This window comes from Streptomyces sp. NPDC017890 (assembly GCF_044328675.1).
Lineage (GTDB): Bacteria > Actinomycetota > Actinomycetes > Streptomycetales > Streptomycetaceae > Streptomyces.
Map to the genome: position 1 here is coordinate 1 of NZ_JBIRHU010000017.1, position 55447 is coordinate 55447.

At 71.4% G+C, this 55447-nt stretch carries 54 protein-coding genes, 1 rRNA gene and 1 riboswitch (1 of these 56 cut by a window edge); of the genes, 34 read left to right on the forward strand and 21 right to left on the reverse strand.

Features of this window, described 5'->3' with window-relative positions; genetic code table 11:
* The first annotated feature begins 160 nt into the window (after nt 1–160).
* The 11 genes from rrf (at nt 161) to ACH4F2_RS22385 (ending at nt 10528) form a co-directional block, all read left to right on the forward strand.
* A 5S ribosomal RNA gene (gene rrf / locus ACH4F2_RS22335) occupies nt 161–277 on the forward strand.
* Between the two features lie 110 nt (nt 278–387).
* The gene (locus ACH4F2_RS22340; RefSeq protein ID WP_161168602.1) at nt 388–996 is read left to right on the forward strand and encodes a CDP-alcohol phosphatidyltransferase family protein; all 609 of its coding nucleotides are present in this window, start codon (nt 388–390) and stop codon (nt 994–996) included.
* A 113-nt stretch (nt 997–1109) separates the two neighbouring features.
* A complete protein-coding gene (locus tag ACH4F2_RS22345) occupies nt 1110–3605 on the forward strand; it encodes a sugar phosphate nucleotidyltransferase (RefSeq protein WP_398134469.1) in 2496 nt (831 codons plus the stop codon).
* A 167-nt stretch (nt 3606–3772) separates the two neighbouring features.
* On the forward strand, nt 3773–4609 hold the full coding sequence (locus ACH4F2_RS22350) for a DUF881 domain-containing protein (protein WP_398134470.1): 837 nt from the start codon (nt 3773–3775) through the stop codon (nt 4607–4609).
* A complete protein-coding gene (locus ACH4F2_RS22355) occupies nt 4606–4938 on the forward strand; it encodes a small basic family protein (RefSeq protein ID WP_003977440.1) in 333 nt (110 codons plus the stop codon). The genes ACH4F2_RS22350 and ACH4F2_RS22355 overlap by 4 nt, the downstream gene beginning before the upstream one ends.
* Nucleotides 4939–4943: 5 nt before the next feature.
* Entirely contained in the window at nt 4944–5804 is an 861-nt protein-coding gene (locus tag ACH4F2_RS22360) for a DUF881 domain-containing protein (protein ID WP_398134471.1), read from the forward strand.
* 61 nt (nt 5805–5865) lie between these two features.
* The gene (locus ACH4F2_RS22365; RefSeq protein ID WP_398134472.1) at nt 5866–6825 is read left to right on the forward strand and encodes an FHA domain-containing protein; all 960 of its coding nucleotides are present in this window, start codon (nt 5866–5868) and stop codon (nt 6823–6825) included.
* A 42-nt stretch (nt 6826–6867) separates the two neighbouring features.
* On the forward strand, nt 6868–7605 hold the full coding sequence (locus ACH4F2_RS22370) for a MerR family transcriptional regulator (protein WP_398134473.1): 738 nt from the start codon (nt 6868–6870) through the stop codon (nt 7603–7605).
* Between the two features lie 84 nt (nt 7606–7689).
* On the forward strand, nt 7690–8163 hold the full coding sequence (locus ACH4F2_RS22375) for a bifunctional nuclease family protein (protein ID WP_398134474.1): 474 nt from the start codon (nt 7690–7692) through the stop codon (nt 8161–8163).
* Nucleotides 8164–8356: 193 nt separating this feature from the next.
* Nucleotides 8357–9040, forward strand: a complete 684-nt coding sequence (locus ACH4F2_RS22380) for a MerR family transcriptional regulator (protein WP_398134475.1) — start codon at nt 8357–8359, stop codon at nt 9038–9040.
* Between the two features lie 69 nt (nt 9041–9109).
* Nucleotides 9110–10528: a DNA polymerase IV gene (locus ACH4F2_RS22385; protein ID WP_398134476.1), complete on the forward strand. Its 1419-nt coding sequence runs from the start codon at nt 9110–9112 to the stop codon at nt 10526–10528.
* 221 nt (nt 10529–10749) lie between these two features.
* Here the strand turns inward: ACH4F2_RS22385 and ACH4F2_RS22390 are convergent, their stop codons facing one another.
* Entirely contained in the window at nt 10750–11127 is a 378-nt protein-coding gene (locus tag ACH4F2_RS22390) for a PRC-barrel domain-containing protein (RefSeq protein WP_398134477.1), read from the reverse strand.
* A 137-nt stretch (nt 11128–11264) separates the two neighbouring features.
* Nucleotides 11265–11360, forward strand: a riboswitch (glycine riboswitch).
* A 177-nt stretch (nt 11361–11537) separates the two neighbouring features.
* On the opposite strand from ACH4F2_RS22390, the gene gcvP reads away from it, so the two are divergent.
* Nucleotides 11538–14423 (forward strand): aminomethyl-transferring glycine dehydrogenase, encoded by a 2886-nt coding sequence (gene gcvP / locus ACH4F2_RS22395; protein WP_398134478.1) that lies wholly within the window; start codon nt 11538–11540, stop codon nt 14421–14423.
* 69 nt (nt 14424–14492) lie between these two features.
* Here gcvP and ACH4F2_RS22400 read toward each other — a convergent pair whose 3' ends face one another.
* The 5 genes from ACH4F2_RS22400 to ACH4F2_RS22420 all read right to left on the reverse strand — a co-directional run bounded on the left by ACH4F2_RS22400 (nt 14493) and on the right by ACH4F2_RS22420 (nt 18269).
* Nucleotides 14493–14912: a molybdopterin-binding protein gene (locus ACH4F2_RS22400; protein WP_398134479.1), complete on the reverse strand. Its 420-nt coding sequence runs from the start codon at nt 14910–14912 to the stop codon at nt 14493–14495.
* 26 nt (nt 14913–14938) lie between these two features.
* A complete protein-coding gene (locus ACH4F2_RS22405; protein WP_398134480.1) occupies nt 14939–16036 on the reverse strand; it encodes an ABC transporter ATP-binding protein in 1098 nt (365 codons plus the stop codon).
* The gene (locus ACH4F2_RS22410) at nt 16033–16842 is read right to left on the reverse strand and encodes an ABC transporter permease (protein WP_398134481.1); all 810 of its coding nucleotides are present in this window, start codon (nt 16840–16842) and stop codon (nt 16033–16035) included. Before ACH4F2_RS22410 ends, ACH4F2_RS22405 begins: the two co-directional genes overlap by 4 nt.
* The gene (modA, locus tag ACH4F2_RS22415; RefSeq protein WP_398134482.1) at nt 16839–17669 is read right to left on the reverse strand and encodes a molybdate ABC transporter substrate-binding protein; all 831 of its coding nucleotides are present in this window, start codon (nt 17667–17669) and stop codon (nt 16839–16841) included. The genes ACH4F2_RS22410 and modA overlap by 4 nt, the downstream gene beginning before the upstream one ends.
* A gap of 204 nt (nt 17670–17873) precedes the next feature.
* Nucleotides 17874–18269, reverse strand: coding sequence for a molybdopterin-binding protein (locus ACH4F2_RS22420; protein WP_398134483.1), 396 nt, complete (start codon nt 18267–18269; stop codon nt 17874–17876).
* A gap of 132 nt (nt 18270–18401) precedes the next feature.
* Between ACH4F2_RS22420 and ACH4F2_RS22425 the strand changes: the two genes are divergently transcribed.
* The 5 genes from ACH4F2_RS22425 to ACH4F2_RS22445 all read left to right on the forward strand — a co-directional run bounded on the left by ACH4F2_RS22425 (nt 18402) and on the right by ACH4F2_RS22445 (nt 24320).
* Complete coding sequence (locus ACH4F2_RS22425; protein ID WP_398134484.1) at nt 18402–18998, forward strand: DUF1707 domain-containing protein; 597 nt, start codon at nt 18402–18404, stop codon at nt 18996–18998.
* 747 nt (nt 18999–19745) lie between these two features.
* A complete protein-coding gene (gene kdpF / locus ACH4F2_RS22430) occupies nt 19746–19835 on the forward strand; it encodes a K(+)-transporting ATPase subunit F (RefSeq protein ID WP_109004339.1) in 90 nt (29 codons plus the stop codon).
* Between the two features lie 7 nt (nt 19836–19842).
* Complete coding sequence (gene kdpA / locus ACH4F2_RS22435; RefSeq protein ID WP_398134485.1) at nt 19843–21513, forward strand: potassium-transporting ATPase subunit KdpA; 1671 nt, start codon at nt 19843–19845, stop codon at nt 21511–21513.
* Nucleotides 21513–23648, forward strand: a complete 2136-nt coding sequence (kdpB, locus tag ACH4F2_RS22440; RefSeq protein WP_398134486.1) for a potassium-transporting ATPase subunit KdpB — start codon at nt 21513–21515, stop codon at nt 23646–23648. Before kdpA ends, kdpB begins: the two co-directional genes overlap by 1 nt.
* Nucleotides 23649–23651: 3 nt before the next feature.
* Nucleotides 23652–24320: a potassium-transporting ATPase subunit C gene (locus tag ACH4F2_RS22445; RefSeq protein ID WP_398134487.1), complete on the forward strand. Its 669-nt coding sequence runs from the start codon at nt 23652–23654 to the stop codon at nt 24318–24320.
* Between the two features lie 392 nt (nt 24321–24712).
* Here the strand turns inward: ACH4F2_RS22445 and ACH4F2_RS22450 are convergent, their stop codons facing one another.
* A complete protein-coding gene (locus ACH4F2_RS22450) occupies nt 24713–24916 on the reverse strand; it encodes a DUF5999 family protein (protein ID WP_279563970.1) in 204 nt (67 codons plus the stop codon).
* Between the two features lie 276 nt (nt 24917–25192).
* Entirely contained in the window at nt 25193–25777 is a 585-nt protein-coding gene (locus tag ACH4F2_RS22455; protein WP_398134488.1) for a hypothetical protein, read from the reverse strand.
* A 553-nt stretch (nt 25778–26330) separates the two neighbouring features.
* On the opposite strand from ACH4F2_RS22455, the gene ACH4F2_RS22460 reads away from it, so the two are divergent.
* The gene (locus ACH4F2_RS22460) at nt 26331–27848 is read left to right on the forward strand and encodes a glutamate--cysteine ligase (RefSeq protein ID WP_398134489.1); all 1518 of its coding nucleotides are present in this window, start codon (nt 26331–26333) and stop codon (nt 27846–27848) included.
* Nucleotides 27849–28048: 200 nt separating this feature from the next.
* Complete coding sequence (locus ACH4F2_RS22465; RefSeq protein ID WP_398134490.1) at nt 28049–28912, forward strand: CPBP family intramembrane glutamic endopeptidase; 864 nt, start codon at nt 28049–28051, stop codon at nt 28910–28912.
* A gap of 45 nt (nt 28913–28957) precedes the next feature.
* On the opposite strand, the gene ACH4F2_RS22470 is transcribed toward ACH4F2_RS22465, so the two are convergent.
* The gene (locus ACH4F2_RS22470) at nt 28958–29767 is read right to left on the reverse strand and encodes a PhzF family phenazine biosynthesis protein (RefSeq protein ID WP_398134491.1); all 810 of its coding nucleotides are present in this window, start codon (nt 29765–29767) and stop codon (nt 28958–28960) included.
* A gap of 307 nt (nt 29768–30074) precedes the next feature.
* On the opposite strand from ACH4F2_RS22470, the gene ACH4F2_RS22475 reads away from it, so the two are divergent.
* Entirely contained in the window at nt 30075–30743 is a 669-nt protein-coding gene (locus ACH4F2_RS22475) for a PadR family transcriptional regulator (protein WP_398134492.1), read from the forward strand.
* A gap of 258 nt (nt 30744–31001) precedes the next feature.
* On the opposite strand, the gene ACH4F2_RS22480 is transcribed toward ACH4F2_RS22475, so the two are convergent.
* A complete protein-coding gene (locus ACH4F2_RS22480) occupies nt 31002–31769 on the reverse strand; it encodes a dienelactone hydrolase family protein (RefSeq protein ID WP_398134493.1) in 768 nt (255 codons plus the stop codon).
* A gap of 711 nt (nt 31770–32480) precedes the next feature.
* Between ACH4F2_RS22480 and ACH4F2_RS22485 the strand changes: the two genes are divergently transcribed.
* The 3 genes from ACH4F2_RS22485 to ACH4F2_RS22495 all read left to right on the forward strand — a co-directional run bounded on the left by ACH4F2_RS22485 (nt 32481) and on the right by ACH4F2_RS22495 (nt 35289).
* The gene (locus ACH4F2_RS22485) at nt 32481–33020 is read left to right on the forward strand and encodes a Clp protease N-terminal domain-containing protein (RefSeq protein WP_398134494.1); all 540 of its coding nucleotides are present in this window, start codon (nt 32481–32483) and stop codon (nt 33018–33020) included.
* A 122-nt stretch (nt 33021–33142) separates the two neighbouring features.
* On the forward strand, nt 33143–34147 hold the full coding sequence (locus ACH4F2_RS22490; RefSeq protein ID WP_398134495.1) for an EamA family transporter: 1005 nt from the start codon (nt 33143–33145) through the stop codon (nt 34145–34147).
* A gap of 200 nt (nt 34148–34347) precedes the next feature.
* The gene (locus ACH4F2_RS22495; protein ID WP_398134652.1) at nt 34348–35289 is read left to right on the forward strand and encodes a DMT family transporter; all 942 of its coding nucleotides are present in this window, start codon (nt 34348–34350) and stop codon (nt 35287–35289) included.
* A 19-nt stretch (nt 35290–35308) separates the two neighbouring features.
* On the opposite strand, the gene ACH4F2_RS22500 is transcribed toward ACH4F2_RS22495, so the two are convergent.
* Nucleotides 35309–36001 (reverse strand): pyridoxamine 5'-phosphate oxidase family protein, encoded by a 693-nt coding sequence (locus ACH4F2_RS22500; RefSeq protein ID WP_398134496.1) that lies wholly within the window; start codon nt 35999–36001, stop codon nt 35309–35311.
* A 35-nt stretch (nt 36002–36036) separates the two neighbouring features.
* Here ACH4F2_RS22500 and ACH4F2_RS22505 point away from each other — a divergent pair, with 35 nt between their 5' ends.
* Nucleotides 36037–37380: an aminotransferase class I/II-fold pyridoxal phosphate-dependent enzyme gene (locus tag ACH4F2_RS22505; protein WP_398134497.1), complete on the forward strand. Its 1344-nt coding sequence runs from the start codon at nt 36037–36039 to the stop codon at nt 37378–37380.
* Nucleotides 37381–37541: 161 nt separating this feature from the next.
* On the opposite strand, the gene ACH4F2_RS22510 is transcribed toward ACH4F2_RS22505, so the two are convergent.
* Entirely contained in the window at nt 37542–38597 is a 1056-nt protein-coding gene (locus ACH4F2_RS22510) for a DMT family transporter (RefSeq protein WP_398134498.1), read from the reverse strand.
* Between the two features lie 74 nt (nt 38598–38671).
* Between ACH4F2_RS22510 and ACH4F2_RS22515 the strand changes: the two genes are divergently transcribed.
* Complete coding sequence (locus tag ACH4F2_RS22515; protein WP_398134499.1) at nt 38672–39592, forward strand: LysR family transcriptional regulator; 921 nt, start codon at nt 38672–38674, stop codon at nt 39590–39592.
* Nucleotides 39593–39597: 5 nt separating this feature from the next.
* Here the strand turns inward: ACH4F2_RS22515 and ACH4F2_RS22520 are convergent, their stop codons facing one another.
* The 4 genes from ACH4F2_RS22520 to dacB all read right to left on the reverse strand — a co-directional run bounded on the left by ACH4F2_RS22520 (nt 39598) and on the right by dacB (nt 43050).
* The gene (locus tag ACH4F2_RS22520) at nt 39598–40065 is read right to left on the reverse strand and encodes a pyridoxamine 5'-phosphate oxidase family protein (RefSeq protein ID WP_398134500.1); all 468 of its coding nucleotides are present in this window, start codon (nt 40063–40065) and stop codon (nt 39598–39600) included.
* Nucleotides 40062–40553: a Rieske (2Fe-2S) protein gene (locus ACH4F2_RS22525; protein WP_398134501.1), complete on the reverse strand. Its 492-nt coding sequence runs from the start codon at nt 40551–40553 to the stop codon at nt 40062–40064. The genes ACH4F2_RS22520 and ACH4F2_RS22525 overlap by 4 nt, the downstream gene beginning before the upstream one ends.
* A gap of 194 nt (nt 40554–40747) precedes the next feature.
* Nucleotides 40748–41548: a GNAT family N-acetyltransferase gene (locus ACH4F2_RS22530; RefSeq protein ID WP_398134502.1), complete on the reverse strand. Its 801-nt coding sequence runs from the start codon at nt 41546–41548 to the stop codon at nt 40748–40750.
* A gap of 146 nt (nt 41549–41694) precedes the next feature.
* Entirely contained in the window at nt 41695–43050 is a 1356-nt protein-coding gene (gene dacB, locus ACH4F2_RS22535; RefSeq protein WP_398134503.1) for a D-alanyl-D-alanine carboxypeptidase/D-alanyl-D-alanine-endopeptidase, read from the reverse strand.
* A 589-nt stretch (nt 43051–43639) separates the two neighbouring features.
* Between dacB and ACH4F2_RS22540 the strand changes: the two genes are divergently transcribed.
* A complete protein-coding gene (locus ACH4F2_RS22540; protein WP_398134504.1) occupies nt 43640–44395 on the forward strand; it encodes a HipA family kinase in 756 nt (251 codons plus the stop codon).
* Complete coding sequence (locus ACH4F2_RS22545) at nt 44392–44775, forward strand: DUF3037 domain-containing protein (RefSeq protein ID WP_398134505.1); 384 nt, start codon at nt 44392–44394, stop codon at nt 44773–44775. Before ACH4F2_RS22540 ends, ACH4F2_RS22545 begins: the two co-directional genes overlap by 4 nt.
* A 42-nt stretch (nt 44776–44817) precedes the next feature.
* On the opposite strand, the gene ACH4F2_RS22550 is transcribed toward ACH4F2_RS22545, so the two are convergent.
* Complete coding sequence (locus tag ACH4F2_RS22550; RefSeq protein WP_398134506.1) at nt 44818–45690, reverse strand: hypothetical protein; 873 nt, start codon at nt 45688–45690, stop codon at nt 44818–44820.
* Between the two features lie 273 nt (nt 45691–45963).
* Between ACH4F2_RS22550 and fabG the strand changes: the two genes are divergently transcribed.
* The 5 genes from fabG to ACH4F2_RS22575 all read left to right on the forward strand — a co-directional run bounded on the left by fabG (nt 45964) and on the right by ACH4F2_RS22575 (nt 50760).
* Nucleotides 45964–46725: a 3-oxoacyl-ACP reductase FabG gene (fabG, locus tag ACH4F2_RS22555; protein ID WP_398134507.1), complete on the forward strand. Its 762-nt coding sequence runs from the start codon at nt 45964–45966 to the stop codon at nt 46723–46725.
* 43 nt (nt 46726–46768) lie between these two features.
* Nucleotides 46769–47530: an SDR family oxidoreductase gene (locus ACH4F2_RS22560; RefSeq protein ID WP_398134508.1), complete on the forward strand. Its 762-nt coding sequence runs from the start codon at nt 46769–46771 to the stop codon at nt 47528–47530.
* Between the two features lie 209 nt (nt 47531–47739).
* Entirely contained in the window at nt 47740–49326 is a 1587-nt protein-coding gene (locus ACH4F2_RS22565; RefSeq protein WP_398134509.1) for an ABC transporter substrate-binding protein, read from the forward strand.
* An 83-nt stretch (nt 49327–49409) separates the two neighbouring features.
* Nucleotides 49410–50093 carry a uracil-DNA glycosylase gene (gene ung, locus ACH4F2_RS22570; protein WP_398134510.1) on the forward strand — a complete coding sequence of 228 codons (684 nt, stop codon included), beginning with the start codon at nt 49410–49412 and terminating at the stop codon, nt 50091–50093.
* A 124-nt stretch (nt 50094–50217) separates the two neighbouring features.
* On the forward strand, nt 50218–50760 hold the full coding sequence (locus ACH4F2_RS22575; RefSeq protein WP_398134511.1) for a hypothetical protein: 543 nt from the start codon (nt 50218–50220) through the stop codon (nt 50758–50760).
* Nucleotides 50761–50807: 47 nt separating this feature from the next.
* Here ACH4F2_RS22575 and ACH4F2_RS22580 read toward each other — a convergent pair whose 3' ends face one another.
* The 3 genes from ACH4F2_RS22580 to ACH4F2_RS22590 form a co-directional block, all read right to left on the reverse strand.
* Nucleotides 50808–51260 (reverse strand): hypothetical protein, encoded by a 453-nt coding sequence (locus tag ACH4F2_RS22580; protein WP_398134512.1) that lies wholly within the window; start codon nt 51258–51260, stop codon nt 50808–50810.
* Nucleotides 51261–51411: 151 nt separating this feature from the next.
* Nucleotides 51412–51924: a DinB family protein gene (locus tag ACH4F2_RS22585; RefSeq protein WP_398134513.1), complete on the reverse strand. Its 513-nt coding sequence runs from the start codon at nt 51922–51924 to the stop codon at nt 51412–51414.
* 43 nt (nt 51925–51967) lie between these two features.
* Nucleotides 51968–52576, reverse strand: a complete 609-nt coding sequence (locus ACH4F2_RS22590; RefSeq protein WP_398134514.1) for a TetR/AcrR family transcriptional regulator — start codon at nt 52574–52576, stop codon at nt 51968–51970.
* A gap of 98 nt (nt 52577–52674) precedes the next feature.
* Here ACH4F2_RS22590 and ACH4F2_RS22595 point away from each other — a divergent pair, with 98 nt between their 5' ends.
* Nucleotides 52675–53844 carry an FAD-dependent monooxygenase gene (locus tag ACH4F2_RS22595; protein ID WP_398134515.1) on the forward strand — a complete coding sequence of 390 codons (1170 nt, stop codon included), beginning with the start codon at nt 52675–52677 and terminating at the stop codon, nt 53842–53844.
* A gap of 61 nt (nt 53845–53905) precedes the next feature.
* Complete coding sequence (locus tag ACH4F2_RS22600; protein WP_398134516.1) at nt 53906–54811, forward strand: Gfo/Idh/MocA family protein; 906 nt, start codon at nt 53906–53908, stop codon at nt 54809–54811.
* Here the strand turns inward: ACH4F2_RS22600 and lnt are convergent.
* Nucleotides 54735–55447, reverse strand: partial view of an apolipoprotein N-acyltransferase gene (gene lnt / locus ACH4F2_RS22605; protein ID WP_398134517.1) — the 3' portion only. The gene runs 862 nt beyond the window's last position; the window shows 713 of its 1575 coding nt (coding positions 863–1575); its start codon lies beyond the right edge, outside the window; the stop codon is at nt 54735–54737. The genes ACH4F2_RS22600 and lnt overlap by 77 nt on opposite strands.

Consider the following 55447-nt stretch of genomic DNA (forward strand, 5'->3'; position numbering starts at 1 on the left):
GTTGATAGGCCGGATCTGGAAGCACCGCAAGGTGTGGAGGTGACCGGTACTAATAGGCCGAGGGCTTGTCCTCAGTTGCTCGCGTCCACTGTGTTGGTTCTGAAACCACGAACAATCCCGCCCCGGGCCACGGGGTGGCTGGTTGTCTGTTTCATAGTGTTTCGGTGGTCATAGCGTAGGGGAAACGCCCGGTTACATATCGAACCCGGAAGCTAAGCCTTACAGCGCCGATGGTACTGCAGGGGGGACCCTGTGGGAGAGTAGGACGCCGCCGAACTCCTCTTAGAGCTCTGACTCTTGGGCATACAGCCCGAGAGTCAGAGCTTTTTTGCGTTGAGGTAAGGTCAGGGAGCATCATTGGCTCGTTTCACCCCAGGAGGCCCCCGCGTGGAGGTCCAGGAGACCCGCGTGCAGACCGACCGGGTCCTCACCATCCCGAACATCCTCAGCATGGCGCGCCTCGCGGGCGTACCCCTCTTTCTGTGGCTGATCCTCAGGCCCGAGTTCGGTGGTCCGCAGAGCGACGGCTGGGCGCTGCTGGTGCTGGCCCTGAGCGGCGTCAGTGACTACCTGGACGGGAAGCTCGCGCGACGCTGGAACCAGATCAGCAGCCTCGGCCGGCTCCTGGACCCCGCTGCCGACCGGCTTTACATTCTGTCCACTCTGGTGGGCCTCACCTGGCGCGAGATTCTCCCGCTCTGGTTGACCCTTGTACTGCTCGCCCGCGAAGCTGTCCTGCTCGTGATGGTGGGCATCCTCCGGCGCCACGGCTATCCGCCGCCGCAGGTGAACTTCCTGGGGAAGGCCGCCACCTTCAACCTCATGTACGCCTTCCCCCTGCTTCTGCTGAGCGACGGAAGCGGGTGGATCGCGTCACTCGCTGCCGTTTTCGGATGGGCGTTCGCCGGATGGGGTACAACCCTGTATTGGTGGGCAGGTGTTCTTTACGTGGTGCAGGTCCGCCGCCTGGTCCGTGCGGACACCATGACCGATTGAACTCGCCGAATGTGCGTCCCCCGGCGGCCGGATGGCCCCCACCGCAAAAGTGCGGGACTCTGGACGGGTGAAGTCGGTCAATCCGTCATCTCTTGTAGGAGGACGCTTCCGACATGAAGGCCGTCGTGATGGCTGGAGGCGAAGGCACCCGCCTTCGTCCCATGACCTCGAGCATGCCCAAGCCGCTCCTGCCGGTGGCCAACCGGCCGATCATGGAGCACGTGCTGCGGTTGCTCAAAAGGCATGGGCTCAACGAGACCGTCGTCACCGTCCAGTTCCTGGCCTCCCTGGTCAAGAACTACTTCGGTGACGGTGAAGAGCTCGGAATGGAGCTCACCTATGCCAATGAGGAGAAGCCACTCGGTACCGCCGGAAGCGTCAAGAACGCCGAGGAGGCATTGAAGGACGATGCCTTCCTCGTCATTTCCGGTGACGCCCTGACCGACTTCGACCTCACCGACCTGATCAACTTCCACAAGGAAAAGGGCGCGCTCGTCACCGTGTGCCTGACACGCGTGCCCAACCCACTGGAATTCGGCATCACCATCGTCGACGAAGAGGGCAAGGTCGAACGCTTCCTGGAGAAGCCGACCTGGGGCCAGGTCTTCTCGGACACCGTGAACACCGGAATCTACGTCATGGAGCCCGAGGTGTTCGACTACGTCGACCCCGACGTGCCCGTGGACTGGTCCGGTGACGTGTTCCCGCAGCTGATGAAGGAGGGCAAGCCCGTCTACGGCTACATCGCCGAGGGCTACTGGGAGGACGTCGGCACCCACGAGAGCTATGTGAAGGCCCAGGCGGACGTACTCGAGCGCAAGGTCGACGTCGACATCGACGGTTTCGAAATCTCGCCCGGCGTGTGGGTGGCAGAAGGCGCCGAGGTGCATCCCGACGCAGTGCTCCGGGGACCCCTCTACATCGGCGACTACGCCAAGGTCGAGGCCGGCGCCGAAATCCGGGAACACACGGTCGTCGGCTCCAACGTCGTCGTCAAGAGCGGTGCCTTCCTGCACAAGGCCGTCGTGGCCGACAACGTGTACGTCGGACCGCACAGCAACCTGCGAGGCTGCGTCGTCGGCAAGAACACCGACATCATGCGCGCTGCGCGGATCGAGGACGGCGCGGTCATCGGTGACGAATGCCTGGTCGGTGAAGAATCGATCATCCAGGGCAACGTCCGGGTCTACCCGTTCAAGACCATCGAGGCCGGTGCCTTCGTCAACACCTCGGTCATCTGGGAGTCCCGGGGCCAGGCGCACCTCTTCGGCGCCCGCGGGGTGTCCGGCATCCTCAACGTGGAGATCACGCCGGAACTGGCCGTACGGCTGGCCGGTGCCTATGCGACCACGTTGAAGAAGGGCTCCACCGTCACCACGGCCCGCGACCACTCCCGCGGTGCCCGCGCGCTGAAGCGGGCGGTGATCTCCGCCCTGCAAGCCAGCGCCATCGACGTACGGGACCTGGAGAACGTACCGCTGCCCGTGGCACGGCAGCAGACCGCGCGGGGCAGCGCCGGCGGGATCATGATCCGGACCACCCCCGGGGTGCCGGACTCCGTGGACATCATGTTCTTCGACGGCCAGGGTGCCGATCTCTCGCAGGGCAGCCAGCGGAAGCTGGACCGGGTCTTCGCACGGCAGGAGTACCGGCGGGCGTTCCCGGGGGAGATCGGGGACCTGCACTTCCCGTCCAGCGTGTACGACTCGTACACCGGGTCGCTGCTGCGGAACGTCGACATCACGGGGATCGCCGAATCCGGGCTCAAGGTCGTCGTGGACGCGTCCAACGGCAGCTCGGGACTGGTCCTGCCCAGCCTGCTCGGCAAGCTGGGGGTCGACTCGCTGACCATCAATCCCGGCCTCGACGAGTCCAGGCCGACCGAGTCGGCCGACATGCGGCGCTCGGGACTGGTGCGCCTCGGGGAGATCGTGGCGTCCTCGCGGGCCGCGTTCGGTGTGCGGTTCGACCCGGTCGGTGAGCGGCTGTCCCTCGTCGACGAGAAGGGGCGCATCATCGAGGACGACCGTGCGCTGCTGGTGATGCTCGACCTGATCGCGGCCGAGCGGCGCAGCGGGCGGGTGGCGCTGCCGGTGACCACCACCAGGATCGCCGAGCAGGTGGCGGCGTACCACGGCACCCAGGTCGAGTGGACGACCACCTCTCCCGACGACCTGACGCGGGTAGGGGGCGAGGAAGGGGCGATCTTCGGCGGTGACGGCAAGGGCGGCTTCATCGTCCCGGAGTTCAGCAGCGTCTACGACGGTACGGCGGCCTTCGTGCGGTTGATCGGGCTGGTGGCGCGGACGCAGCTCACGCTGAGCCAGATCGACGCGCGGATCCCGCGCGCGCATGTCCTGAAGCGTGACCTGGCCACACCGTGGGCGGTCAAGGGACTGGTGATGCGGCGGGTCGTCGAGGCGGCCGGAGACCGCTTCGTGGACACCACGGACGGTGTGCGCGTGGTGGAGACCGACGGGCGCTGGGTGATGGTGCTGCCCGACCCCGCCGAGGCGGTCACCCACCTGTGGGCCGAGGGCCCCGACGACGCCTCCGCACAGGCGCTCCTCGACGAGTGGTCCGCGGTGGTGGACAGCGCGGGCCGGTAGAACACACCGCACGCGTGCGTGCCGGACAAGTGTCCCCAAGGGGGCCTGTCCGGCACGCCGGTGGGGCCATTCGGAGGTAGTGGCCGTGGCGTGCGACGATGTGCGGCATGCCGCAGCAACCCCCCGTTCGGAGCACACCCACGCGGCCCCCGCGTCCGGACGCGTCCATGTCATTGCTGACCAATGTCATGGACCACAGCCTCGACGACGGATACGCCGAGGCCGCCGCGCGCAAGAAGGCCGAGGGCAGCGGCGGAATGCCCAAGACCCTCCGTGCAAAGCTCGGACTGGCAGCCGGGCTGGTGCTCGCGGCCCTGGTCGTGACGGTCGGCGCGGCCCAGGCACGGGTCGCGGCTCCGGCCGTTGCCAAGGAGCGCGAAGAGCTCATCGACCGCATCGAAGGAGAGACCTCGGCGGCTGACAAGCTCGAGGAGAGCGTCGACAAGCTGCGCGAGGACGTGAGCGCGCGGCAGCGCGAGGCGCTCGAGAAGAACGGCGACAGTGGCCGTTCCGACCTCATGGGCGTCCTGTCGGGTGCGGTCGAAGTACACGGCCCGGGTGTCAAGCTCGTGGTGAACGACGCCAAGGACGCGGGCACGGGCGGTGACGGGCAGCCGCGTGGCACCTCCGGGTTCTCCGACACGGGCCGGGTGCGGGACCGGGACATGCAGCGCGTCGTCAACGGGCTGTGGGAGTCGGGGGCCGAGGCGGTCTCCATCAACGGTCAGCGCTTGACAGCGCTGTCGGCGATCAGGGCCGCCGGTGACGCGATACTGGTCGACAACAGGCCGCTGGTGCCGCCGTACACGGTGCTCGCGGTCGGGGACGGCGAGCGGCTCAGCACCCGGTTCCAGGACAGTGCCGACGGGCTGTACCTGCATGCCCTGCAGGAGAGCTACGGAATCCGGACGGCCGTCTCCGCGGTGGAGGACCTCAAGCTGCCGGCCGCAACCAGTGTGATCGTACGTACAGCACAGCCGATAACTGAGAAGGGCACATCGTGATCGCCGTACTGGGCCTCGTCGTGGGAGTCGTGGCCGGCCTGTTGGTCCGGCCCGAGGTGCCGGCGGCCGTCGAGCCTTACCTGCCGATCGCCGTCGTGGCGGCGCTCGACGCCGTGTTCGGGGGGCTGCGGGCCATGCTGGACGGCATCTTCGACGACAAGGTCTTCGTGGTGTCGTTCCTCTCGAACGTGGTCGTGGCCGCGCTGATCGTGTTCCTGGGCGACAAGTTGGGCGTCGGGGCCCAGCTGTCCACCGGTGTGGTGGTCGTCCTCGGCATCCGCATCTTCTCCAACGCCGCGGCGATCCGACGCCACGTCTTCCGGGCGTGAGGCCGATGAGCGACCACGACGAGCAGAGCGAGAACACGCTGCGCAAGGAGCTGCCCGAGGAGGTGCCGCCGGCGGCGCCCCGGACGGCGCAGGCCCCGGCCGCGGACGGCTCGGACGAGAAGCCGCCGGAGCGGGGGCCCAGGCTGACCGGCAGGCAGCGGCTCGTCAAGGGGCTGTGGCCGCCGCGCCTCACCCGGGCCCAACTCATCGTCGCCCTGCTCCTGTTCGGCCTCGGTTTCGGCCTGGCGGTCCAGGTGGCGTCGAACAGCGAGGGCGACAGCGCGCTGCGCGGCGCCCGGCAGGAAGATCTGGTCCGCATCCTCGATGAACTGGACGACCGTACTCAGCGTCTTGAAGACGAGAAGCAGGGCCTCGAGAAGCAGCGTGACGAGCTGGAGAACAGCTCCGACCAGGCAGAGGAGGCCCGCAGGCAGACGCTTGAGAAGGAGCGGCAACTGGGCATCCTCGCGGGCACCGTGGCCGCGCAGGGGCCCGGCATCACGGTGACGATCGAGGACACGAAGGGGACGGTCGAGGCGGACATGCTGCTCGACGCGATCCAGGAGCTGCGTGCGGCGGGAGCGGAGGCGATCCAGGTGAACGGTGTGCGGGTCGTCGCGGGCACGTACCTCACGGACTCCGACAAGACCGTGAGCGTCGACGGGAACAAGATCAACGCGCCCTATCGTTTCCAGGTCATCGGCAAGCCGCAGGACCTCGAACCGGCTCTCAACATTCCTGGAGGCGTGGTGCAGACTCTGGAAAAGGAACAGGCCACCGTTACTGTTGAGCGGTCGAGCAAGATCGTCGTGGACGCCTTGCGAGCGGCGAAGCGGCCTGACTACGCTCGGTCGTCCCCCCAGTGAACGGGCGGTGCATGGGCGGCGTCCGGCGAGGGCATGAGGTTGCGGGGGGTCGGCGCACCGATTGGGTGGTGCGTGGTGGAAACTGTCTGGCGGAGACGGACGTTGTGAAGGTGTCCGGGTCGGCCAGTACGTTCAGTCAGGGTTCGTCCTGCCCCACGGGCGGGTCTGTTTCGGTCAAGGGGAATCGCCCGTGAAGTTGTTTGCGAAGTTGTTCGGCAAGAGCGCGCGAGAGGGCAGCGACAACGCGACCGCTCGCCATCGCGCACAGCCTGACGCAGAGGGTCGGCGTCCGATGTACCGGGACCAGGTGGCTGGTCCGGGCGGTGACACGCCGGGTGGTCACGGCGCGCCGTCTGTTGACCCTGCACAGTCCAGCGGCATAGGTTTCGGGCAACCGTCAACCTCAGGTACGGGTGGAGGGTTTACCCCCGGTCCGTACGCGTCGAACGCCCCGGCGGGGCAGCCGCGGCAGGAGGATCCGTCCATGTCGGCCCTGGTGTGTACGAGGTGCGGTAACCGCAACGCGGAGAACAGCCGGTTCTGCTCCAACTGCGGGGCGCCGCTGCGTGCCGGGGCGGTTCCGGAGCGTGCGTCCGAGACGACGTCCACGATCTCCATCTCCGGCCTGGAGGCGTACGACGCGGAGGTCACCGGCCAGACGGCGATGCCGGCGCTCTCTCCGGAGGCGCAGGCGGCCGTCGACGCGCTGCCGCTCGGGTCCGCGCTGCTCGTCGTGCGCCGAGGTCCGAACTCCGGCAGCCGCTTCCTGCTCGACGGCGAGCTGACCACTGCCGGGCGTCATCCGCAGAGCGACATCTTCCTGGACGACGTGACGGTCTCGCGCCGCCACGTGGAGTTCCGCCGCAGTCCGGACGGCTCGTTCACGGTGGCCGACGTCGGCAGCCTGAACGGCACGTACGTCAACCGTGAGCGCATCGACCAGGTCGCCCTGTCGAACGGTGACGAGGTGCAGATCGGCAAGTACCGGCTGGTCTTCTACGCGAGCCAGCGGGGTTACTGACCGCCCCCGGGCGTCTGTCCGGGGAACCTCCAGGGAAGGTCCATGCTTCGAACACCGAGCGGCGGCGCCGGGAAGGGCGCCGCCGCCACGGACAGTGGGCTGATGAGTATCGGCACGGTGCTGAACGCACTACGGGACGAGTTCCCCGACGTCACCATCTCCAAGATCCGTTTCCTGGAGGCGGAGGGCCTCGTGGAGCCGCGGCGGACCCCGGCCGGGTACCGCAAGTTCAGCGCCCACGACGTCGAGCGCCTCGGCCAGGTGCTGCGCATGCAGCGGGACCACTATCTGCCGCTGAAGGTGATTCGCGAACACCTGGACGCCATGGAGCGCGGCGAGGCCGTCCCGCTGCCGAAGCTGGGCCGGCAGCGGGACGGAGAGCCCGTGCCGGATCCCGCCGAGGGACCCACGGCGGCCCGGATCGGGCGGGAAGAACTGCTCGCAGCGGTCGGCATCGGCGAGCAGGAGCTGAAGGAGTGGGAGTCGTACGGGCTCCTCGCTCCGCTGCCCGACGGGGCGTACGACGCCGAGGTGGTCACCGTGGCGTCGCTGGTGGTCCAGCTGGGGCGATTCGGAATCGAGCCGCGGCACCTGCGGGTGATGAAGGCCGCCGCCGACCGGGAGGCCGGGCTCGTCGACCAGGTGGTGGCGCCGCTGAAGCGTCACCGCAACCCCCAGACCAGGGCACACGCCGAAGCTCGCACCATGGAGCTGGCGGGGCTGGCGGTGAAGCTGCACGCGGCACTGGTGCAGTCCGCCCTCGGCGTCCGGCTGCCCTGAAGCGGGCGCGCCCGGGGCCCCGGATTCGCCCGCCGATCCCGGCCCGACTACCCAAATGTCCCGGGCACGGCCTAGGGTTGCTGTGTGAACGAGCTCGATGTCGTAGGTGTCCGGGTCGAGATGCCCTCCAACCAACCGATCGTGCTGCTGCGCGAGGTGGGGGGAGACCGCTACCTCCCCATCTGGATCGGCCCGGGGGAGGCGACGGCGATCGCCTTCGCCCAGCAGGGCATGGCCCCCGCACGCCCGCTGACCCACGACCTGTTCAAGGACGTGCTGGAAGCCGTCGGCCAGGAGCTCACCGAAGTACGCATCACCGACCTGCGGGACGGGGTCTTCTACGCCGACCTGGTCTTCGCGAGCGGGGTCGAGGTGAGTGCCAGGCCGTCCGACGCCATAGCGCTGGCCCTGCGTACCGGAACACCGATCTACGGCAGCGACACGGTGCTCGACGACGCCGGTATCGCCATCCCTGACGAGCAGGAGGACGAGGTCGAGAAGTTCCGCGAGTTCCTCGACCAGATCTCGCCCGAGGACTTCGGGACCAGCAACCAGTGAGGCGCGGGGGCCGAGGCGTTCCATGGCGCCGCACGGCTCTCCTCCGGGCACATTCGGCTAGCCTTTCCCCGCGGTGGGGCACGCGAAACCACTCGTAGGGTGATTATCACTCGGCGTGCCGAGTGTGGCGATCGTTGACGCACCCTTGGTGACTGCCTACCGTCGAGGAGGCAGGTCAAGGACGGAGGTCGGCGTGAGAATCAGCGGCGACGGTACGGCTGGGGGTGGCCCCGGGCACAGCCTTGGGGCGGGCGGTCCGTACCCTCCCCCGAACTCTCGGCTCCGCGCGGGCGGGGGGTATCCCCAACACGGTGGCGCGGCCGACGCTGCTTCGCAGCGACCGGCTGCCGTGCCGAGCGGCGGAGGGGCGACATCCATGGCGTCCGAGCAGATCGGCTACCGCGGGCCGACGGCCTGTGCGGCCGCCGGTATCACCTACCGGCAGCTCGACTACTGGGCCCGCACGGGCCTCGTCGAGCCCTCCGTGCGGCCCGCACACGGTTCCGGGACACAGCGCCTGTACGGCTTCCGCGACGTGGTCGTGCTGAAGATCGTCAAGCGCTTCCTCGACACCGGGGTGTCACTGCAGAACATCCGCACCGCCGTCCAGCATCTCAGGGAACGCGGCTTCCGTGACCTGGAACGGATGACGCTGATGAGCGACGGAGCCACGGTCTACGAGTGCACCTCGCCCGACGAGGTGCACGCCCTGCTCCAGGGCGGGCAGGGCATCTTCGGCATCGCCGTCGGCGTGGTGTGGCGGGACGTCGAGAGCGCGCTGTCGCAGCTGCACGGGGAGCGGATCGACACGGGGGAGACGCTGGTCGGGCACAATCCGGCGGACGAGCTGGCGCGGCGGCGCAACCGGGCGGTCTGACACCGCCGCACGCGGGCGGGCACGGTCGCGGGCGAGGCATTGTCAGTGGCGTAGGGCAGCATCGGAGATGTGAGAACCGCGCCCACGATCCTGCATCTCGACATGGATGCCTTCTTCGCCTCGGTGGAGCAGGCGTCCAAGCCGAGTCTGCGCGGAAAGGCCGTCGTCGTGGGCGGTCTCGGGCCGCGCGGGGTGGTCGCCACCTGCTCGTACGAGGCGCGGGTCTTCGGCGTGCACTCGGCGATGCCCATGGGCCAGGCCCGGCGGCTGGCACCCAACGCCGCGTACCTCGTCCCGCGCTTCGAGCTCTACCGGTCGATCAGCGAGCAGGTGATGCGGCTGCTGCGTGCGCTGTCGCCACTGGTGGAGCCGCTGAGCCTGGACGAGGCCTTCGTGGACCTGGAGGCCGGCGGGACGGCCTGGGACGCGGAGTCCGCGCGGCTGGCCGGGTCGAAGCTGCGCACGGACATCCGTGCCGTCACCGGCCTCACCGGGTCCGTGGGGCTGGCCGCCTCCAAGATGCTCGCCAAGATCGCCTCGGAGGAGGCCAAACCCGACGGGCTGGTCCTGATCCCGCCGGGGACCGAGCGGGCGATGCTGGAGCCGATGACGGTACGGACGCTGCCCGGTGTGGGACCGGCCACGGGAGACCACCTGCGGCGGGCCGGGATCACCACGGTCGGCGAGATCGCCGAGGCGGGGGAGGACGAGCTCGTACGGCTGCTGGGCAAGGCGCACGGGCACGCCCTGTACGCCATGGCCCTGGCCCGTGACGAGCGGCCCGTGGTGGCCGAGCGGGAGACCAAGTCGGTGTCCGTCGAGGACACCTACGACGTGGACATCCACGACCGGCTGCGGGTCGGTGTGGAAGTCGGGCGGCTGGCCGACCGGTGCGTACGGCGGCTGCGTGGTTCCGGGCTGTCCGGGCGGACCATCGTGCTCAAGGTACGCAGGTACGACTTCTCCACGCTGACGCGCTCCGAGACGCTCCGCGGGCCCACGGACGACCCGGGAGTGGTGCGGGAGGCCGCGGCCCGGCTGCTGGACTCGGTGGACACCACGGGCGGCGTGCGGCTGCTCGGGGTCGGCGTCAGCGGACTCGCCGACTACACGCAGGAGGACCTGTTCGCGCAGGCGGCGGGGGACCGGGCCGACGAGCTCGTCGAGGAACCCGACACCGAGCCCGCCGAGGAGCACCGGCCGGCCCCCACCGAGCGCCGGTGGCCGTCGGGGCACGACGTGCGGCACACGGAGTACGGGCACGGGTGGGTGCAGGGCAGCGGACTGGGGCGGGTCACCGTGCGGTTCGAGACGCCGTACTCCCGGACCGGCCGGGTACGGACCTTCCCGGTGGACGACCCGGAACTGACACCGGCGGATCCGCTGCCGCTGGTCCCGACCGCGCCGCGAAGACCCGGGGCGCCCGGGACGGCGAGCGTGGAGGCCGACCCGGCGGGGCCCGCGCATCGCGCTCTCGGCCAGGCCTGAGGTGACGGCGCCTGATCAGTGTCGATGAGCGGGCTCCGAAGGGTCCGGCCGGAGTGACGGATGAGAGCGACGGGAGCGGCCCTGTCGACGGCCGTCGGCAGGGCCGCTGGGCCGGGGTACTGCTCCGTGGCCTTCGGGCGGTGGAGAGGGCGAGCGGGGCCGCGCCGGCGCCGTGGTCTGCCGGACAGGCCCGTGCGGGCAGGTGCCGTTGGACCGGACGGTCAGCTCTCCTCCTTGCCCTGGCCCGCCAGCTTGCCGAAGTCGTGGTCGGGGAGCGGGTCAGGGGCGGCGACGTCGAGACCGTAGTGGTGGTAGAGCTGGAGCTCCTGTTCCGGAGAGAGATGGCGGCCGACGCCGAAGTCGGGGGCCTCCTTGATCAGAGCCCGGTCGAAGGGCACGTGCAGGGTGCCCTCGACCAGCTCGCTCGGCTCCAGGGGCACGAAGGCGTCCCTGCTGAAGAGGCCGGTGCGTATGGCGGCCCACTCGGGGACCCCGGTGGCGTCGTCGAGATAGACCTCGTCGACAGTCCCGATCCGGGTGCCGTTGCGGTCGAACGCCTTGCGGCCGATCAGATTGCGCGGGTCGATGTCGGTACGCACGGGGCCCTCCATTGGGTCGCACTGGGCTCGCACACCAGCCGCCGAATCATCCGTAAGTACTACAAAAGAGCACATGTGGCCGGTCGGCCACTCGAAGTTCGGGCGTCGACCTCGCTGGTACGCTGGCAAACGGCTGCTGACCCCGTGCGGGAGAGTCCTCCGGACACCATCGGAGGCGCCGAAGGAGCAAATCCTCCCCGGAATCTCTCAGGCTCACGTACCGCTCGGACGAGGTCACTCTGGAAAGCAGGGCGGGTGTCAACGGCTTCCGCTCTCACCGACGGTGAAAGCCGGGAGAGCCCTCGGGCCCACCCGGTGAAGCTCTCAGGTCGAGATGACAGAGGGGGAGGCCGTCCGGGTACCCGCGCCGTGGTGCCCCTCGAAGGTCGTCAGACCAGGAGGCCTCCGCAATGACCGTCCACCGCACTCCGCTCTCCGAGCTCGAACAGGCAGCGCCGTTCGAGCAGCGCCACATCGGCCCCGACCAAGAGGCCCGGGCCAAGATGCTCGCGCACGTCGGTTACGGTTCGCTCGACGAGCTGACGGCCGCCGCGGTGCCGGATGTGATCAAGAACGCCGACGCGCTGGACCTGCCCGGCGCGCGCTCCGAGGCCGAGGTGCTGGCCGAGCTGCGCTCGCTGGCCGACCGCAACCAGGTCCTCGACTCCATGATCGGCCTCGGCTACTACGGCACCTTCACCCCGCCGGTCATCCTGCGCAACGTCATGGAGAACCCGGCCTGGTACACCGCGTACACGCCGTACCAGCCGGAGATCTCCCAGGGCCGGCTCGAGGCGCTGCTGAACTTCCAGACCATGGTGGCCGAGCTCACCGGCCTGCCCACCTCCGGTGCCTCGCTGCTCGACGAGGGCACCGCGGCCGCCGAGGCGATGGCGCTCTCCCGGCGCGTGGGCAAGAACAAGAAGGGTCTCTTCCTGGTCGACGCGGACGCGCTGCCGCAGACCATCGCCGTGATACAGACCCGTGCGGAACCGACCGGCGTCGAGGTCGTCGTCGCCGATCTGAGCGAGGGCATCCCCGCCGAGGTCGCCGAGCGGGAGATCAACGGCGTCCTGATCCAGTACCCGGGCGCCTCCGGGGCCGTGCGCGACATCAAGCCGGTCGTCGACCGGGCGCACGAGCTCGGCGCGCTCGTCACCGTCGCCGCCGACCTGCTCGCCCTCGCGCTGCTCACCTCGCCCGGCGAGCTGGGCGCGGACATCGCCATCGGTACGACGCAGCGCCTCGGTGTGCCGATGGGCTTCGGCGGGCCGCACGCCGGTTACATGGCCGTGCACGAGAAGTTCGCGCGCAGCCTGCCCGGCCGCCTGGTCGGCGTCTCCGTGGACGCCGACGGCAACAAGGCCTATCGCCTCGCCCTGCAGACCCGCGAGCAGCACATCCGCCGCGAGAAGGCGACCAGCAACATCTGCACCGCGCAGGTGCTGCTCGCCGTCATGGCCGGCATGTACGCCGTCTACCACGGCCCGGAGGGGCTGCGGGCCATCGCGCGGCGCACCCACCGGTACGCCACGGTCATCGCCGCGGGTCTCGCGGCCGGCGGCGTCGAGATCGTGCACGGCGCCTACTTCGACACGGTCACCGCCCGCGTACCCGGCCGGGCTTTTGAAGTCGTCCACGCCGCCCGTGAGAACGGCATCAACCTGCGGCTCGTCGACGCCGACCACGTGTCGTTCGCCTGCGACGAGACCACCACGCGCGCCCAGGCCGGTGGCGTGTGGAGCGCCTTCGGCGTCGAGGGCGACATCGAGGCGCTGGACGCGGCGACCGAGGAGGCGCTGCCCGAGGCGCTGCTGCGCACCGACGACTTCCTGACCCACCCCGTCTTCCACCAGCACCGCTCCGAGACCGCGATGCTGCGCTACCTGCGCCGCCTCGCGGACCGCGACTACGCGCTGGACCGCGGCATGATCCCGCTGGGCTCCTGCACCATGAAGCTCAACGCGACCACCGAGATGGAGCCGGTGACCTGGCCGGAGTTCGGCGCGCTGCACCCCTTCGCGCCCGCCGAGCAGGCGCAGGGCTATCTCACCCTCATCCGTGAGCTGGAGGAGCGGCTCGCCGAGGTCACCGGGTACGACAAGGTCTCGCTCCAGCCGAACGCCGGGTCGCAGGGAGAGTTCGCCGGCCTGCTCGCCGTACGCGCCTACCACCGTGCCAACGGCGACGAGCAGCGCACCGTCTGCCTCATCCCGTCCTCCGCGCACGGCACCAACGCCGCGAGCGCCGTCATGGCCGGTATGAAGGTCGTCGTCGTCAAGACCGCCGAGGACGGCGAGATCGACGTCGAGGACCTGCGCGCCAAGATCGAGAAGCACCGCGACGAGCTGTCCGTGCTGATGATCACGTACCCCTCCACGCACGGCGTCTTCGAGGAGCACGTCGCCGACATCTGCGCCCAGGTGCACGACGCCGGCGGCCAGGTCTACGTGGACGGCGCCAACCTGAACGCCCTGGTCGGCCTCGCCAAGCCGGGACACTTCGGCGGCGACGTCTCGCACCTGAACCTGCACAAGACGTTCTGCATCCCGCACGGCGGCGGCGGCCCCGGCGTCGGCCCCGTGGCCGTACGGTCGCACCTGGCGCCGTACCTGCCCAACCACCCGTTGCAGCCCGCGGCAGGCCCGCAGACGGGTGTCGGCCCGATCTCGGCGGCGCCGTGGGGCTCGGCCGGCATCCTGCCGATCTCGTGGTCGTACGTCCGGCTGATGGGCGGCGAGGGACTCAAGCGCGCCACTCAGGTGGCCGTGCTGTCCGCCAACTACATCGCCAAGCGCCTGGAGCCGCACTTCCCGGTGCTGTACAACGGCCCCGGCGGGCTGGTCGCGCACGAGTGCATCATCGACCTGCGCCCGCTGACCAGGGCGACCGGCGTGAGCGTCGACGACGTCGCGAAGCGGCTGATCGACTACGGCTTCCACGCGCCGACGATGTCGTTCCCGGTGGCCGGCACGCTGATGATCGAGCCGACCGAGTCGGAGGACCTGACCGAACTGGACCGGTTCTGCGAGGCGATGATCGCCATCCGCGCGGAGATCGAGAAGGTCGGCTCCGGAGCCTGGCCCGCGGACGACAACCCGCTGCGGGGCGCCCCGCACACCGCCGGTGCGCTGGGCGGCGACTGGGACCACGCGTACACGCGCGAGGAGGCCGTCTTCCCGGCCGGGGTGTCCGCCGCCGACAAGTACTGGCCGCCGGTGCGCCGCATCGACCAGGCCTACGGCGACCGGAACCTCGTCTGCTCCTGCCCGCCGCTGGACGCGTACGAGGACTGAGCCAGCCGTAGGCGAGGAGGCTCCGTGCAAGGCCCGGGACGGCCTCGCACGGAGCCTCCTCGCCGTTTCTCACGCGGTCGCGAGCGACACCTCCGTCGACTTGACCAGCGCGATGACGGGAACGCCGACGGAGAGCCCCAGGTCGTCGGCCGCCTCCTTGGTGATCGCGGCGGTCAGTTCGGCGCCCTCGACGGCGACCCTGACGGAGGCCATCGCGTCGCCGGTGGTGAGGGCGGTGACCGTACCGGGCAGCCGGTTGCGGATGGACAGGCCCTCGACACTGCCGGTCGCCACGGAAACCTCCGTCGACTTCACCAGGGCGCGGACGGCAGTGCCCGCGGCGAGGGAGAGGTCCTCGGCGGCGTCCCGGGTGATCGCCGCGGTGAGGTCCTGGCCGCCCGCGAGGCGGACCCGGACCGTCGCCATGGCCTCGCCCGGGGTGACGGCGGTGACGGTGCCGGGGAGTTGGTTGCGGATGCTCAGGCTCATGGAGGCACCGTAGCCCGACGGAGGCGTTATGCCGGGTATGCGTGGGTCTGCATCGCCTTGACCGTTGCCCACACCGGCGCGCCCGGATGGAGGCCGAGCTCGGCCGCCGCGACCGTGGTGAGGTCGGCGGCGAGCGGGAGTTCGCCGGTGAGGTCCACCCGGATCTGGTCGCCGTGGGTCTCCAGGCCCGCGACCTCGCAGCGCCACAGGTTGCGGGCGCTGGAGCCGGCGGGCGGTGCCCCGTACAGGGTCACGGCGCCCGGCGGGAAGGCCACGAAGACCGGGCCGGAGAGGTTCTCGGTGGTGGTGATGGTGCAACCGGCGTCGAGTCGCACGGTGTGGCCGTCCGCCCGGCCGCGGTAGAGGTTCAGGCCGACCAGCTGCGCGATGTAGTCCGTGCGGGGCCGGCGGGCGATGTCGGCGGGGCCGCCCTCCTGGACGACCCTGCCGTTCTCCACGACGACGAGCCGGTCGGCGAGCACCATGGCGTCCAGCGGATCGTGGGTGACGAGCACGGCGACGGCCTCGAAGTCGGCCAGGTGGCGGCGGAGCTGCGCACGGACCTCCAGGCGGGCCCGGGCGTCCAGTGCCGCGAGCGGCTCGTCCAGGAGCAGCAGCCGGGGGCCGGTGGCCAGGGCGCGGGCGAGTGCGACGCGCTGCGCCTGGCCGCCGGAGAGACGGCGCGGCTTGGCCCCCGCGTGGTCGGCGAGACCCATGCGGTCCAGCCACGCGGCTGCCTGCGCCCGGGCCTCCGCCTTGCCCGTGCCCCGGCAGCGCGGGCCGAAGGCCACGTTGTCGAGTGCGCTCAGGTGCGGGAAGAGGAGGTAGTCCTGGAAGACCACGCCGACCGGGCGGGACTCGGGCGGCGTACGGTCCAGGGCGGCGCCGTCGAGGCGCAGGTGGCCGTCGGCGAGCGGGACGAGGCCGGCGAGCGCGCGCAGGGCGGTGGTCTTGCCGGCGCCGTTGGGACCGAGCAGGGCGACGACGTCGCCGGGCGCGGCGGTCAGCGCGACGTCCAGGTGGAAGGTGCCGCGGTCCACCACGAGGCGGGCGTCGAGGCCGGTGTCCGGGGTGTGTCCGCCGGTGGGTTCCACGGTGGCGGCCGGTTCGTCGGTGTCGGTCATGACGCCCTCATCCAGCGGTCCCGGAGCCCGGCCAGTACGGCGATGGAGACGGCCAGCAGTACCAGGCTGAGGGCGATCGCCGCCGCCGGGTCGTTCTGCAGGGCGAGATACACGGCCAGCGGCATGGTCTGGGTCCTGCCCGGGAAGTTGCCCGCGAACGTGATCGTCGCCCCGAACTCGCCCAGTGCCCGCGCCCACGCCAGGACGGCGCCCGCCGCGATGCCCGGCGCGATCAGCGGCAGCGTGACCCGGCGGAACGCGGTGAAACGGGACGCGCCCAGCGTCGTGGCGGCCTCCTCGTAGCGCGGGTCGGCGGCGCGGAGGGTGCCCTCCACGCTGATCACCAGGAACGGCATCGCCACGAAGGTCTCCGCGAGGATCACGCCCGTCGTCGTGAACGGCAGCGTGATCCCGAACCACGCGTCCAGCCACTGCCCGACGACGCCGTTGCGTCCGAACGCCAGCAGGAGCGCCACGCCGCCCACCACCGGGGGGAGGACCAGCGGCAGCGTCACCAGGGCGCGGACGAAGCCGCGGCCGGGGAACTCCGTGCGGGCCAGCAGCCAGGCCAGCGGCACGCCGACGACCAGGCTCAGCGCGGTCGCCGAGGTGGCGCACAGCAGCGACAGCCGCAAGGCCTGCCACACCTCCGGGCTGGTCAGCTGGTCGGGCAGGCTGCGCCAGGGCGCCCGTACCAGCAGGGCGATCAGCGGCAGCAGGAGGAACGCCAGACCGACGAGGGCGGGTACCAGCAGGGGGACGGGCACCGTGCGGGCGCCGGTCCCGGGCGTGCCGGGCTTCTTCACGGCGTGCGGAATCCGGCCGCGGTCAGCACCCGCTGCCCCTCGGGGGACTTCACCATGTCGATGAAGGCTTTCGCCGCGCCGGCGTTGGGTGCCTCCTGCAGGAGGGCGATCGGGTAGTCGTTGACGGCTTTGGCCGACTCGGGGAAGTCCACGCCCGTCACCTTGTCGCCGGCCGCCTTCACATCGGTCCGGTAGACGACGGCGGCGTCGGCCTCCTTCAGCTCGACCTTGGTCAGGGCGGCCTTGACGTCCTGCTCGTACGAGACGGGGGTGAGTTCGAGGCCGCCGGCCTCCAGCGCCTTCTGCGCCGCGGTGCCGCACGGCACGGACCTGTCGCACAGCACGACCTTGAGGCCGGATCCGGTGAGGTCCTTCAGGGCGGAGATCCTGTCGGGGTTGCCCGGCAGGGTGGCGATCTGCAGCTGGTTGCGCACGAAAGTGGCCGGGTCGCCGGCCGTGGCCTTCGCGTCGGTGACGGTGGCCATCGTCTTCGGGCTGGCCGAGGCGAACACGTCCGCCGGTGCGCCGCTGGTGATGCTGGCGGCGAGGGTGTCGCTGCCGGCGAAGTTGAAGGTGACCTCGGTGCCCGGATACTGCTTCTCGAACGTCTCGCCGAGCGCGGTGAAGCTCTCCTTGAGGGAGGCGGCGGCGAACACGGTGACCTGGCCGGAGACCTTCTCGGGGGAGGACGACGAGGAACCGGCGGAGTCCGAGCCCGCGCCGGAGCCGGAGGACGACGAGCACGCGCTCAGGGCCAGCAGCGCGGCGGCGCCCGCGCCAGTCACCCGTAGGGTGCGGCGGATGCGGCGGGTCACGGAACGGGTCATCACGGGCCACTCCCTCTGCTTTCTGGAGCGGTGGTCCGACGGGCTCGGCGGCCGGGCTGGGCGGCAGCCGAGCCCGTCGGCCTCACCATTGCGCCGATCATACTTCCGCATCTGCGAGGGATAAGTCTCCTGTCGTATCGCATGAGCAAGGTGTGATGGAGAAATGGCTGGCATGTGCGTTCGTACGGGCGCGAGGCCGACGGGTCACGTCCTGTCGATATGTACGTTCGTCGACTTCACTCGGGCGGTCGCCTCCATGCCGACCTCCAGGCCGAGCTCCTCCACCGCCTCCCGTGTCAGGAGGGAGACGAGCCGGTGCGGGCCGGCCTGGATCTCGACCTGGGCGGCGACGTCGCCGAGCTTGACCGCGGTCACGATCCCCGGGAAGGCGTTGCGGGCCGAGGTGTACGGGGGCTCCTCGTCGGCGCCGTCGGAGCGGGCGAGGCCGACCGAGAACGCGGCCAGGTCGCGCCCGTCGACAAGGCGCCGCCCGCCCTCGTCGCGGTGGGTGGTGATCCGGCCGGCGTCGGCCCAGCGGCGCGCGGTGTCCGGGCTGACGCCGAGCAGCCGTGCCGCCTGGCCGATCGTGTAGGACTGCATGCCGGTCACGATAGGCCGCAGACGGGGAACGGTGGTGATGTGGGGTTGGCCGAGGGGTATGACGCGATATAGCGTTAGTCCGTGGCAGTGGTGGGGGTGCCCGCGTGGCGCCGGGAAGATCGAGGTGGAGCGATGACGGTATTGCCCTCGCGAGTCGGAGCCTCGTCCGGCCTCCGGGCCTCGCACGCGGACCGGGACCGGGTCGTGGACGTGCTGAGCCGCGCCGCCGGGGACGGCCGGTTGAGCGCCGAGGAACTGGACGAGCGGGTGGGTGCGGCGCTCACCGCGCGGACGCTGGGAGAGCTGGCCGCCCTGACCGCCGACCTGCCGGTGATGCCGGGCGAAGGCCCGGTCGCCGAGGCGAAGGACGTCGTCCGCATCGAGCAGGAAGGGGCGTCGACCCGGCGCGGCGACGGCTGGGTGGTGCCCCGGCTGCTGGAGATCCGGTCGGCCTGGGGCGAGGTGACACTCGACCTGAGGCGGGCCGTGATCACCCACGACACGCTCACCATCGACCTCGACATGCGCGCCGGTGCGCTGAAGCTCGTGACCCGGCCCGGCATCGTCGTGGACACCGACTCGCTGGTGGCGAGCTACGCCGAGGTGAAGACGGGACGTGCCGTGGCCACCGAGGCGCCCGTGGTGCTGAGGGTGCGGGTGACGGGCGAGATCAGCTGGGGGCAGGTCGTGGTGCGTTCGCCGCGTCGCAGGTTCGGGAGAAAGGCGTAGGCACAACTTCGCACGGGCACAGCAGGGCACTGCGGGCCGGAGGCCTTGAAGCCCGCCAGGGCGGTCTCGCGTTCGGCGCGGTCGGTCGGGCGGGCGGCCGGGCGGCCGGCCGTGCGGAGCCGTCGCGCCGCACGGCCGTGACCCCGCGCGGCCGGTCCGACCGGGTCCTCGGCGAGACGCTGCCACAGATCCGGGTCGTCGGCCAGTGCCCGTCGGCCGGTCCCGCCCCGTCCGCCGGAGACCCCGCGGAGCATCAGCCGCCGGGCGGCGCCCTCCACGTCCGTACCGAGACCAGCCCGGCGGTGCGGACGAGCCGGGCGCGCGGCAGGTCGGCATACGGCAGGTCGGCGTACGGCGAGCCGGCCGGGTGCCCGCCGGGACCCGGGCCGTCGGCAGAGCGCCAGGGCGAGGGGCACCGCGAGGGTGCCCCGGGGCGGTGCGCCGTGCGCCGCTGTGAGCAGGCCGGCGATCGCCGCGCGCTCCAGTGGGCCCGCGCCGACGCGTCGGGGGTGCGGCTCCCGTGCGCTCCGGCCCGGGCACCGTAAGGGATCCGTCAAAGGGGCACAGAGCACCGTATGGGACCCGTCAACAGTGGTCGTATCCGGTCGGACGAGGGGTTTGCTCGAAGCGTCCTAGTCGCAACCGAACCCCACTCCAGGAGCTCACGATGGCCGATCTGGCCTTCGTCGTCACCACGACCGCGGTCTTCGCGCTGGTGGCTCTCGTCGCCAAGGGGGTGACGAAGCTGTGACCGCCGAGAACATCGTCGGCCTGCTCGTGGCCGTCGCCCTGCTGGGCTATCTCGTCCTCGCCCTGATCTTCCCGGAGAGGTTCTGAGAGTCACATGGGTCCCGTAACCGCAGGCGTGCTCCAAGTGCTGGCCCTCATCGGCGCACTGGCGATCGTGCACGCCCCCTTGGGCAACTACATGGCCCGGGCCTACTCGTCTCCCAAGCACCTGCGGGTCGAGAAGTGGATCTACAAGGGCATCGGCGCCGATCCGGACACGGAGATGCGCTGGACCGCCTACCTGCGCGGCGTGCTCGCCTTCTCCTTGGTCGGCGTCCTCTTCCTCTACCTGCTCCAGCGCGTCCAGGGCGTCCTGCCGGGCTCGCTCGGCTTCGACCCGGTGGAGCCGGCGCAGGCCTTCAACACCGCCGTGTCCTTCGTGACCAACACCAACTGGCAGTCGTACTACGGCGAACAGACGATGGGCCACTTCGTGCAGACCGCCGGTCTCGCCGTGCAGAACTTCGTCTCCGCGGCGGTCGGCATGGCCGTGGCCGTCGCCCTCGTCCGGGGCTTCGCCCGCGCCCGCACCGGGGAACTGGGCAACTTCTGGTCGGACCTGGTGCGCGGGGTCACCCGCGTACTGGTGCCGCTGGCCGTCCTCGGCGCGCTCGTGCTGGTCGCCGGCGGAGTCATCCAGAACTTCTCCAAAATCCACGAGGTCGGGCAGTTCTTCGGCGGCCCGGGCGGCTCGCAGCAGTGGAACGGCGGCGCCGTCGCCTCGCAGGAGGTCATCAAGGAGCTGGGCACCAACGGCGGCGGCTACTTCAACGCCAACAGTGCGCACCCCTTCGAGAACCCGACGCCGTTCACCAACCTGTTCGAGATTTTCCTGATCCTGCTCATCCCGGTCTCCCTGACCCGGACCTTCGGGGTCATGGTCGGCTCGGTGCGCCAGGGATACGCGATCCTCGCGACCATGGCCACCATCTGGGCCGGCTTCGTCGCCCTGATGATGTGGACCGAGTTCGCCCACCAGGGTCCGGCGCTGCAAGCGGCCGGCGGTGCGCTCGAGGGCAAGGAACTGCGCTTCGGGGTCGGCGGCTCGTCGATCTTCGCGGTGACCACGACGCTCACCTCCACCGGTGCCGTCGACTCCTTCCACTCGTCGTACACCGGGTTCGGCGGCGGCATCACGATGCTGGGCATGATGCTGGGCGAGATCGCGCCCGGCGGCGTCGGTTCCGGGCTCTACGGCATGCTGATCATGGCGATCATCGCGGTCTTCATCGCGGGGCTCATGGTCGGGCGCACGCCCGAGTACCTCGGCAAGAAGATCGGCCCCCGCGAGATCAAGCTCGCTGCCGTCTACATCCTGATCACTCCGGCGCTGGTGCTGGTGTTCACGTCGCTGTCGATGGCCCTGCCGACCCCGCCGAACTCGATACTCAACCCAGGTGCCCACGGCTTCTCCGAGGTGCTGTACGCCTTCACCTCCGCCGCGAACAACAACGGCTCGGCCTTCGCCGGCCTGAACGCGAACACCGACTGGTTCAACACCACGACCGGGCTCGCGATGCTGCTCGGCCGCTTCCTGCCGATGGTGTTCGTCCTGGCCCTGGCCGGCTCGCTGGCCGGGCAGCAGCCGGTGCCGGCCACCGCGGGCACCCTGCGCACCGAGAAGCCCCTGTTCACCGGCCTGCTGGTCGGCGCGATCCTGATCATCGTCGGTCTCACCTACTTCCCGGCACTGGCCCTGGGGCCGCTGGCCGAAGGGCTGGCGTGATGACCACCCGTACACACAAGCGCGAGGACTCCATGTCCACAGCCACGTCCACAGCCCCTGAGAACCGGGCGCCGCACAGCGGCGTACCCACCGGCCGCACGTCCACCGAGGGGCGAGTCGGCGCGGGGCTCCTCACGCCCGCGCAGCTGGTCGCGTCGGTGCCCGAGGCGTTCCGCAAGCTCGATCCCCGGGTGATGGTCAAGTCGCCCGTGATGTTCGTGGTGTGGATCGGCTCGGTGCTCACCACCGTCTTCTCCTTCACGGCACCGGGGGACTGGTTCGGCTGGGCCATCAGCGCCTGGCTCTGGCTGACCGTGTTCTTCGCCAATCTGGCGGAGGCCGTCGCCGAGGGCCGGGGCAAGGCGCAGGCCGACACCCTCCGCAAGGCCAAGACGGACACGGTCGCCCGCCGGGTCGACGGGAGTACGGTGCCCGGCACCGAGCTGAGCGTCGGCGACCTGGTGGTCTGCGAGGCCGGTGACGTCATACCCGGGGACGGCGATGTCGTCGAAGGTGTCGCCTCGGTCGACGAGTCGGCCATCACCGGCGAGTCGGCGCCCGTCATCCGCGAGTCGGGCGGTGACCGCAGCGCCGTCACCGGCGGGACGAAGGTCCTCTCCGACCGCGTCGTCGTCCGGATCACCACGAAGCCGGGCGAGACCTTCATCGACCGGATGATCAACCTGGTCGAGGGCGCCGCACGGCAGAAGACGCCGAACGAGATCGCGCTGAACATCCTGCTCGCCTCGCTGACCGTCGTCTTCCTGCTGGCCTGCGCCACGCTGACGCCCTTCGCCGACCACGCGGGGACCAGGCTGACGCTGGTCGTGCTGGTGGCGCTGCTGGTCTGCCTGATCCCGACCACGATCGGCGCCCTGCTCTCCGCGATCGGCATCGCGGGCATGGACCGCCTGGTCCAGCGCAACGTGCTGGCCATGTCGGGACGCGCCGTCGAGGCGGCCGGCGACGTTTCCACGCTGCTGCTGGACAAGACCGGCACGATCACGCTGGGAAACCGGCAGGCGGCCGAGTTCGTGCCGGTGCGCGGTACGACGGGGGCCCAGGTCGCGGACGCCGCCCAGCTCTCCTCGCTGGCCGACGAGACGCCCGAGGGCCGCTCGGTCGTCGTCCTCGCCAAGGAGAGGTTCGGGCTGCGCGAGCGGCAGCAGGGCGAGCTGGCCGGCGCCGAATGGATCGCGTTCACCGCACAGACCCGCATGTCCGGCGTCGACGTCGACGGCCGGCGAATCCGCAAGGGCGCGGCCGGGTCGGTGACGGCCTGGGTGCGCGAGCGTGGCGGCGAGGTCGCCGAGGAGACGGAGCGGCTGGCCGACGGCATCTCCGCGGCGGGCGGTACACCGCTGCTGGTCGCCGTGGAGGACGGCGACGGGGCCCGCGTCCTCGGAGTGATCCACCTGAAGGACGTCGTCAAGCAGGGCATGCGGGAGCGGTTCGAGGAGCTGCGGCGCATGGGCATCAAGACCGTCATGATCACGGGCGACAACCCGCTGACGGCCAAGGCGATCGCCGACGAGGCGGGCGTCGACGACTTCCTCGCCGAGGCCACGCCCGAGGACAAGATGGCCCTGATCAAGCGGGAGCAGGCCGGCGGCAAGCTGGTCGCGATGACCGGTGACGGCACCAACGACGCGCCCGCGCTCGCCCAGGCGGATGTCGGGGTGGCGATGAACACCGGCACGTCGGCCGCCAAGGAGGCCGGCAACATGGTCGACCTCGACTCCGACCCGACCAAGCTCATCGAGATCGTCGAGATCGGCAAGCAGCTCCTCATCACCCGGGGCGCGCTCACCACGTTCTCCATAGCCAACGACGTCGCCAAGTACTTCGCGATCATCCCGGCGCTGTTCGCGGCGGTCCACCCCGGCCTGGACAAGCTCAACATCATGCGCCTGTCCTCGCCGGACTCCGCGATCCTGTCGGCGGTCGTCTTCAACGCGCTGATCATCATGGTGCTGGTGCCGCTCGCCCTGCGCGGCGTGCGGTACAAGCCGATGAGCGCGGACCGGATGCTCCGGCGCAACCTCGCGGTCTACGGACTCGGCGGACTGATCGCCCCCTTCATCGGCATCAAGACCATCGACATGCTCCTGTCCCTCATTCCCGGAATCGGTTGACCCATGAACAACTCGGTATCGAACACCACCCGGTTGCTCGGGGCCGGCCTGCGCGCCCTCCTGGTGCTGACCCTGGTGACCGGCGTCCTCTACCCACTCGTGGTCACGGGCATCGCCCAGGCCCTGTTCAACGACAAGGCGAACGGCTCGCAGGTCTCGGCGGACGGCCGCGTCGTGGGCTCCTCGCTGATCGGACAGTCCTACAATCTGCCGCTCGAACCCGGGCAGGAGACTGCGGAACCGGACCTGAAGTGGTTTCAGGGCCGCCCTGCCAACGGCCTGGGGGAAAACACCATCAACACCCAGTACCGGCTCATACTGTCCGGTGCCACCAACCTGGCCGCCGACAACCCGGAGCTCGTCGAACAGGTGAGGGCTGCGCAGGCCGCCGTCATCGAGGACAACTTGGTGCCCGGCCACAGCGTCGAGCGCTCCGACATCCCCGCCGACGCGGTGACGTCCTCCGGCTCGGGGCTGGACCCGCACATCTCCCCGCGCTACGCCGAGCTGCAGGTTCCCCGGGTCGCCCAGGAGAACGGCCTCCCGGTCGCGGAGGTACGGGGGCTCGTGGACCGGCACACGCAGGGCCGCACCCTCGGCTTCATCGGCGAGCCGCGGGTGAACGTCCTCGAACTGAACATCGCCCTCAAGGGTCTCGTGGCCGAGGGCTGAGCGGGAGCGCCGAGTGTTCGCAGGCCCGGGCGCCCTACGGCTGGGCCACGGGCGCCGTGGCAGGCGGCGCCGTGCTCGAGCGGAGTACGAGTTCTGTGGCGAGCTCCACCCGCGGCGAGTCCGGCTGCTCGTCGAGGGTCAGGCGGAGCACCGTACAGGCGGCGAGCCTGCCCTCCGTCGACGCGCGCCGTGGAATTTCCAGGAGCCTTCCGGAAACCGGGTGTTCGGGGAAAGGTGTCCCCGGCCGGGGAACCGCACCACGACCGCGACAGCGCGGGGAACTACGTGGAGTGACCGGCCCCGGGACACGCGTCGGGGCCGGTTCGCAGAATGTCTGCGGGCCGGCCCCGTGGTGCACCGGGCGGAGGGGTGTCACACCGCCGGGCCTGTGCTCATGCGGCGGTCATCAGGCCCGCGCCGACGGGTCGGTGCGGGGCGATCGCCCGGCCGTCCGGCAGGAGCTCACCGGTGTCCTCGAAGAGGACCACGCCGTTGCACAGCAGGCTCCAGCCCTGCTCCGGGTGGTGCGCCACGAGGCGGGCGGATTCCCGGTCGGCGGAGTCGACTGACGGGCACGGTGGCTGGTGCTGACACATGGGTGGGGTCTCTCGGTCTGTTGTGACGGGCGCGTTCGCTGTCTTGGCTGCCTCGCGGCGTGAAGCGTCGTTCATGGCCGCCCCCCGTTGTATTGGTCGGTCCGAACCCAGTGTTGCCCCGCGGGCGTCGATCCGCAGGTATTTCGCAGCACCGCTTCTCACAGGTTGATGACGCATCACCCGCGCGGACGGTTCATCTCAACTGCACTGTCATTTCGGATGGTTCGGCATGGCCGGATGGGGCTAGTCCGCGCGGGTGGGTGAGGGGGGGGCGGGTCAGGCGGGGGAGCGCAGCAGCCGGGTCGGCGTCACCCGGTGGGTGAGGACCGGCAGCAGTTCGGAGACCCGGTGCGGCCGGTGGGCCGCGATGCCGGGAGGGGCCGGCGCCAGCGGCACCAGAAGGTCAGTGTCCGCGGGGTGTCCGGCGGCGGCGTCCGCGGTGCAGTCGCCGTGCAGCCACAGCGTGAGCATGTACAGCCCGGGGACCGACAGCAGGCGCGGCTGGTAGGGCTGGGGGACCGACTCGGCCTGACGCAGCGCGCGCTCGGTCGAGGCGACGTAGGGGCCTTCGAAGAAGTGAGAGAACGCCCAGCCGTCGGGGGTCAGCATGGTCTCCGCCGCAGCCACCGCCCGGTCGCCGCAGCGGATGAGGAACCGCCACCCGGTCAGCCGCGTCGCCGTCACGCCCTCCGCCGTGATCCGGTCCAGGACGTGCACGGGCAGCGGCAGTTCGGGCGTGGTGGGCCCCTGGGCGCCGAGCAGGGAGGGAGTCCGGGCCTCGCGGACCGCGGTGGGAGAGGAGAGGGCGGTGAGGACGGAGCGCAGGGCGGGTGCGGGGGCCGGGGGGACGTGCAGGGGCATGATGGGTCGCCTCTCATTCGAAGGCACGGTGGCGCGAGGGCGGAGCGGGGCGGACGACGCTGTCAGCTCACGGGGCTGGGCAGGCAGGGGCCGGGTCCGAGAACCGAGAAGAGGGGTGAGGCCTGCCGCGCGTCAGCTCGACGGCAGGATCCATCGACCGTGGGCGCCGGTCATCTGCCTTGTCCGCGGAGTTTATACGACATGTGTTCAGACTGTGTTTCGACTAGCCGATTCCGGCAACCAGTACAAGGTTGCAATCGGCCGTCGACATGTTGGGAATCATCCAGATTTCTGACCGGGTGTACGACGGTGACCTCGGGGAATGTTCACGGAGCGGTCGGCCAATTGTCGTCGGCGTTTTTCACGAGTTACCGGGCAGGGAACTGCTCGGCGTGCCATGCCCGGTGAATGTGCCAGCGGTCACATCGGCACAGACTAGCGGGTGCCGTGCCGGTCCGGGGACGTTATCGATCGCTTCGGCTGGGCATCATCCCACCTGACCGGCCGCCGGTGGCCGGATCATCGACTCGCCGCTCCGAAAGGGGACTCTTCCATGGGGGAGAAGGTCGTGGCAGGTCAGTTCGACCTGTCCGATCGCCAGCGCTACCGCGAAAAGCTCCAGCGGTGCCTGACGGGCCTGGAGCGACTTCTGGCGGAGAAGCGGTTCGACCGCCCGAAGAACCTGATGGGGCTGGAGATCGAATTGAATCTCGTCGGTGCCGACGGGATGCCGAAAATGTTGAATGCGCAAGTCCTCGAACGCATCGCGAGCCGTGACTTCCAAACAGAGCTCGCCATGTTCAACCTGGAAGTCAACATCGCTCCACATCGGCTGGGCGGCCGCGTATTCGACCGCCTCGCCGAGGAGATCCGTACGTCGCTGGCATATGCGGACCGAAAGGCCGGAGAGGTCGACGCGAGCATCGCGATGATCGGCATTCTGCCGACCCTGGACCGGGACGACCTGGTCTCCTCCAACCTCTCCGCCGTCGACCGCTACGCCCTGCTGAACGAGCAGATCGTGGCCGCCCGCGGTGAGGACTTCACCCTCGACATCGAGGGGGTCGAGCGACTGACCTGCACCTCCAAGTCCATCGCCCCCGAGGCCGCCTGCACCTCGGTGCAGTTGCACCTCCAGGTCACCCCGGACCGCTTCGCCGACGTGTGGAACGCGGCCCAGGCGGTCACCGCCGCGCAGATCGCCGTCGGCGCCAACGCCCCCTTCCTGTTCGGCCGCGAGCTGTGGCGCGAGTCGCGCCCCCCGCTGTTCCAGCAGTCCACCGACACCCGCCCGCCCGAGCTCCAGGCCCAGGGCGTCCGGCCGCGCACCTGGTTCGGCGAGCGGTGGGTGACCTCGGCGTACGACCTGTTCGAGGAGAACCGGCGCTACTTCCCGGCGCTGCTGCCGATCTGCGACGACCAGGACCCGCTGGAGGTCCTGGACGCGGGCGGCGTGCCCTCGCTCTCCGAACTCGTCCTGCACAACGGCACCGTCTACCGCTGGAACCGCCCCGTCTACGACATCGCCGACGGCGTCCCGCACCTGCGCGTGGAGAACCGCGTCCTGCCCGCCGGCCCCACCGTCACCGACGTCATCGCCAACGCGGCCTTCTACTACGGCGTCGTACGCGCGCTGGCCGAGGAGCCCCGGCCGGTGTGGACCCGGCTGCCGTTCGAGGCCGCCGCCGCCAACTTCGAGGCCGCGTGCCGCCACGGCATCGACGCCCGCTTCGAGTGGCCCCGTCGCGGCCGGCTGGGCGGCGCCACCGAGGTCGACGCCGCCGTCCTCGTCCGCGACGAACTGCTGCCGCTCGCCGAGGCCGGGCTGGACGCGTGGGGTGTCGAGCCGGCCGACCGGGACCTGTACCTCGGCGTGATCGAGGAGCGGTGCCGGCGTCGGGTCAACGGCGCGTCCTGGCAGGCGGCCACCTTCCACCGGGCGTTGGAGGCGGGCCTGACCCGGGACGCCGCGCTGGCCGCCACGACCCGCCGCTACGTCGAGCTCATGCGCGAGGGGCATCCCGTGCACCTGTGGCCGGTGGGCCTGCCGGAGCCGGCGCGGCTGGGCTGATCCATGCCGGGACCGCCAGGACCGCCAGGGCCGCTACGACCGCCAGGACCGCTACGACCGCCAGGACCGTCCAGGACCGCTGCGACCGCCAGGACCGCTACGGCTGCAACGACCGCCAGGATCGCCGGGTCCGCCCCCCGCCGCACGCCGCCTCATACTGATCGTGCAAGCTGTGACGTCCCAGCTGGAGGCAGGTGTGCATGGCGGAGGCGGGCCCGGTGGACGATTCGTTCCCTCAGAAGCCAGTTCGTGGGGAGAAGGCGGTTCGTGGGGAGAGCGCGATCCCTGGGGGACCGGTTTCCCAGGAGCGGCCTTCGCGGCGGACCCTGCGTGACGAGACGCTGCTGGTCCTTGCGCTGTCGCTCGGCGCCAGCGGGGTGTCCGCCCTCATCAGCTTCATCGGCTCGGTCACCCGCCCCGGCGGGCTCAAGGACCAGGCGGCCACCCTCAACGCCTCCGCGGCGCCGGGCCGCCCCTGGCTGGACCTGGCCTGGCAGCTCTTCGGGATCACCACGGCGCTCGTCCCGGTCGCCCTCGTCGCGCACTTCCTGCTGCGTGAGGGGCACAGCCTGCGCGCCCTCGGCTTCGACCGCGGCCGTCCGTGGCCGGACCTGGGCCGCGGGGCCGCCGTCGCCGCCGTCATCGGCAGCACCGGCATCGCCTTCTACCTGGCCGCCCGGGGCCTCGGCTTCAACCTCACCGTGGTGCCCGAGGCACTGCCCGAGGTGTGGTGGAAGTACCCCGTACTGATCCTCTCGGCGGTGCAGAACTCCGTCCTTGAGGAAGTCATCGTCGTCGGCTACCTGCTGCGCCGGCTCGACCAGCTCGGCTGGAGCCCGGGCGCGTCGCTGGCGGCCAGTTCGGTGCTGCGCGGGTCGTACCACCTCTACCAGGGCATCGGCGGCTTCATCGGCAACATGGTGATGGGCGTGGTGTTCGTGTACCTGTACCGCCGGTGGGGGCGCGTGGGCCCGCTGGTGGTGGCGCACTCGCTGCTCGACATCGGGGCCTTCGTGGGCTACGCGTTGCTGGCCGGGAAGGTGGACTGGCTGCCGACGGCGTGAAGCGGAGGGGGCGCGGGAGCTACTCGCCGCGCCCCCTGCGCCGGGTCAGGCCAGCAGCTCGCCGTCGATCACCGTCACCGCGCGCCCGCTCAGCAGTGTGCGCTCGCCGCGCAGTTCCGTGCGGACCCGGCCGGAGCGCGGCGAGGCCTGCAGCCCGGTGAGGTCGGGACGGCCGAGGCGCCCGGACCAGAAGGGCGCGAGGGCGGTGTGGGCGCTGCCGGTGACCGGATCCTCGTCGATGCCGACGTTCGGGAAGAAGCAGCGCGAGACGTAGTCGTAGCCCCGCGTGGGGTCCTCGGCGCGGGCGGTGGCGATGATGCCGCGCTCGGAGTGGGCCGCCAGCGCCTTGTGGTCCGGCGTCAGGCCGTGGACCGTCTTCTCGTCGGAGACCTCGATCAGCAGGTCCCCCAAGTCCCGCCCGGTGTCGAGGACGGCGTGGGGTTCGGCGCCCAGGGCCTCGGCGACGCCTGCCGGCGCCTCGACCGGGGTGAGCGGCGCGGTCGGGAAGTCCAGGGTGATCGAGCCGTCCTCGAGGGGCGTCGCGACGAGGACGCCACTGCGGGTGGCGAACCGCACCGGACCTTCGTGGGCGCCGGTGGTGTGCATGACGTGGGCGGTGGCGAGCGTGGCGTGACCGCACATCGCGACCTCCGTGGCCGGCGTGAACCAGCGCAGCGCCCAGTCGGCGTCGCCGCCTTCGGGCAGGCGGTGGGCGAACGCGGTCTCGGCGTGGTTGACCTCCAGGGCGACCCGCTGGAGCCGGTCGTCGTCCGGGAAGGCGTCGAGGAGCAGGACCCCGGCGGGGTTGCCGGCGAAGGGCCGGTCGGTGAAGGCGTCGACGATTCGGATGCGCATGCTCCGACGCTAGAGGCTCCGCGTGGCCGCGTACCAAGGCCAATTCGCGAGTTCTGGACCGGGTTCCGTGCGGGAGGGCGGGGCGGTTTCGCACGAGACCGGGCATGGCGCGTCGGTCAGTCCGCCGCTTGAGCGTCGTGCTCCGCTTCGCGCGAGGGCCATGGAAGAGAGCCTGGTGATCGGTTCCTCGCGTGCCGACGCCGGCCGCGCCGGCCGTCCTGGGCGGATCGGGAGGCTTGTCAGCCCACTTCTTCCGATATATCGTTGAGTTATCGCGACAGATCAACGACTGAATGGAGTGATGGCGATGCGCAGTCACGGACACGAGCGTGGACAGGGTGGGCACGGCCGCGGAGAGGGTGGCTTCTTCGGTCGCGGCGGCTTCGGTGGCTTCGAGGGCTTCGACGGCCGGCGTGCGGCCTTCGGTCCCTTCGGGCCGGGTGGTCCCGGCGGCGGCCCCGGCGGCGGACCTTTCGGGCCGGGCTTCGGTCACGGAGGCCCCTGGGGTGGCCGAGGGCGTGGCGGTCCGAGGGGAAGGGCGCGGCGCGGCGACGTGCGGGCGTCGATCCTGGCCCTTCTGAAGGACCGGCCGATGCACGGCTACGAGATGATCCAGGAGATCGCCGAGCGCAGCGGCGGGGCGTGGAAGCCCAGCCCCGGCTCGGTCTACCCCACCCTCCAGTTGCTGGAGGACGAGGGCCTGATCGCCAGCGAGAGTGAGGGCGGAAAGAAGCTCTTCGCGCTCACCGAGGCGGGTCGCGCCGCAGCCGAGGAGGGGCCGGAGGCGCCCTGGGAAGAGGCCTCGCGGGGCGTCGACTGGGAGGCCCTGAACGACATCCGGCAGGCCGGCTTCGGACTCATGGAGGCCTTCGGCCAGGTCTGGAAGACCGGCAGCAAGGAGCAGCGGGAGAAGGCGGTCGCCGTCATCGGTGACGCCCGCAAGAAGCTGTACCTGATCCTCGCCGACGAGGACTGACCCGTACGGCGGTCGTGCGGGCTTCGGGCAGGTACGGACGATGAACGGCGAGTCGCGCAGGGCGCCCGGTACGGCCACCCCGCCCACCCCGCCGCGTGGCGGGACCCGCTGGCCGCAGCTGGGTTCCGCACGGTTGTTTGTAGCGGGCAGCCAGCCCCCGCGTCGGCGGGGCGGGCTGCCCGCTACGGTGTGGATCACCGGCCGCTCTCGACGCCGGCGCGGCCCCGGACGGCCTTGGCCGGCAGGCGCGGAGCCGTGTTACTTCAGATGTGATTCCGGGCGGCCGGGACCTCCGCTGTTGCCCAGGGTGCGGTCCAGGAGAGGGAGCAGACGGTCCCAGTGGCGCTTCAGCCCGGAGGCGCTGAAAGCGTCAGTGTCGGACATGGTGAAGCCGTGGACCGTGCCGGGGTAGATCTCGGAGGTGTAGCTGACGCCTGCGGCGTCCAGGGCCTGGTTGAGCTCGCCGAGGGACTCGGGTGTCAGGTCGCCCTCGGCGTGGCCGAGGTGGACCTGGGCAGTGAGCCTGGAGAAGAGGTCGGGCCCGTCGACGCCCACCGGGCCGTGGAACGCGGCGACGGCTGCCACCTGGCCGGGGTGGGCCGCGGCGGTGCGCATCGCCAGGAGGCCGCCTATGCAGTAGCCGGTCACCGCGACCGGTCCGGCGCAGACCTCGGGCTGGGCGGTGAGGAACCTGAGGTAGGCATCGGCGTCGCTCAGGACGCGTTCTGCGGTGTGTGCCTCGATCAAGGGCATCACCTGGGCGAAGACCGAGTGCCGGACCTCTTCTCCGATGTGCTCGGGAAGCTCGACCACCGGCGCCGGGCCGTGCCGGTAGAAGAGGTTGGGGACGAGCACGTAGTACCCGTGTCCGGCCAGTTCGCGGGCCGTCTCCCGCAACACGGGCCGGATGCCGAAGCCGTCGGAGTACATCAGCACCCCCGGGTGCTGCTCGCCGCGGTCGGGGAAGGCGGCGAACGCATCGGCACGGCCGTCCGAGGTGGGAATCTGCAACGTCTTGGTGGTCATGAACGCTCCTGTCGTGGTTGATGTGCCGAGCCTGTGATCAACACGACGGAGGCGGAGCCCGCGCCACAGCGCAAGATCCTCGATCGAGCAGCGGGCCCGCACCGGCCCGTACGGTGCTCAGGAGAGCACCGGGTCACCGATCCGTGTGTGGCGCGAAGCCGTCCCGGTAGTCATCCCGACAACCTAGTGCACAACCCTGGTCACCCAGTGGGGAGGATCAGCGGTCTTGATTCGAGACGCTGGGTAATCCTGGCCCGGCCGTCTACGGAAGCTCGGTTGTCGCAACTGCCTCCCGGGTGACCGCCGGCCGGCACCGCGCATCGCTGTCCACCGTCAGGCGTGGCGACAGCGAGGCGAACGCGTGCGGGGTTCAGTGCCGCGTCCGACTCCACGTGGGCGGTTCTGCCGCCGGCATTCGGCGCGGCTGGGGGCAGCGACCGTGCGTCCGGCCCGGCCGGTCATGCCGGCGAAGAGACGGGCCGCCTTGTCGCCCCCGATGACCGGCCGCACCGCGGCGGCCGCAGCCTCGCGCGGGAGGCCCTCCGCAAGGCGTCCACACCCGTCCGGGCGGCGCGCCGCCCTGCTCGACGAAACGGCTTGATCTCCTCCGTAAGGAGGAGATTTCGGCCGGGTGGGTCCACTCTGCGTGGGACGCCGAAATGCTCCCCTTCGGGGATGACCCGGGCGCGAGGGACTGATGAGGTGGGGGATGTGCAACCCCGTATCCCCCGGCAGGCGGCCGGCGAGCAAGGCGGCCGGCGCCCGGACGACACCGACGTCGATGCCCGGTTCAGCGCGGAACTGGCATCGGTGATCTCAGGCGCCCGCCGCAGAGCGGTGCGGGACGGGGACCGGCAGATCGATACGGCCCACCTGCTGCACTCCCTCCTGGAGTACGACCCCGAGGCGCGTACCGTCCTCGGCGAGGGGCCGCGGATCGCCCGGCTCCTCGGCTACCTCGTGCAGCGCAGCATCGGCTACGGCCTGCGCTGGCAGGCCGCCGTCGAGGACTCCGGCGCCGTACCCGTGGTGACCGGCGCCGCCGGGTTCTCGCCGCTGGCCGCCGCGGCCCTGGAACACGCCTGCGCACGCGCCGTTCGGCGCGGGGCGGCCGGGGCCTGCGGCGTCGACCTGCTAGCCGCCCTCGTCGCCGACCCGCAGGCGCGTGCCGTCGAGGTGCTCGCCCGCGCCGCCGTCGAACCGCAGGCCGTACTCGCCCGGGCGGACGAGCACTTCGAGCCGACGGTCTGAGCCCGCCCCCCGGTCCCGTCCCGCCCCCCGGTCCCGTCCCGCCCTCGGTCGTGCCGCGGTCGCGTCCAGTCGGTGAGACAGGTGTCATCGGGGGTGACGGTCATGTCGTCCCCTGTCATCATGTGCCGGTGCATACGTCTGACAGCGCTCGCGGCAGCCGCGGAAAGGGCGCCGGGCTCGGCCTGGCGCTCGCGTCCGCGGTCGCCTTCGGAGGTTCCGGGGTCGCGGCGAAGCCGCTGATCGAAGCGGGACTCGACCCGCTCCACGTGGTCTGGCTGCGCGTGGCCGGCGCGGCCCTGGTGATGCTGCCGCTCGCCGTGCGCCACCGCGCTCTGCTGCGCCGCCGCCCCGGGCTGCTCGCCGGGTTCGGCCTGCTCGCCGTGGCCGGTGTGCAGGCCTGCTACTTCGCCGCCATCTCCCGTATCCCCGTGGGCGTCGCACTGCTCGTCGAGTACCTGGCACCCGCCCTCGTCCTCGGCTGGGTGCGGTTCGTGCAACGACGGCCCGTGACGCGGGCCGCGGCGCTCGGTGTGGTCCTCGCGGTCGGCGGGCTCGCCTGCGTGGTGGAGGTCTGGTCGGGGCTGCGGTTCGATGCCGTCGGACTGCTGCTCGCGCTCGGCGCGGCCTGCTGCCAGGTCGGCTACTTCGTCCTGTCCGACCAGGGCAGTGACGCCGGTGACGAGGCGCCCGACCCGCTCGGCGTCATCGCCTACGGCCTGCTCGTCGGGGCCGCCGTACTCACCGTCGTCGCCCGCCCCTGGTCGATGGACTGGTCCGTCCTCACCCACACCGTCCCGATGGACGGCACGCCCGTCGCCGCCGCCCTGCTGCTGTCCTGGATCGTGCTCATCGCCACGGTCCTCGCCTACGTCACCGGCATCGTCGCCGTGCGTCGCCTCTCGCCGCAGGTAGCGGGGGTGGTGGCGTGCCTCGAAGCGGTCATCGCGACCGTCCTGGCCTGGGTCCTGCTCGGAGAGCACCTCTCCGCCCCGCAGATCATCGGCGGCGTCGTGGTCCTGGTGGGCGCCTTCATCGCCCAGTCGTCGACGCCCGCGAAAGGCTCCCCGGACCCGGTGGCGGGCGGCGGAGGGGAAAGGGAGTTGTCCAGCCGGGGCACGGCGGCCTAGGGTGCCGATCATGCATTCCGACGCACTCGTCCTTCCGCCTCCGGCCGCCTGAGGCGGGCCCCTGTGACCAGCCCGGCGCGTTGCCGCCGGGCCGGACGGTGCTGCCCGCAGACGCAGTCCCCGCGCCTCCGGTCGTTCCGGGGCCGCTTCGAACTCCCGCGCCGTGTGCGCGTCTGCGGAGAGAACTCGTGTCGAACGCTGTGTCGAATGCCGTCTCCGGCCTGCCCGTCGGGCGTGGCCTCCTCTATCTGATCGTCGCCGGTGTCGCCTGGGGCACCGCCGGTGCCGCCGCCTCGCTGGTCTACCGGGCCAGCGACATGGGGCCCGTCGCCCTGTCGTTCTGGCGGTGCGCGGTCGGGCTCGTGCTGCTGCTCGCCGTCCACCCGCTGCGCCCGCGCGTGCGCACGGCCGGACGAGAGCCTTTCGCCCGCAAGACACTGCGGGCCGTCGTCACCGGCATCGGCCTCGCGGTGTTCCAGACCGCCTACTTCGCCGCGGTGCAGTCCACCGGGCTCGCCGTGGCCACCGTCGTCACGCTCGGCGCCGGCCCGGTCCTGATCGCGCTCGGCGCGCGCCTCACTCTCGGGGAGCACCTGGGCCGGGGCGGGGCGGCCGCCGTGGCCGGTGCGCTCGCGGGGCTCGTGGTGCTCGTCCTCGGTGGCGGAAGTACGGCCGTCCGCCCGTCGGGCGTGCTCCTCGCCCTGCTGTCCGCCGCCGGGTACTCGGTGATGACGCTGCTCACCCGCTGGTGGGGGCGGGACGGCGGGACGGACGCCGCCAGTACGTCCGTCGGGGCGTTCGCCGTCACCAGCCTGTGCCTGCTGCCGTTCGCCCTCGCCGAGGGCCTGGTGCCGCACACCGCCGAACCGGTCCGCCTCCTGTGGCTCCTGGCGTACGTCGCCGCCGTCCCGACCGCCCTCGCCTACGGGCTCTACTTCGCCGGCGCGGCCGTCGTCCGGTCCGCCACCGTCTCCGTGATCATGCTGCTGGAGCCGGTCAGCGCGGCGGCCCTCGCCGTCCTGCTCCTCGGGGAGCACCTCACGGCGGCGACGCTCGCCGGCACCCTGCTGATGCTCGCCTCGGTCGCGGGGCTCGCGGTGGCGGAGACCCGTCAGGCCCGGACGCGGCCGGCGCCGGCGTGACAGCCGGCTGACCTCGGCATCACAGGACCGAGAGGTAGTCGGGCAGCCCGGTGCCGGAGTCCAGGCCCGGGTCGGCGACCGGGGCGTCGTAGCCCTTGCGCAGCGGGACGAGGCCGGCCCAGTGGGGGAGGGCGAGGTCCTCGGGCTCGTCGTTCACACCGCCGGTGCGGACCTTGGCGGAGACCTCGTTCAGGTCGAGGCGGATCACGGCGGTGGCGGCCAGCTCCTTCTTGTTGGCCGGCCGGGAGTCGCGGGAGCGGCCGGGGACGACATGGTCGACCAGGGCGTCCAGGGCCGTGCGCCGCTCCTCCGGGTCCGTCACGTCGTACGCGCTGCCGTGCACCACCACCGACCGGTAGTTGATCGAGTGGTGGAAGGCCGAACGGGCCAGCACCAGCGCGTCCACGTGCGTCACCGTCAGGCACACCGGCAGCCCCGGGTCGGCGGCGCCCGTCATACGCAGCGGGCGCGAGCCCGTCGAGCCGTGGACGTAGAGCCGCTCCCCGACCCGGCCGTAGAGCGTCGGCAGCACCACCGGGGCGCCCTCGCGGACGAAGCCGAGATGGCACACGTAACCCTCGTCGAGTATCGAGTGCACCAGCTCCTTGTCGTACGAGGCACGGTCGGGGGAGCGGGTGGGGACCGTGCGGTCGGTGGGTGTGTACGCGGTGGCGGGCTGCGACGGCGTCTGCGGCTGCGTGGTCCCCTGCATGGCGCTCTCCATTGCACTAGTGCATAATTTGCTTTGTGCTAGGAGAGTATCGGATCACAGGGCGGGGCGCAGCGGAGATTTCCGCGAGCGTCGAGCGTGCGGTGGGCTCGGGGGAGCTGGAGCCGGGGCAACCGCTGCCGCCGATGCGGGAACTGGCGCAGCGGCTCGGGGTGAACCCGAACACGGTCGCCGCCGCCTATCGCACCCTGCGCGAGCGCGGGGTCATCGAGACGGCCGGGCGCCGGGGCAGCCGGGTGCGAGCGAAGCCGGCCACCACCGGGCGGGAGTTCATCCGGGTCGAGGTGCCCGAGGGGGTGCGCGACGTGTCCGCCGGCAACCCGGATCCGGCGCTGCTGCCCGCTCTGGGTCCGGTGTTCGCGGCCGCCGCCGAGCAGGGCGACCGGGAACCGGTGCTGTACGGGGACGAGCCCGTGGAGCCCGACCTGGTGCGCCGCGCGCGGGCCGAACTCGACGCCGACGGGGTGCCGGACGGGCCCGTGGCCGTCACGTCCGGCTCGCTGGACGCCATGGAGCGAGTCCTCGCGACCCACCTCAGACCGGGCGACGCCGTAGCCGTCGAGGACCCGGGCTGGGGCAGCCTGCTCGACCTCGTCCCCGCACTCGGCCTGCGCACGGTCGCGGTCGGCGTGGACGACGAGGGGCCACTGCCCGACGACGTACGCCGGGTACTCCAGGCCGGCGCACGCGCCCTGGTCGTCACGGACCGTGCGCAGAACCCGACCGGCGCGGCGGTGAGCGCCACGCGCGCGCGTGCCCTGCGGTCCGTGCTGCGCGACCACCCCCGGACGCTGCTGATCGAGGACGACCACGGCCACCGCATCGTCGACCTGCCCCTGCACCCGCTCGCCGGTACCACGCGCAGTTGGGCCTTCGTCCGCTCGGCCGCCAAGGCGTGCGGCCCGGACCTGCGCCTCGCCGTCCTCACCGGGGACGCCGTCACGCTCGACCGGGTGCGCGGGCGGCAGCGGCTGGGCCCCGGCTGGGTCAGCCGCATCACCCAGCGGGCGGTGGCCCGGCTGTGGGCGGACGGCACGGTGGACGCGCACGCGGTGGCGGCGGCATACGGGTGGCGCCGGGACGGACTCCTCGGTGCCCTCGCCGAACGCGGGATCGCCGCGCACGGGCGCAGCGGCATGAACGTGTGGATCCCGGTGCCGGACGAGACCGGCGCCGTCGCCCGGCTGCTGCACGCCGGCTGGGCCGTGGCCCCTGGCGCACGCTTTCGCGTGAGTGCTCCGCCCGGTATCCGGATCACGGTCTCGACGCTCACGGAGGGGGACATCGGGCCTCTCGCGGACGCGGTCGCGGCGGCGGTGGGGCCCGGGACGGGGTCGGGGCAGCTCCGGAGCCAGGTCTGACGCGTGGCGTTCCGCCGGACGCACCGCCGGCTTCCGGTCGGCGGCGCGGGCCGGACTCCGGCGGCGCCTTCGGAGGGCGTGGCCGCCGGTCCCGGGGCCGGGCCGCCCACGACGGCCCGGCCAGGACCGGCCCCGGGGCCGGCTCGGCCGGGGCCGCCCGCCTACGTCGTCGCCTTCTGACGCACGCGCGACCGGTGCGGCGGCTCCGCCGCCGTGTCGTCGGTGGTGATGGCGCCGGTCGTGCCGCCGTCGGCGGTCGTGGCGGCAGTGGCGCCTACGCCGTCCGTGGCGTTCGTGCCGCCCGTGGCGGTCTTCGGCCGCGCCTGTGTCAGCGCCGCCCCCGCGAGGACGATCACCGCGCCGACCGGCGTCGACCAGGACAGCGACTCGCCGAGCAGCGCCACGCCCGCGGCCGTCGCGATGACCGGGGTGAAGTAGGTGACCATCTGGGCCGTCGTCGGGCCGACCTCGGCGACCAGGTCGTACTGGATCAGGAAGGCGAGCCCGGTGCCGAGGACGCCCAGCGCCACGACCGCCAGCAGCGCAAGCGCCGGGAAGCTGCTCGGCACCGAGGTGAAGAGCGGCGTCACGACGGCCAGTTGCAGCGTGGCGAGGAGCAGCTGGGCGCCGGTCAGCGAGAGGTGGGAGTGGCTGGAGCCGGCCAGCGTGCGGCGGACGTAGATCCAGCCGATCGGATAGCTGAGCGAGGCCAGCAGGGCCAGCGCCGTGCCCGTGACGTCCAGGCCGTGGAAGCCCTGCCAGACACCCAGCACCGTCAGGACGCCGAGGAAGCCGATGCCGAGGCCTGCCACCCGCCGCCGCGTCGGCCGGTCCTCGGAGAGGGCGACCAGCGACAGAGCCATGCCCCACAACGGCGAGGTCGCGTTGCAGATGCCCGCGAGCGACGACGGGATCGTCAGCTCCGAGAAGGCGAACAAGGAGAACGGCAGCGCGTTGAGCAGGAACCCGGCGACCGCCAGATGCACCCAGGTCCACGCCCCGCGCGGCAGCCGCTCCCGCTTCACCGCCATCGCCACGGCGACCACCGCCGTACCGAACAGCAGCCGCCCCAGCGTGACCTGGAGCGGGGCGAAACTCTCGGTGCCCACCTTCATGAAGAGGAAGCTGAAACCCCAGACGAGGGAGAGGAGCCCGAAGCGCAGCCGCCAGTCGAAAGCGCGTAGGGACAGGGGGGAGGAGGTGCCACTGCTGCTCATGCAGGCAACGATGACCGAGCCGTTCTCGTAGCACAATCGAGATTTCGCACGGAATATCTCGTAGCATCACTTACATGTTGAACCTGGAGCGCCTGCGCACCCTCGACGCCCTCGCCCGGCACGGTTCGGTGAGCGGCGCCGCCGCCGGCCTGCACATCACCACCTCGGCCGTCTCCCAGCAGATGGCCAAGCTGGAGCGCGAGGCCGGCCAGCAACTGCTGGCGAAGAACGGGCGGGGCGTGCGGCTCACGGACGCGGGGCGGCTGCTCGCCGAGCACGCGGCCCGCATCCTCTCCCAGGTCGAACTGGCCCAGGCCGACCTGGAGGCGCAGCGCGGACAGGTGGCGGGCGAGCTGAGGCTGTCGGCGTTCCCGACGGCCGCTCGCGGTCTCTTCCCCGCGGCACTGGCCGCCCTGCGGGCCGAGCACCCCGCGCTGCGCATCCGCTCCTGCGAGCTGGAGCCGGAGCGCGGCGTCAACGGTGTGGTGCGCGGCGACCTCGACCTGGCCGTCGTACTCGACTGGCACAACAAGCCGATGCCGCTGCCCGACGGCCTGGTCAAGGCGCCGCTCCTGGACGACCCCGCCGACGTGGCCATGCCAGTCGGCCACCGGCTCGCGGGCCGGGACGAGGTGGACCTAGCAGAATTCGCCGAGGACGAGTGGATCACGTGGGGACAGGGCGAGTTCTGCCACGAGTGGCTGATGTCCACGCTCCGCTCGAAGGGCATCGAGCCGATCATCGGCCACCGCGCCGCCGAGACCCACACCCAGCTCGGGCTGGTCGCCGCGGGACTCGGCGTGTGCATCGCCCCGCTGCTCGGACGCCACCCGATGCCCGAGGGGGTCGTCACCGCGCCGCTGAAGCAGCGGATGCGCCGGCACGTGTACGTCGTCTGGCGCGCGGACGCCGACCGCCGCCCGTCGATCAGGGCGGCGGTGGGGGCGTTGCGCACGACGGCGGGGGAGGTGGAGGAAGCGGGGCAGGTGGGGTGAGCCGTTCACGGGGACGCCAGTTTGCGGAAGTCCCAGGAGACGACCTTCTGGGGTGTCAGGCGCAGCCAGGCGTGCCGGCCGTCGTGCGGCATCTCCTCCATACCGAAGTTCTTCCGGGCGAACAGCGTCTCCGGGAAGTCGAGTTCGGCGCACAGCTCGCCGGTGCGCGGCGCCTCGCCCACGCACTCCACCCGGCCGGACAGCTCCGCGCCCCGCAACTCGTCGTACTCCTCGCCGGTGTCGACCACGATCGCCACCCGGGGGTCTCGACGCAGGTCCGCCCAGCGCCGGCTGCGCACGACCGAGTACAACCACATCGAGGAGCCGTCCCAGGCGAACCACAGGGTGCTCACGTGCGGGGCGCCGCCGGCCGAGACCGTGGCGACCCGGCAGGTGCGCTGGGCGGTGAGGAACGCGTCCAGCTCACCGGACGTCATCATGATCTTGCGGCCGCGGCGCTGCGTCCCGGTCATCCGGCCAGCTGGATCGAGTCCCCGCTGACCGTGATCTGCACGGCGGGCAGCGGCTGGCGCGCCGGGCCGCTCTGCACGCTTCCGTCGGTGATCGAGAAGCTGCTGTTGTGGCACGGGCAGTTGATGACACCGTCGGACACGCTCTTCACCGCGCATCCCTGATGGGTGCAGGTGGCGGAGAACGCCTTGAACTCGCCCGCCGCGGGCTGCGTGACCACCACTTTCCGGTCGGCGAAGACCTTCCCGCCGCCCTCGGGAATGTCGGCGGTCGTCGCGAGCGGGGCCTTTGCACCGGCGTCCTCGCCGCCCCCGGAACTGCCGCTGCCCTCCTCGGAGACGCGAGCCGAGGGAGCGGTGCCGGTGTCGTCGGAGGCGTCGTCGTCCGAGCCTCCGCACGCGGTCAGCGCGACGGCGAGCCCCGCCGCTCCGGCCGCCGCCACGACGGTACGACGGGCCGGTCCTGCGGGGTGAAACGATGCGCTGGTCATGCTGGGGTTCCCTTCCGGGGTGGATGCGTGATGATCTGCCGAGAGGTACGGACCCGGGACACATGCTGTTCAGACCGTGCCGAGATGCTGTCGTGCCGACGGTCGGGCGGGCGTAAAACACGGCTGTCGTTTCGCTGTCGACGGGGCCCCGCCCCTCGCGGCGGCCGTACATCGGCCCCGCCGCCGGCTGGAGCTCAGTCGCGCAGCCCGTAGAAGCGGATCGGCGAGTTCGGGCGGAAACCGATGCGCGGGTACACGGGTGCCCCGGCCTCCGTCGCGTGCAGGGTGGCACGGGTCAGCCCGGTGGCCCGCGCGCCCTCGTGCAGTGCCATCCTCGTGACGGCTTCGCCGTAGCCCCGGCGCTGCCACTGGGGGTCCGTGGCGACGAGCGCGACGAAGAGGCGGCCCTCGGCCGCGACCGCTCCGGCGCAGGTGACCGGGACGCCGTTGCGCAGGCCGAGATAGGCGTGCACGTCGTTCTTCCAGAGTACGGAGCCGGCGAGCCCGTCGCGGCCCTCGTCCAGGCCGAAGCCGTAGGCGCGCGAGTTGAGATCCGCGTAGGCGGTCAGCTGGTCGTCGGAGCGGACGCGTACGAACGTCAGGTCGGGGTGGACCGGTTCGGGGACGGGAAGCAGGTCTCCGGCCATGCCGGTGCCGGGGAAGGCGAGCCGGAGCCCCGCCTGCCCGGCCGCGTCGTCCAGGACCTCCCGCGCCCCGTCGTCCAGGAGATCCTCGAAGAGCCAGAGGAAACCGGGACGCCGCTTGTCGCGCATGATGTCCGCGGCCCGGTCCAGGCGCCGTGCCACGAGGGCGGCGTCGGCCTTCACGTCGGTCAGCGTGACGCAGTTCCAGAACGCGAAACGGCAGTCCGCCCAGCGGACGGCGATGCCCGGAAGGTCACGTACGTCGGCTTCCGGGGCACGGTCGAGGACCATGGTCCGCCAGACCGTGGCGAGTTGCTCCACCGATTCGATCGAGTCCGCGAGATCTTTCACCGAAACTCCTCAGACAGTCGCGTGCGCTGTATGCCGTCGGAAGGGTCAACGAGCGGGAGGGGCCGGGAGGTTCACCCGTCCGCGCGCCGCCGGTGGGCGGCGCGCGGACGGACCGTGATGTGCGATGTGTCAGACGCGGTGGCCGGTCAGGCCCAGCAGCCGTTCACGGTGGCGGCGAGGCCGTCCATGGCGTCCTTGATGTCGCTCGGGGCCGCCGACGAGTTGTTCTCGATGAAGGAGAAGATCCTCCACTCGCCGTCCTCGGTCCGCGTGACACCGCTCAGGGCGATGGCCCCGGTGAGCGTGCCGGTCTTCGCGTGCACCTTGCCGACAGCGCACTGGGAGTTGGCGTCGTCGAAGCGTCCCCATTCCGGGCCGAGGCTGGAACCGGCCTCGCCGGCGACCGGCAGACCGTCCAGGATCGAGCTGAGGGCGGGGGACTCCGTGATCGCGTCGAGGAGCTGCGCGAGGGTCGCGGCCGGGATGCGGTCGGCGCGGGAGAGGCCGCTGCCGTCGTACATCTCGAAGTTGTCGAGGGAGATCCCGTACGAGCTCAGCACCTGGCGGACGAGCTGGGTGCCGCCCTCGAAGGTGGCCGGCTTCCCCAGTTCCACGGCGGACATCCGCAGCAGGGTCTCGGCGATGTTGTTGTCGCTCGTCTTGAGCATCTGCTTGACGATGGCCGACAGCGGCGCCGACTTGTGCTGCGCCACCGGTACGTCGGACCGCTTCGCCGCCGAGCGGCTGACGTCGCCTTCGACGGTGATGCCCTGCGCGGCGAGCTTCTTCGCGAAGACGTTGCCGGCGTCGATGGTCGTGTCGGCGACGGCGGCGCCGTCGACGACGAGGGAACGGACCGGCGTGACCTCGGTGGGGTAGTAGCCCTCGTTCCAGCCCTTGGCGAGGCTCGGGTCGGCGAACAGGCTGTCGTCCACGCGGACCTTGACGTCGGTCAGGCCCGCGGCCTTGAGCCCGTCCGCGGCCGTCCTGGCCAGCTCGGCGACGTCGTCGCCGGTGAGCGTGCGGTCACCGCCGCCGACGAGGGTGAGGGTGCCGTCGCCGTACACGACCTTCGTGGTGAACTCGTGGTTCGCGCCGAGCAGTGTCAGGGCGGTGGTCGCCGTGGCGAGCTTGGCGTTGGAGGCCGGCATGAGGGTGGTGGAGCCGTTGTGGTCCCACAGGGCGGTGTCCGAGTCGGCGTCGAGGACCACGCCACTGACGTCGGAGCCCAGGCGCTGGTCGGCGACGCGCTCGTTGAGGTTCTTGACCAACTGCGCGTCGTCGGCGGCCAGGTCGTCGGCCGAGATGCCCTGCGCCGTCGCGGTGGTGCCGCCGGCGGCGAAGGCCGAGGTACCGGCCAGCGTGGCGGAGGCCACCGGCACGGCCATCGCGAGCACGAGGGCCCGTCGCGCGCCGATGCGGCTCACTCTGGCCCTGCGGTGCCGACGGCGCCCGCCCGGGGCGAAAGTGTTGGTGGGGGTTTCGTCTGGCGTACCAGTCATAAAGTGAAATCCAAGGATCGATTACTTCGTTCTGTGGGGGTTGAACGGTGGGCACGCTACCAGTCGTCATGTAAACGGCTGGGACGGCAATTGATTGGATGTGAACGGCTCGCGAAGATCCATGACCGTTCTGTGACGGGTGGGGCCTGCAGGCCCGGGGGCGGGCGTTTGTGGCGGGCTGTCGCGGTGGTTCCTGACGGCAAGTGAATTACCGGAAAACTCTCCGCGCGTCTTCGTGAAGGGGCCCCCTTTCGGTGTCGTACGGGCAATTCTCCTGCCCTTTCGTGCGACGGGAAGGGGCTTTCGGGTAATCAATGCCGAGCCGAAGGGAGAAGGAGGCCGTGCCGGGCACACGTACGACTCGATCGTGCTGGAGGAGGAAGGGCCCCGTCGTGACGTCGGTGCACGCTCGCGCACTCCTCGTCGGTGATCACCCTCGGTTACTATGTTCACTTCATGCCCCAGGCCGGGGGCAGCAGGCGATCGGCCGTTGACGCGTTGCCGAGGAGACAGGGGAACCGGGCCCCGGTCGAACCTCCCCCGATCTCCCTTTGCTTCGCAAGACTGAAGAGACGAGTGACCCAGGAAGATGTTGAAAGAGGTCGTCGCGACCCGCTACATCACGCCGTTGCGCGAGGGCGGTTCGCTGCCGGGACTCGTCGAGGCCGACGACCTCGGGACGTACGTCCTGAAGTTCACCGGCGCGGGGCAGGGCCGCAAGACGCTCGTCGCCGAGGTGGTCTGCGGCGAACTCGCCCGCCGGCTGGGTTTCCGGGTGCCGCGCCTTGTGACGGTCGGCCTCGACCCGGTGCTCGGGCTCGGTGAACCCGACCAGCAGGTGCAGGAACTGCTCAAGGCGAGCGGCGGCGCCAACCTCGGCATGGGCTTCCTCTCCGGCGCGCTCGGCTTCGACCCGCTCGCCTTCGAGGTGAGCCCCGAGGAGGCGGGTCGGATCGTCTGGTTCGACGCGCTGGTGAACAACGTCGACCGGTCCTGGCGCAATCCCAACCTGCTGCGATGGCGGGGCGAGGTGTGGCTCATCGACCACGGCGCGACCATGATCTGGCACCACAACTGGCCGGGCGCCGAGGCCTCAGCCGCCCGGCCGTACGACGCCTCCGACCACGCTCTGGCGCGCTTCGCGCCGGACGTCCGCTCCGCCGCCGCCGCGCTCGCGCCCCTGGTCACCGAGGAACTCCTCGCCGAGGTCACCGCCGAGATCCCGGACGTCTGGCTGCTGGACGAACCTGGCTTCGACACGCCCGACGACCTCCGGCGCGCCTACGCCCGGCCACTGCTCGCGAGGGCCGCCACGATCCACGAACGCGTCCAGGGGGACCGGTGAGCGACCGCCACGTCTTCGAGTACGCGCTGCTGCGCGTCGTGCCCCGCGTCGAGCGCGGGGAGTGCGTCAACGCCGGGGTGCTCGTGTACTGCCGGGGGAAGTCCTACGTGGGTGCGCGCACCCACCTCGACGAGACCAGGCTGCTGGCCCTCGACCCGGAGGTGGACCTGCCCGGCGTGCGCGCCGCACTGCGTGCCGTCGAGGGGGTGTGCACCGGCGGGGACGCGGCCGGTCAGGCGGCCGGCGACGACCCCGGCCGCCGCTTCCGCTGGCTGATCGCCCCCCGCTCCACGATCGTCCAGCCCGGCCCCGTCCACACCGGTCTCACGGCCGACCCGGCGGCCGAGGCCGAACGGCTCCTCGACCTGCTGGTGCGGTAGGGCCTGACCGGCCGACCGGGTGTGCGTCGGGCGCGATCCGCCTCAGACGCGTCGGCGGCGTCTGATCACGTAGCCCGCGGCGAGTGCGGCGCCGGTCACGAAGCTCAGGCCGATGCCGATGTCCCAGTCGCTCGGCCCGGAGCCCGACGCGCCGCCCAGACCGCCCTGCGTGCCGAGCGTCGGCGTCACGGTGGGGGTGGTCGTGGGTGCCGGGGCCGGCGTCGTGCCGGCCGGAGGCGGCGAGGAGGTGGCAGAGATCGTCGGGAGCTGCGCCCGCCGCGGCGGCGCCGCGCCTGCCGCACCGTCGTCCGCGCCGTCGTCCGCCTCCCGAAACCCACCGAACCCGCCCTGGTCGCCTCGGTCGCCTCGGTCGCCCCGGCCGAAGTACCCCTGGTCGAAATACTCTTGATCGGAAAACCCCTGGTCGAATCGCCCCTGGCCCAGTTGTCCCTGGTCGAATCGCCCCTGTTCGGGCCCTCCCTGTTCGGGCCCTTCCTGTTCGCGCCCTCCCTGATCGGGCCCTTCCTGTTCGCGCCCTCCCTGATCGGGCCCTTCCTGTTCGCGCCCTCCCTGTTCGGGCCCTTCCTGTTCGCGCCCTCCCTGATCGGGGCGTTCCTGCTCCGGGCGTTCCTGATCGGGTCGGCCTTCGTCGGATTGTTGCTGGTCCCGTCCGCCCTCGATGAGTGGGCCCTCGTCGAGTCGGCCCTCGTCGCGTGGGTATTCCTGGAGTGCCTCCGGGCAGAGCGGGTCCGGGTCGCCCGAATCGCTGTCCAGTCCGGCCTGGACCGTTTCCTGGTAGGTGAAGCTCCGGCAGTCCAGGTCCGAGTCCAGGTCCTGGGCATGTGCGGGGATGGCCAGCGGCACGATCGCGGCGATCGCGACGGCTATGCCTGCTGCACCGGTGTGACGGCGCATGGACGCCTCCTTTCCGGCCACGAGTGGCTCGCGCTTCGACGCTAGGGGCCCGAGGGCCCCGCGGCCCGCAGCGGTGGGCCGATCGGGCGAGCGGAGCGGGAGCGTCGCCTCCGGGAGCCCAGGTAATGGATCACACCGGACCGGTGTCCCGTTGACACCGGGTGCCAGGGCTTCTAGCGTCACGTCTGCGGAAGGTACTAAGCGGTCGCTCACCCAAGAGGGTGGCGCGACGCTCCGCACGGGCCGCATCCCCAGGACGAGGAGAAGCAGCAGATGTCCACCACTGAGCAGCGGGTCGCCGTAGTCACCGGAGCCGCGCGCGGCATCGGTGCCGCCACCGCAGTACGACTGGCCGCCGAGGGCCGTGCCGTCGCCGTCATCGACCTCGACGAGACGGCCTGCAAGGACACCGTCGAGAAGATCACCACGGTCGGCGGCAAGGCGATCGCGGTCGGCTGCGACGTCTCCGACGAGGCGCAGGTCGAGGCGGCCGTGGCGCGGATCGCCGAAGAGCTGGGCGCGCCGGTGATCCTCGTCAACAACGCGGGCGTGCTGCGCGACAACCTGCTGTTCAAGATGAGCGTCTCCGACTGGGACACCGTCATGAACGTGCACCTGCGCGGCGCCTTCCTGATGTCGAAGGCCTGCCAGAAGCACATGGTGGACGCCGGCTTCGGCCGTATCGTCAACCTGTCCTCCTCCTCCGCGCTCGGCAACCGCGGGCAGGTCAACTACTCCGCCGCCAAGGCCGGACTGCAGGGCTTCACCAAGACCCTCGCCAAGGAGCTCGGCAAGTTCGGCGTCACCGCCAACTCCGTCGCCCCCGGCTTCATCGCCACCGAGATGACCAAGGCCACCGCCGACCGCGTCGGCATGGGCTTCGACGACTTCAAGGCCGCCGCCGCCACCCAGATCCCGGTGGCGCGCGTCGGCGAGCCCGACGACATCGCCAACGCCATCGCCTTCTTCACCGGCGAAGCCGCCGGTTTCGTCTCCGGCCAGGTGCTGTACGTGGCCGGCGGACCGCTCGACTAGGGCACGCGGAGACTAGGGAACACTGGGACTAGGGACCACTGACATGACTGAACTCCCCGGACTCTCCGGCAAGGTCGCGCTCGTCACGGGCGCCAGCCGCGGTATCGGCTACGGCGTCGCCGAGGCGCTCGTCGCGCGCGGCGACCGGGTCTGCATCACCGGCCGCAACGAGGACGCGCTGAAGGAGGCCGTCGACAAGCTCGGCTCCGACCGGGTCATCGGCGTCGCCGGCAAGGCGCACGACGAGGCCCATCAGGCCGTCGCCGTCGAGCGCACGATGGAGGCCTTCGGCCGCGTCGACTTCCTGGTCAACAACGCCGGTACCAACCCGGTGTTCGGACCGATCGCCGATCTCGACCTGAACGTCGCGCGCAAGGTCTTCGAGACCAACGTGATCTCGGCGCTCGGCTTCGCCCAGCGCACCTGGCACGCCTGGCAGAAGGACAACGGCGGGGCGATCGTCAACATCGCCTCCGTCGCGGGTCTTTCGCCCTCTCCCTTCATCGCCGCGTACGGCGTCAGCAAGGCCGCGCTGATCAACCTCACCGCGCAGCTGGCCCACGAGTTCGCGCCCGGGGTGCGGGTCAACGCGATCGCCCCGGCGGTCGTGAAGACCAAGTTCGCCGCCGCCCTGTACGAGGGCCGCGAGGAGGAGGCCGCCGCGGGCTACCCGCTGGGCCGGCTCGGCGTGCCCTCCGACATCGGGGGCGCCGCCGCGTTCCTCACCTCGGAGCAGTCCGCCTGGGTCACCGGTCAGACGCTCGTGGTCGACGGTGGCATCTTCCTGAACGCCGGCGTGGCCTGATCCCGGCCACCGCCGACCTTCGAGAACGAACCCGGACACGAGCGCCGTCGACGCGAAACGGCGCCCGTGTCCGCGTTTCGAGACCGTGGGGAGATGACAACGTAGTCATCGCCGAATGATCAAAACCCCTGTTCAGGAGGGGGTTCAGGTGGCGTGGCGCTGCGGTATGGTCTGCCGACCCTTGGTACGGCGGATCGAGGAGCGTGCGCGTGTTCAACCGGAACCGAGGCCTGCGGCGGGTGGCGGCCATCGTGTCCATATCGTCGCTGGTCACCGGATGCGGCATTCTGTCGTCCGACAGTTCCGAGGACGAAGGGCCGATCGTCGTGGGGACGACCAGCGCCCCCAGCACTCTCGATCCGGCCGCCTCCTGGGACGGTTCGTGGGAGCTGTTCCGCAACATCTACCAGACGCTGCTCAGCTACCCCAACGGTGCGACCGCGCCCGAGCCCGACGCCGCCGAGGAGTGCGCGTTCACCGACTCCACGAACCGGGTGTACCGCTGTGAACTGCGCGAGGGCCTGACCTTCTCCAACGGGGACCGGCTGGACGCGCGGGCCGTCAAGCACTCGATCGACCGGATCAAGGACATCAACGTCAACGGCGGTCCCGCCGGTCTGCTCGGCAGCCTGGAACGGGTCCAGGCGCCGAGCGAGCGGGAAGTGGTCTTCCACCTCAACAAGCCCGACGCCACCTTCCCGTTCGTGCTCGCCACGCCCGCCATGTCGATCGTCGAGCCCGGCGGCTACCCGGCCGACGCCCTGCGCGAGGACGGCAAGGTCGTCGGCTCCGGGCCGTACACACTCGAGTCGTACCAGGAGGGCGACCGGGCCGAACTCGTCCGCAACGACCGCTACAAGGGCTTCGCCGACCGGCGCAACGACGCGGTGACCGTCCGCTACTTCAAGGACTCCGCCGGCATGGTGAAGGCGCTGCGCGACGGGCAGGTCCACGTCACCTACCGCGGTCTCGCGGCAGACGACGTCATCACGCTGCAGGGCAGGGCCGCCAAGGACGAGGACCTCCAGTTGGTCGAGGGCAGCGGTACGGAGATCCGTTACCTCGTCTTCAACCCCGAGGACCCGTGGGCGGGCCGGAAGGAAGTGCGCCAGGCCCTCGCCCAGGTGATCGACCGGGCGGCCATCGCCCACAAGATCTACCAGGACACCGTCGATCCGCTGTACTCGATGGTCCCCAAGGGCCTGACCGGCCACACCACGGGCTTCTTCGACGACTACGGTGACCCCAGCGTCCCCAAGGCCCGCGAGATCCTCACCGACGCCGGCATCACCGAGCCCGTGCCGCTCACCCTCTGGTACACCAGCGACCGCTACGGCTCCGAGACGGCGCATGAGTTCAAGGAGATCGAGCGCCAGCTCGAGGCCTCCGGCCTGTTCACGGTCACCCTCGAGAGCCGCCCGTGGAAGACGTACGTCGCGGGCTACCAGGAGGGCGAGTACCCGGTGTTCGGCCGCGGCTGGTCCCCCGACTTCCCGGACGCGGAGAACTTCATCGCACCCTTCGTCGGCAAGCAGAACGCGCTCGGCACGCCCTACCCCGCACCGGAGATCACCGGCGAGCTGCTGCCGCGCTCACGCCAGGAGAGCGACCGCGCCAACGTGGAGAAGGAGTTCGAGCGGGCCCAGCAGATCCTCGTGGACGACGCGCGGCTGCTGCCGCTGTGGCAGGGCAAGCAGTACGTGGCCGTCAGCACGGACATCTCGGGCGCGGAGCGGGCCATGGACCCCTCGACGATCATGATGATGTGGCAGCTGTACCGGAAGACGAGCTGGTAGGCGCTGTCCGGCGCTCCGGTTGTCAGTGCTCGCCGGTAGGTTCTTCAGGACTGGAAGCGACCGCACAGCGTAAGGAAGTTGACGTGACCGACATCGCCATGCTGCCCGAGTCCTGGCGCGAGGTGCTGGGCGGCGAACTGCAGAAGCCCTACTTCAAGGAGCTGACGGAGTTCGTCGAGGAGGAGCGGGCGAACGGCCCCGTCTACCCCCCGCGCGAGGAGGTCTTCGCGGCGCTGGAGGCCACACCGTACGACCAGGTGAAGGTGCTGGTCCTCGGGCAGGACCCGTACCACGGCGAGGGCCAGGGGCACGGGCTGTGCTTCTCCGTCCGGCCCGGCGTGAAGGTGCCGCCGTCCCTGCGGAACATCTACAAGGAGATGCACGCGGAGCTGGACACCCCGATCCCGGACAACGGCTATCTGATGCCGTGGGCGAAGCAGGGCGTCCTGCTGCTCAACGCGGTGCTCACGGTCCGGGCCGGCGAGGCGAACTCGCACAAGGCCCGGGGCTGGGAGCTGTTCACCGACGCGGTGATCCGCGCGGTGGCCGGCCGGGCCGACCCGGCGGTGTTCGTGCTGTGGGGCAATTACGCGCAGAAGAAGCTGCCGCTGATCGACGAGACGCGGCACGTGGTCGTCAAGGGCGCGCACCCCTCGCCGCTGTCGGCGAAGAAGTTCTTCGGCTCCCGCCCGTTCACGCAGATCAACGAGGCGGTCGCGGGGCAGGGCCACGAGCCGATCGACTGGACCATTCCCGACCTGGGCTGACCCCCGAACGCGGGCCGGACCGCCCAGAGGCCGGCCCGCGCGCGTCACGGACAGCCTGACGGGGAATTCCGTTATGTGCCGTTAGCGTCGTCGGAGACAGCCGACGACGGGCACGGAGGACGCGGTGGCCAACGGACAGGAGCACGCGGCGCCGGACGCCGTGCTGACGCGGATCGGGCAGGTCGTCATGTTGCATCACGCGGGCGACCGTGAGGAGGCCCGGCACCGCTTCCTCGGCCTGTGGGCGGAGCTCGGCGAGCACGGCGATCCGCTCCACCGCTGCACCCTGGCCCACTATCTGGCCGACACCCAGGACGACCCGGGGGACGAACTGGCCTGGGATCTGCGGGCGCTCTCCGCCGCCGAGGAACTGACGGAGGACCGGCTCACCGGCCGGCGCCGCGGCACGCTCGCCGCGCGTGCCCTCTACCCCTCGCTGCACCTGAACCTGGCCGCCGACTACGACCGGCTCGGCCATCGCGAGGCCGCCCGCGTCCACCTGCGGCGCGCCCGCGGCGCGGCCGAGGTTCTCGCCTCCGACCGCTACGGCGATGGCGTGCGCGCGGCGATCGACCGGCTGGAGCGACGACTGGACGAGGACGGGCCCACGCCCGACGGGCCCGACCGGCCCGGCGGGCGGTGGGGACCACCGCGGCAGCGGCCGTAGCCCGCCCCCGCCGCCGGGGCAGGTGTCCGGACTCGTCGTGGGGGGACTCAGCGGCCGTACGCCTGTTCGCAGATGACCGTTTCGGGGTTGCCCAGCCCCCAGCCGCCGTACTGCTTGCCGAGGGAGCACACGTCCGCGTTCCCGCCGGCCGACCGCGCGACGTCGGGGACCTGGAGACGAGGTCGCTCGGACCCGTGCGCGCGCTCCGGTGCCTTGGAACGGTCGGGCAGCGGCTGCTGTTCGGGGTGGGGGCGGGCGGCCGGCGGCTTCCGCTGCGGCGGGAGGGGCGGGCGTGCCGTGCGGCGCGGTTCGCCGGAGGCGCGGCCGGGGGGCCGGGAGGGGCCGATCATCTCCAGCGCCTCACGGGCCGGGGCCTGTACGACCCGCGGCTCGGCCGGGCCCTCCGGGCGCGGCGCCAAGGAGTGGGCGCCCGCTGCCGACGGGTCGGCCGCGGGCGGGCCCTGGACCGTCGTACAGCCGGTCAGGGCCGAGACAGCCACGGTCACGAGAAGCGTTGCGGTGGTCGTCGTTCGATGCACCCGCGCCACTCTGCTGGGTCGGGCCCCGTCCCGGGCGCCGGACAAGCGGAGGTTGCCCCGCACGGGTGATCTCCGGCCCCGTACGGAGGCTCCGGGGCCGTCGAAGGTGACGTCAGTCGCCCGTGGCGCCGTCGAGGCGTTCGCGGAGCAGGTCGGCGTGCCCGTTGTGGCGGGCGTACTCCTCGATCATGTGGGTGTGGATCCAGCGCAGGGTGTACCGCTCACCGGTGCGCCGGTGCCTGCCACGGGTCGGTTCGTCGAGGGGGATGCCGGCCGCGTTGCGCCTGGCCGCCTCGATCTCGGCCTGCCAGGTGGCGTGGGCCTCCTGCCAGGTGTCCGCCTCGGTCACACGGAAGTCGCCGTCCGGGTCCTCGTCGCTGTAGTAGATCGGGTCCGCGTCCTCGTCCGCCAGCACCCTGCGGTACCAGCTGCGCTCCACCTCGGCCATGTGGCGCACCAGCCCCATCAGGGACAACGTGGACGGTGCCACGGAGGCGGTCCTGAGCTGGGCATCGGTGAGACCCTCGCACTTGCGCGCGAGGGTCTGCCGGTGGTACTCCACCCAGCCCTCCAGCATGGCGCGTTCGTCGGCGTCGGCGGCGGGTTCGCGGCGTTCGTTCGTCATGGCGGCATCCTCGCCGACGGAGGCCTCCGCCCACCAGGCGGTTTCAGCCGCCGAGCATGCCGTCCAGCATCTCGCGCAGTCCCGCCCGCACTTCATCGAGGCTCGGCGCCTCCGCGTGGAAGGACCCGGCCACGCAGCTGAACATCAGCCCGTCAGCCCAGGCGACCAGCGACAGCACGTGTCGGGCGGGGTCGGCCGAGCCCATCGCCGTGACGATGGTGCCGAGTTGCTCCCGGAAGCGGGCACCCGCCGCGTCGAAGTGCGCCCGCAGCTCGGGGCGGCGCGTGGCCTCCAGGGCCAGTTCGTACCGGGCCAGCGTCAGCTCGCGGTTGCGGGTCAGGGCGCGGTGCGTCGCCAGTGCGAGCGCGTCCACCACGGCATCCAGGCCCTGGCGCGGGTCGGGCGTCTCGTGCAGCCCCAGCACCCGTGCCTCCCGGTCGGCCAGGCGCCGCACCGCCAGTTCGAGGAGCGCCTGTCGGGTCCGCGCGAGGTTGGACGTGGAGCCCTGGGGAAGCCCGGCCGCCTCGTCGACCGCCCGGTGCGTGAGCCCGCGCATCCCGCGCTCGGCGAGCAGAGCGAGGGAGGTGTCGGCGACGAGGTCGGCCCGGGAGGCGCGGGCGGGGGGCACGGGGGAGGCGGTGCGTGCGGACATGGAGATCAACCTACCTCGTTCACTACGGCTGTAGTACAGTCGAGGCGACAAGTCGCACTACATCTGTAGTGGGCGGGTGGCGAGTCCCAGGAGGAGTCATGGCACGGACACAGCGGGCCGTCGTGATCGGCGGCGGCATCGGCGGCCTGACCGCGGCGGCGGCCCTGCACCGCCGCGGTACGCGGGTCACCGTCCTGGAACGCGCCCCCTCCCTCCAGCCGATCGGCGCGGCCATCTCCCTGTCGCCCAACGCCCTGCGCGCCCTGGACGTCATCGGCCTCGGCGACGAGATCCGCGACCTCGCCGCCTGGCAGGGTGACGGAGGACTGCGCACCCCCGGCGGACGCTGGCTCTCCCGGTCCAGCGCCGAGGCGGCGGCGGCACGCTTCGGCGGTCCGCTGGTGCTGCTGCACCGGGCCGCCCTCATCGACCGGCTGGCCGCGCGACTGCCCTCCGACGCCGTCCGCACGGCCACCGAGGCGACGCTCGCCGACCCCGGCGACCGCGACCGGCCGGCCAGGGTGCGCACCCCCGACGGCGAGCTGGAGGCCGACCTGGTCGTCGCGGCCGACGGCATCCGCTCCGCCGTACGCGGCACGCTGTTCCCGCACCACCCCGGCCCCGTCTACTCCGGCTTCACCACCTGGCGGGTGGTGATCCCGGTACCCGGCGCCGAGTTCGCCTCGCACGAGACCTGGGGCCGGGGCCGCATCTGGGGCACGCACCCGCTGGGGGACGGCCGGGTCTACGCCTACGCCGCCGCCGTCACCCCGGCGGGCGGACACGCGGCCGACGAGAAGGCCGAGCTGCTGCACCGGTACGGCGACTGGCACGACCCGATCCCCGCCGTCCTCGCCGCCGCCCGCCCCGAGGACGTCCTGCGCCACGACGTCCACCACATCGCCGAGCCCCTGCCCGCCCACCACCAGGGCCGGACCGCCCTCATCGGGGACGCCGCGCACGCCATGCCGCCGACCCTCGGCCAGGGCGGCAACCAGGCCATCGAGGACGCGATCGTGCTCGCCCACCACCACGACGACCTCGCCGCCTACACCGCCGAGCGCCTGCCGCGTACGACCGCCGTCGTCCGCCGGGCCGTCAGGGTCGCCGGGCTCAACCTGATGACCAACCGCGCCCAGATCGCCGTACGCGACACCGTGATCGGCGCGCTGTCCAAGGCCGGTCCCGCCCTCTTCCTGCGCGGCTTCGACGGCATCGCCGACTGGCGGCCCCCGGGGGAGCCCCTCCCGCTCGAGCGAAGCCGATAGTGGGGGACGCCGTATGCTTCCCGGCAGACCCAGGTCGGCGAGCGACAGAGGAGCACACCCCGTGAAGGTCGGCGTCATCGGACTCGGCGATATCGCGCAGAAGGCCTATCTGCCGGTGCTCGCCACCCTGCCCGGGGTCGAACTGCACCTGCAGACCCGCACCCCGGCGACGCTCATCCGCGTCGCCGACGGACTGCGCCTCGCGGACGGGCAGCGCCACGCCGACCTCGGCTCGCTCCTCGCCGAGGGCCTCGACGCCGCCTTCGTGCACGCGCCGACGGCCGTCCACCCGGAGATCGTGACCCGCCTGCTGGAAGCCGGCGTCCCGACCTACGTCGACAAGCCGCTCGCCTACGAACTCGCCGACTCCCAGCGGCTGGTGGCCCTCGCCGAGGAACGGAACACCGGCCTCGCCGTCGGCTTCAACCGGCGCCACGCCCCCGGGTACGCGCAGTGCGCCGAGCACCCGCGTGAGCTGATCCTCATGCAGAAGAACCGCATAGGCCTGCCCGAGGAACCGCGCACGATGATCCTCGACGACTTCATCCACGTCGTCGACACGCTGCGCTTCCTGGCGCCCGGCACGGTCGACGACGTGACCGTCCGCGCCCGCGTTCAGGACGGCCTGCTCCACCACGTCGTGCTCCAGCTCGCCGGGGACGGCTTCACCGCGCTCGGCGTCATGAACCGGCTCAGCGGCTCGGCGGAGGAGATCCTCGAGGTCTCGGGCCAGGACACCAAGCGCCAGGTGGTCAACCTCGCCGAGGTGATCGACCACAAGGGCCAGCCGACCGTGCGGCGCCGGGGCGACTGGGTGCCGGTGGCCCGCCAGCGCGGCATCGAGCAGGCGGTGCTCGCCTTCCTCGACGCCGTGCGCGCCGGCAAGGTGCTCAGTGCCCGGGACGCGCTCGAGACCCATGAGCTGTGCGAGCGGGTGGTGCGGGAGGTGGCGGAGCGCTCCGCCTGAGCCGCACCGCCCGTACGCCCTCGGTGGCGGCCCAGGCCGCGAGGACCAGCAGCGCCGCGTGCACCGCCCAGTCGCCGAAGCGGACGTACGGGGTGCTGCCGTGCGTGACCGGGACCTCGTACACCCGCGACGCGCTCGCGTCGGTGCCGAGCCACGACCCGATCCGTGCGCCGTTCGCGTCGTGGACGGCGGAGACGCCGGTCAGCGTCGCGTGCACCATCGGGCGGCCGGTCTCGGCGGCACGCAGCGCGGCGAGCGAGGCGTGCTGCTCGGGTGCCCAGGTGTGCTGGAAGGTCGACGTCGACGACTGGGCCAGCAGCACCTCGGCGCCGTCGGCGGCGAGCCGGCGGCTCATGTCGGGAAACGCGCTCTCGAAGCACACCATCGGCCCGATCCGCAGCCCGTCCCCGACGTCCATCACGACCTGCTCGGTGCCGCGCCGGCGGTCCTCGCCCGCCGCCTCGCCGACGGAGGTCGCCCAGCCGAGCAGCGAGCGGGCCGGGACGTACTCCCCGAACGGGACGAGCCGCATCTTGTCGTACCGGTCGCCGGATGGACCGCCGGGGCCGACGAGCACCGAGCTCTTGTAGATGCCCGGCTTGTCGGAGCGCCGCGCGTCCACGTTGACCAGGATGT

Excerpts from the sequence above, each read along its gene's own strand:
- ACH4F2_RS22345 (WP_398134469.1), top strand. The coding sequence starts at position 1,110 with ATGAAGGCCGTCGTGATGGCTGGAGGCGAAGGCACCCGCCTTCGTCCC.
- ACH4F2_RS22350 (WP_398134470.1), top strand. The coding sequence starts at position 3,773 with ATGTCATTGCTGACCAATGTCATGGACCACAGCCTCGACGACGGATAC.
- ACH4F2_RS22360 (WP_398134471.1), top strand. The coding sequence starts at position 4,944 with ATGAGCGACCACGACGAGCAGAGCGAGAACACGCTGCGCAAGGAGCTG.
- ACH4F2_RS22370 (WP_398134473.1), top strand. The coding sequence starts at position 6,868 with ATGCTTCGAACACCGAGCGGCGGCGCCGGGAAGGGCGCCGCCGCCACG.
- gcvP (WP_398134478.1), top strand. The coding sequence starts at position 11,538 with ATGACCGTCCACCGCACTCCGCTCTCCGAGCTCGAACAGGCAGCGCCG.
- ACH4F2_RS22400 (WP_398134479.1), bottom strand. The coding sequence starts at position 14,912 with ATGAGCCTGAGCATCCGCAACCAACTCCCCGGCACCGTCACCGCCGTC.
- ACH4F2_RS22405 (WP_398134480.1), bottom strand. The coding sequence starts at position 16,036 with ATGACCGACACCGACGAACCGGCCGCCACCGTGGAACCCACCGGCGGA.
- modA (WP_398134482.1), bottom strand. The coding sequence starts at position 17,669 with ATGACCCGTTCCGTGACCCGCCGCATCCGCCGCACCCTACGGGTGACT.
- ACH4F2_RS22420 (WP_398134483.1), bottom strand. The coding sequence starts at position 18,269 with ATGCAGTCCTACACGATCGGCCAGGCGGCACGGCTGCTCGGCGTCAGC.
- ACH4F2_RS22425 (WP_398134484.1), top strand. The coding sequence starts at position 18,402 with ATGACGGTATTGCCCTCGCGAGTCGGAGCCTCGTCCGGCCTCCGGGCC.
- kdpA (WP_398134485.1), top strand. The coding sequence starts at position 19,843 with ATGGGTCCCGTAACCGCAGGCGTGCTCCAAGTGCTGGCCCTCATCGGC.
- kdpB (WP_398134486.1), top strand. The coding sequence starts at position 21,513 with ATGACCACCCGTACACACAAGCGCGAGGACTCCATGTCCACAGCCACG.
- ACH4F2_RS22445 (WP_398134487.1), top strand. The coding sequence starts at position 23,652 with ATGAACAACTCGGTATCGAACACCACCCGGTTGCTCGGGGCCGGCCTG.
- ACH4F2_RS22450 (WP_279563970.1), bottom strand. The coding sequence starts at position 24,916 with ATGTGTCAGCACCAGCCACCGTGCCCGTCAGTCGACTCCGCCGACCGG.
- ACH4F2_RS22455 (WP_398134488.1), bottom strand. The coding sequence starts at position 25,777 with ATGCCCCTGCACGTCCCCCCGGCCCCCGCACCCGCCCTGCGCTCCGTC.
- ACH4F2_RS22460 (WP_398134489.1), top strand. The coding sequence starts at position 26,331 with ATGGGGGAGAAGGTCGTGGCAGGTCAGTTCGACCTGTCCGATCGCCAG.
- ACH4F2_RS22465 (WP_398134490.1), top strand. The coding sequence starts at position 28,049 with ATGGCGGAGGCGGGCCCGGTGGACGATTCGTTCCCTCAGAAGCCAGTT.
- ACH4F2_RS22470 (WP_398134491.1), bottom strand. The coding sequence starts at position 29,767 with ATGCGCATCCGAATCGTCGACGCCTTCACCGACCGGCCCTTCGCCGGC.
- ACH4F2_RS22475 (WP_398134492.1), top strand. The coding sequence starts at position 30,075 with ATGCGCAGTCACGGACACGAGCGTGGACAGGGTGGGCACGGCCGCGGA.
- ACH4F2_RS22480 (WP_398134493.1), bottom strand. The coding sequence starts at position 31,769 with ATGACCACCAAGACGTTGCAGATTCCCACCTCGGACGGCCGTGCCGAT.
- ACH4F2_RS22500 (WP_398134496.1), bottom strand. The coding sequence starts at position 36,001 with ATGCAGGGGACCACGCAGCCGCAGACGCCGTCGCAGCCCGCCACCGCG.
- ACH4F2_RS22510 (WP_398134498.1), bottom strand. The coding sequence starts at position 38,597 with ATGAGCAGCAGTGGCACCTCCTCCCCCCTGTCCCTACGCGCTTTCGAC.
- ACH4F2_RS22515 (WP_398134499.1), top strand. The coding sequence starts at position 38,672 with ATGTTGAACCTGGAGCGCCTGCGCACCCTCGACGCCCTCGCCCGGCAC.
- ACH4F2_RS22520 (WP_398134500.1), bottom strand. The coding sequence starts at position 40,065 with ATGACCGGGACGCAGCGCCGCGGCCGCAAGATCATGATGACGTCCGGT.
- ACH4F2_RS22525 (WP_398134501.1), bottom strand. The coding sequence starts at position 40,553 with ATGACCAGCGCATCGTTTCACCCCGCAGGACCGGCCCGTCGTACCGTC.
- dacB (WP_398134503.1), bottom strand. The coding sequence starts at position 43,050 with ATGACTGGTACGCCAGACGAAACCCCCACCAACACTTTCGCCCCGGGC.
- ACH4F2_RS22540 (WP_398134504.1), top strand. The coding sequence starts at position 43,640 with ATGTTGAAAGAGGTCGTCGCGACCCGCTACATCACGCCGTTGCGCGAG.
- ACH4F2_RS22550 (WP_398134506.1), bottom strand. The coding sequence starts at position 45,690 with ATGCGCCGTCACACCGGTGCAGCAGGCATAGCCGTCGCGATCGCCGCG.
- fabG (WP_398134507.1), top strand. The coding sequence starts at position 45,964 with ATGTCCACCACTGAGCAGCGGGTCGCCGTAGTCACCGGAGCCGCGCGC.
- ACH4F2_RS22560 (WP_398134508.1), top strand. The coding sequence starts at position 46,769 with ATGACTGAACTCCCCGGACTCTCCGGCAAGGTCGCGCTCGTCACGGGC.
- ACH4F2_RS22585 (WP_398134513.1), bottom strand. The coding sequence starts at position 51,924 with ATGACGAACGAACGCCGCGAACCCGCCGCCGACGCCGACGAACGCGCC.
- ACH4F2_RS22590 (WP_398134514.1), bottom strand. The coding sequence starts at position 52,576 with ATGTCCGCACGCACCGCCTCCCCCGTGCCCCCCGCCCGCGCCTCCCGG.
- ACH4F2_RS22595 (WP_398134515.1), top strand. The coding sequence starts at position 52,675 with ATGGCACGGACACAGCGGGCCGTCGTGATCGGCGGCGGCATCGGCGGC.